Annotated in this window: 41 protein-coding genes (2 of these 41 running past the window's edge); 22 read left to right on the forward strand and 19 right to left on the reverse strand. The window is 68.3% G+C overall.

Annotated elements, in window-relative coordinates:
• The 3 genes from K6142_RS00415 to K6142_RS00425 form a co-directional block, all read left to right on the forward strand.
• Window positions 1-150: the 3' portion of a hypothetical protein gene (locus tag K6142_RS00415; protein WP_223290246.1), read on the forward strand. 75 nt of this gene lie to the left of the window's left edge; only the last 150 of its 225 coding nucleotides appear in the window; its start codon lies off the left edge, out of view; it ends in the stop codon at window positions 148-150.
• Window positions 147-983, forward strand: a complete 837-nt coding sequence (locus tag K6142_RS00420) for a hypothetical protein (protein ID WP_190243960.1) — start codon at window positions 147-149, stop codon at window positions 981-983. The genes K6142_RS00415 and K6142_RS00420 overlap by 4 nt, the downstream gene beginning before the upstream one ends.
• A gap of 77 nt (window positions 984-1,060) precedes the next feature.
• Window positions 1,061-1,471: a response regulator gene (locus tag K6142_RS00425; RefSeq protein ID WP_190243961.1), complete on the forward strand. Its 411-nt coding sequence runs from the start codon at window positions 1,061-1,063 to the stop codon at window positions 1,469-1,471.
• Between the two features lie 336 nt (window positions 1,472-1,807).
• Here K6142_RS00425 and K6142_RS00430 read toward each other — a convergent pair whose 3' ends face one another.
• Window positions 1,808-2,740: an SAM-dependent methyltransferase gene (locus K6142_RS00430; protein ID WP_190243962.1), complete on the reverse strand. Its 933-nt coding sequence runs from the start codon at window positions 2,738-2,740 to the stop codon at window positions 1,808-1,810.
• A 286-nt stretch (window positions 2,741-3,026) separates the two neighbouring features.
• Between K6142_RS00430 and K6142_RS00435 the strand changes: the two genes are divergently transcribed.
• From K6142_RS00435 to K6142_RS00445, 3 genes are all read left to right on the forward strand, one after another.
• Window positions 3,027-4,025, forward strand: coding sequence for an ABC transporter permease (locus tag K6142_RS00435; RefSeq protein ID WP_223380704.1), 999 nt, complete (start codon window positions 3,027-3,029; stop codon window positions 4,023-4,025).
• A 113-nt stretch (window positions 4,026-4,138) separates the two neighbouring features.
• Window positions 4,139-4,963 carry an ABC transporter permease gene (locus K6142_RS00440; RefSeq protein ID WP_190246004.1) on the forward strand — a complete coding sequence of 275 codons (825 nt, stop codon included), beginning with the start codon at window positions 4,139-4,141 and terminating at the stop codon, window positions 4,961-4,963.
• 215 nt (window positions 4,964-5,178) lie between these two features.
• Window positions 5,179-8,181: a PAS domain S-box protein gene (locus K6142_RS00445; protein WP_190246005.1), complete on the forward strand. Its 3,003-nt coding sequence runs from the start codon at window positions 5,179-5,181 to the stop codon at window positions 8,179-8,181.
• A 312-nt stretch (window positions 8,182-8,493) separates the two neighbouring features.
• Here K6142_RS00445 and mltG read toward each other — a convergent pair whose 3' ends face one another.
• The 3 genes from mltG to K6142_RS00460 all read right to left on the reverse strand — a co-directional run bounded on the left by mltG (window position 8,494) and on the right by K6142_RS00460 (window position 15,428).
• Window positions 8,494-10,416, reverse strand: coding sequence for an endolytic transglycosylase MltG (gene mltG / locus K6142_RS00450; RefSeq protein WP_223380705.1), 1,923 nt, complete (start codon window positions 10,414-10,416; stop codon window positions 8,494-8,496).
• Between the two features lie 653 nt (window positions 10,417-11,069).
• Complete coding sequence (ruvX, locus tag K6142_RS00455; RefSeq protein ID WP_190245895.1) at window positions 11,070-11,498, reverse strand: Holliday junction resolvase RuvX; 429 nt, start codon at window positions 11,496-11,498, stop codon at window positions 11,070-11,072.
• Window positions 11,499-11,825: 327 nt separating this feature from the next.
• Entirely contained in the window at window positions 11,826-15,428 is a 3,603-nt protein-coding gene (locus K6142_RS00460) for an FAD-binding and (Fe-S)-binding domain-containing protein (protein ID WP_190245894.1), read from the reverse strand.
• A 394-nt stretch (window positions 15,429-15,822) separates the two neighbouring features.
• On the opposite strand from K6142_RS00460, the gene K6142_RS00465 reads away from it, so the two are divergent.
• Window positions 15,823-17,343, forward strand: coding sequence for an ATP-binding protein (locus K6142_RS00465; protein WP_190245893.1), 1,521 nt, complete (start codon window positions 15,823-15,825; stop codon window positions 17,341-17,343).
• Window positions 17,344-17,565: 222 nt separating this feature from the next.
• On the opposite strand, the gene K6142_RS00470 is transcribed toward K6142_RS00465, so the two are convergent.
• The gene (locus K6142_RS00470; RefSeq protein ID WP_223380706.1) at window positions 17,566-20,130 is read right to left on the reverse strand and encodes a carbamoyltransferase HypF; all 2,565 of its coding nucleotides are present in this window, start codon (window positions 20,128-20,130) and stop codon (window positions 17,566-17,568) included.
• 544 nt (window positions 20,131-20,674) lie between these two features.
• On the opposite strand from K6142_RS00470, the gene K6142_RS00475 reads away from it, so the two are divergent.
• The 3 genes from K6142_RS00475 (at window position 20,675) to K6142_RS00485 (ending at window position 24,659) form a co-directional block, all read left to right on the forward strand.
• Window positions 20,675-21,241, forward strand: coding sequence for a helix-turn-helix domain-containing protein (locus K6142_RS00475; RefSeq protein ID WP_015945990.1), 567 nt, complete (start codon window positions 20,675-20,677; stop codon window positions 21,239-21,241).
• Between the two features lie 13 nt (window positions 21,242-21,254).
• On the forward strand, window positions 21,255-22,907 hold the full coding sequence (locus tag K6142_RS00480) for an AMP-binding protein (protein ID WP_190244947.1): 1,653 nt from the start codon (window positions 21,255-21,257) through the stop codon (window positions 22,905-22,907).
• A 273-nt stretch (window positions 22,908-23,180) separates the two neighbouring features.
• Entirely contained in the window at window positions 23,181-24,659 is a 1,479-nt protein-coding gene (locus K6142_RS00485; protein ID WP_190244946.1) for an FAD-binding protein, read from the forward strand.
• Between the two features lie 421 nt (window positions 24,660-25,080).
• Here K6142_RS00485 and pal read toward each other — a convergent pair whose 3' ends face one another.
• The 6 genes from pal to tolQ form a co-directional block, all read right to left on the reverse strand.
• A complete protein-coding gene (gene pal / locus K6142_RS00490) occupies window positions 25,081-25,593 on the reverse strand; it encodes a peptidoglycan-associated lipoprotein Pal (protein ID WP_015945993.1) in 513 nt (170 codons plus the stop codon).
• A 352-nt stretch (window positions 25,594-25,945) separates the two neighbouring features.
• A complete protein-coding gene (gene tolB / locus K6142_RS00495) occupies window positions 25,946-27,286 on the reverse strand; it encodes a Tol-Pal system beta propeller repeat protein TolB (RefSeq protein ID WP_190244945.1) in 1,341 nt (446 codons plus the stop codon).
• Entirely contained in the window at window positions 27,283-27,756 is a 474-nt protein-coding gene (locus K6142_RS00500) for an energy transducer TonB (protein WP_190244944.1), read from the reverse strand. The genes tolB and K6142_RS00500 overlap by 4 nt, the downstream gene beginning before the upstream one ends.
• Window positions 27,757-27,772: 16 nt before the next feature.
• Entirely contained in the window at window positions 27,773-28,801 is a 1,029-nt protein-coding gene (gene tolA, locus K6142_RS00505; RefSeq protein WP_190244943.1) for a cell envelope integrity protein TolA, read from the reverse strand.
• A gap of 77 nt (window positions 28,802-28,878) precedes the next feature.
• The gene (gene tolR / locus K6142_RS00510; protein ID WP_007526107.1) at window positions 28,879-29,298 is read right to left on the reverse strand and encodes a protein TolR; all 420 of its coding nucleotides are present in this window, start codon (window positions 29,296-29,298) and stop codon (window positions 28,879-28,881) included.
• Window positions 29,299-29,301: 3 nt separating this feature from the next.
• Window positions 29,302-29,997 (reverse strand): protein TolQ, encoded by a 696-nt coding sequence (tolQ, locus tag K6142_RS00515; RefSeq protein WP_015945997.1) that lies wholly within the window; start codon window positions 29,995-29,997, stop codon window positions 29,302-29,304.
• Between the two features lie 558 nt (window positions 29,998-30,555).
• Between tolQ and K6142_RS00520 the strand changes: the two genes are divergently transcribed.
• The 4 genes from K6142_RS00520 to K6142_RS00535 all read left to right on the forward strand — a co-directional run bounded on the left by K6142_RS00520 (window position 30,556) and on the right by K6142_RS00535 (window position 34,005).
• Entirely contained in the window at window positions 30,556-32,004 is a 1,449-nt protein-coding gene (locus K6142_RS00520) for a TolC family protein (RefSeq protein ID WP_190244942.1), read from the forward strand.
• 214 nt (window positions 32,005-32,218) lie between these two features.
• On the forward strand, window positions 32,219-32,614 hold the full coding sequence (locus K6142_RS00525) for a Fur family transcriptional regulator (protein ID WP_190244941.1): 396 nt from the start codon (window positions 32,219-32,221) through the stop codon (window positions 32,612-32,614).
• Window positions 32,615-33,099: 485 nt separating this feature from the next.
• Window positions 33,100-33,675 (forward strand): rubrerythrin, encoded by a 576-nt coding sequence (rbr, locus tag K6142_RS00530; protein WP_190244940.1) that lies wholly within the window; start codon window positions 33,100-33,102, stop codon window positions 33,673-33,675.
• Between the two features lie 102 nt (window positions 33,676-33,777).
• Entirely contained in the window at window positions 33,778-34,005 is a 228-nt protein-coding gene (locus tag K6142_RS00535; protein ID WP_190244939.1) for a rubredoxin, read from the forward strand.
• A 434-nt stretch (window positions 34,006-34,439) separates the two neighbouring features.
• Here K6142_RS00535 and K6142_RS00540 read toward each other — a convergent pair whose 3' ends face one another.
• The 3 genes from K6142_RS00540 to kdsB all read right to left on the reverse strand — a co-directional run bounded on the left by K6142_RS00540 (window position 34,440) and on the right by kdsB (window position 37,298).
• On the reverse strand, window positions 34,440-35,243 hold the full coding sequence (locus K6142_RS00540; RefSeq protein ID WP_190244938.1) for a tetratricopeptide repeat protein: 804 nt from the start codon (window positions 35,241-35,243) through the stop codon (window positions 34,440-34,442).
• Between the two features lie 115 nt (window positions 35,244-35,358).
• Window positions 35,359-36,489, reverse strand: a complete 1,131-nt coding sequence (gene carA / locus K6142_RS00545) for a glutamine-hydrolyzing carbamoyl-phosphate synthase small subunit (protein ID WP_190244937.1) — start codon at window positions 36,487-36,489, stop codon at window positions 35,359-35,361.
• Window positions 36,486-37,298 carry a 3-deoxy-manno-octulosonate cytidylyltransferase gene (gene kdsB / locus K6142_RS00550; protein ID WP_190244936.1) on the reverse strand — a complete coding sequence of 271 codons (813 nt, stop codon included), beginning with the start codon at window positions 37,296-37,298 and terminating at the stop codon, window positions 36,486-36,488. The genes carA and kdsB overlap by 4 nt, the downstream gene beginning before the upstream one ends.
• A gap of 474 nt (window positions 37,299-37,772) precedes the next feature.
• Here kdsB and K6142_RS00555 point away from each other — a divergent pair, with 474 nt between their 5' ends.
• A complete protein-coding gene (locus K6142_RS00555) occupies window positions 37,773-39,362 on the forward strand; it encodes a peptide chain release factor 3 (protein ID WP_015946005.1) in 1,590 nt (529 codons plus the stop codon).
• Between the two features lie 269 nt (window positions 39,363-39,631).
• Here the strand turns inward: K6142_RS00555 and K6142_RS00560 are convergent, their stop codons facing one another.
• The 5 genes from K6142_RS00560 to K6142_RS00580 form a co-directional block, all read right to left on the reverse strand.
• Window positions 39,632-43,834 carry an ATP-binding protein gene (locus K6142_RS00560; RefSeq protein WP_190244935.1) on the reverse strand — a complete coding sequence of 1,401 codons (4,203 nt, stop codon included), beginning with the start codon at window positions 43,832-43,834 and terminating at the stop codon, window positions 39,632-39,634.
• Window positions 43,827-45,221, reverse strand: coding sequence for a radical SAM family heme chaperone HemW (gene hemW, locus K6142_RS00565; protein ID WP_190244934.1), 1,395 nt, complete (start codon window positions 45,219-45,221; stop codon window positions 43,827-43,829). The genes K6142_RS00560 and hemW overlap by 8 nt, the downstream gene beginning before the upstream one ends.
• 265 nt (window positions 45,222-45,486) lie before the next feature.
• Window positions 45,487-46,077: an epoxyqueuosine reductase QueH gene (locus K6142_RS00570; protein ID WP_190244933.1), complete on the reverse strand. Its 591-nt coding sequence runs from the start codon at window positions 46,075-46,077 to the stop codon at window positions 45,487-45,489.
• A gap of 4 nt (window positions 46,078-46,081) precedes the next feature.
• Window positions 46,082-47,560, reverse strand: coding sequence for an Rne/Rng family ribonuclease (locus K6142_RS00575; RefSeq protein WP_190244932.1), 1,479 nt, complete (start codon window positions 47,558-47,560; stop codon window positions 46,082-46,084).
• 382 nt (window positions 47,561-47,942) lie between these two features.
• Entirely contained in the window at window positions 47,943-49,049 is a 1,107-nt protein-coding gene (locus K6142_RS00580; RefSeq protein ID WP_190244931.1) for a radical SAM protein, read from the reverse strand.
• Window positions 49,050-49,655: 606 nt separating this feature from the next.
• Between K6142_RS00580 and K6142_RS00585 the strand changes: the two genes are divergently transcribed.
• From K6142_RS00585 to K6142_RS00615, 7 genes are all read left to right on the forward strand, one after another.
• Window positions 49,656-50,552, forward strand: a complete 897-nt coding sequence (locus tag K6142_RS00585) for a tRNA (adenine-N1)-methyltransferase (RefSeq protein ID WP_190244930.1) — start codon at window positions 49,656-49,658, stop codon at window positions 50,550-50,552.
• Between the two features lie 311 nt (window positions 50,553-50,863).
• Entirely contained in the window at window positions 50,864-52,846 is a 1,983-nt protein-coding gene (abc-f, locus tag K6142_RS00590; protein WP_223380707.1) for a ribosomal protection-like ABC-F family protein, read from the forward strand.
• 106 nt (window positions 52,847-52,952) lie between these two features.
• Window positions 52,953-53,381, forward strand: a complete 429-nt coding sequence (locus K6142_RS00595) for a (deoxy)nucleoside triphosphate pyrophosphohydrolase (RefSeq protein ID WP_190244949.1) — start codon at window positions 52,953-52,955, stop codon at window positions 53,379-53,381.
• Window positions 53,382-53,618: 237 nt separating this feature from the next.
• The gene (locus K6142_RS00600) at window positions 53,619-54,059 is read left to right on the forward strand and encodes a DMT family transporter (protein ID WP_190244928.1); all 441 of its coding nucleotides are present in this window, start codon (window positions 53,619-53,621) and stop codon (window positions 54,057-54,059) included.
• Between the two features lie 324 nt (window positions 54,060-54,383).
• A complete protein-coding gene (locus tag K6142_RS00605; protein ID WP_167122737.1) occupies window positions 54,384-55,433 on the forward strand; it encodes an aspartate-semialdehyde dehydrogenase in 1,050 nt (349 codons plus the stop codon).
• A gap of 170 nt (window positions 55,434-55,603) precedes the next feature.
• Window positions 55,604-56,545, forward strand: coding sequence for an aminotransferase class IV (locus K6142_RS00610; protein ID WP_190244927.1), 942 nt, complete (start codon window positions 55,604-55,606; stop codon window positions 56,543-56,545).
• A 354-nt stretch (window positions 56,546-56,899) separates the two neighbouring features.
• A protein-coding gene (locus K6142_RS00615; RefSeq protein WP_223380708.1) for a glycosyltransferase family 4 protein crosses the window boundary here: on the forward strand, window positions 56,900-57,671 show its 5' portion. 353 nt of this gene lie beyond the right edge of the window; only the first 772 of its 1,125 coding nucleotides appear in the window; it begins with the start codon at window positions 56,900-56,902; its stop codon lies off the right edge, out of view.

The following is a 57,671-nucleotide window of genomic DNA, read 5'->3' on the forward strand; positions in this document are numbered from 1 at the left end:
GCGGCGGTGTGCGCGGGCATGTACCGTGCCTCGTTCGTGCCGGACGAATTCACCCCGGTGTTCTTCAAGACGTTCTTCGCGGTGCTGGTTCCCTCGCTGGTGCTGGGCTGGTGCGCCAAGCGCTGGCTGCGCACCCGGGGCCTGGCGTGACCAGATCGGTGCATCTGGCGCGCCTGCATCGGCGTTCCGGCAAGGTGGCGCTGCTGCTGCTGCTGGTCTGCGCGCTCAGCCTGGTGGACGGGCTGGTGGGCAGGATGCAGCAGGGCTTCAACCGCACCGACGCGCTGCCCGGCGGCGAATACCCGGTCAGCGGACCCCTGCCTCCCCAGACCGAAACCCTGGAGGACATGGTCATCGAGGGCGGCACGGACGACAGGCAGGTGCGCCTTGTGCCCTATGAAATCTATTCCGGCTACTGGCTGGGCGGAAAGATGTGGCGCGGCGCCATCAAGGTGGGGGCCAGCCCCGCCTCGGGCGAATACGTCATCCGCGTGCACGACAAGTACGGCGAAAAGCAGAACCCCACGCTGATCTTTGCGGTGGTGGTGTGGCCCGACGAGGCCACCATGAAGGCCAATGCGCCTGAACGGCTTACCCGCTGGTTCGGCATCGATCCCTTTGGCCTGTCCGCGCTGGTGCTGCCCTTCGCCCTGCTGGCGGGGCTGGGCAACTTCATGCTGGGCCGGGCCTGGGGCCGGGCCCTGCTGGCAGAGCGCAGCGCGGAAATCTACAAGCTGCTGCCCGCGCCCGATGGCGGCGGCAAGGACGTCACCTTCGGCCTTGGCGTGCAGCACGGGGCCAGTCCCGGCATGCGCTGCCGCATCCACCGACCCGACGGCACCCCGGTGGGCGAGGCGCGGGTTGTGGAATGCACCGCGCGCGACTGTGTGGCCCGCGTGCCCCATGATCTGAACGTGCAGCCGGGCGACGTGGTGACCTTGCCGGACATGGCGCCCCAGACAGAGGCAACGCACGGCGCATAGGGGCCGGGCAGTGGACGTGCCGGGTTGGCAGGGGTGGCGGACTGGCGGAATTTTCGGGCCGAGGCCCAGGAGGGAACATGGATTGCCCGGAATTGCTGAAAAACTGCCGCATCCTGCTGGTGGACGACGAGGATGGTTTTCGTGACGCGCTGTTGCGCCGCATGCGCAAGCGCGGCATGACCATGGACGGCGTGGCCAGCGGCCGGGCCGCGCTGGAGTGGTTGGCCGGGCAGGCCGTGGACGTGGTGATCCTGGACATCCAGCTGGGCGACATGGATGGCCGCGACGTGCTGCGCGAAATCCGCAAGTCCGGCGGCGAAGACCCGGCAGTGATAATCCTGAGCGGGCACGCCTACACGGACATCGCCCTGGACGCCATGCGTGCCGGGGCCAGCGACTACCTGCTCAAACCCTGCCCGGTGGAGGAACTGCTGGAGCGCATCGAGACCGCGTACGAGCAGGTGCTGGAGCGCCGCGCGGCGCAGTAACGCCAGCGCGGTTGCGCCCACTGGTGCGGTGGTGAATTTTGCCGGGCAGCCCCGGCACGGCGTGACCCGCCGTCAATGTTCCACGACAGCATACGCCCATCCCCCTCGTAGTCCGGGGCGGAACCTTCGCAGCAGACGGTTCCGCCCCGGATTCACGTTTTGCGGGCGGAAACGGCATGCGTGAAGGGCCCCTGCCTGCGGACACGGGCCGAAGGCGCCAGACGGGGCAGGGCGGTGTTCAGGACGGGCGCGGCGGGGAATGGACGCGGAAGGGAGGCGCGGGCGGTGACGGATGCCGGGTTGGACCGCGCCGGTGCATGACGAGGCGGATGGCCGTCAGTCGCGCAGCAGCACCCAGGTCAGTTCGTGCTTGTTGTGGGCCAGGTGCAGCAGACGCGATCCCGGCACCGCCGCGAAGGCGCGCGCCGTGGCGTGGTCCGTCTCGGCCTGGAACTTCAGGGTGCACACGAAGTTGCGGCACTGGCCCAGTTCCAGCCAGCGCCCCACGGTGGCCAGCAGCCTGTCCGGGTAGCAGATCACGTCGGAGAACAGCCAGTCCACGGCCCCGGCGTGGCGCGGGTCCAGGCCAAAGGCGCTGCCGGTGCAGAAGTTCACGTTGGGGTGCGCGGCGATGTGCGGGGCGATGTCCGCCTTGTCCACGCTGAACACCCTGGCGCCCAGTTCCGCCAGCACCCAGGTCCACCCGCCGGGGCAACTGCCCAGGTCCAGGCACAGTTCGCCGGGGCCGGGCCGCCTGCCGATGAGCGTGAACAGTTCCCACAGCTTCAGGTAGGCGCGGGTGGGCGGCACGGTGCGGTTTTCCTCGAAGCGGGGTTCGCCGTCGGGGAAGGGGCTGGTGCAGCGGGCGGATGCCAGCACCAGGTCCGGCTCCCACAGGGTCCAGGAACCCAGCGGCGCCGTGGGCGGGGCATCACCGAACACCACGGGCCGTGCGGCCACGCGGGGCAACTGCTCCTGTATCAGCGCGGCCCGGCGGTGGTGGGCGGTGGCGTGCAGATGCCAGTTGCGCTGGATGGCCTTCAGCTTGCGGGCCGCATCGCCGATGGAGGCCACGGGGATGGCCACGGGCTCCAGCCAGACGTTCTGGGCCCATGCCGCCGGACGGGGAGGGCCCTCGGCCACCACCAGCCGCCCGCGCACGTCCAGCACGCGCGCGCCGTGCAGGTCCTCCAGTTCATGGACGAGGTCGTCGGTGAACCCGGCGGCGGCGATGTAGATGGTGCGGTCATCCATGGGGCTGGCGGTCATGTCCGTATCCGTGTGCGGTGGGGGCGGTAAGGGTGTGCGGCGGCGTGGGCGTGGCTGTAGCGCGGCGCGGCCCATATGGCAAGGCCGGGCCGGACAGGCGCAAGCAAAAGCAGGCAGGCGCAGGCATGGCAGGCTGCTGCCAGCGTTTCGGGCACTGGGCCATCCACCGTGCCGCCCGGCTCTCCGCCATGCGCCCCGCCCGCTTGCACCCGGCCCCGCAATGCCTGTACAGGGCAGTAACGTCGCGCCCTTGCACTTGTCATCAGGCACCGCCACCGGAACCGCCATGCGCCCACCCCACCGCCACCCCGACGAAGCGTCCGCACCGCGCCGCGCCGTCCCTGCCCGCGCTGCCGGTCGCGGTTCTGGCCGCGTGGCCGGTGGCGCAACCGGGCGGGCAACTGGCTGGCGCATGGCCGCGCTGTGTCCGCTGCTGGTGCTGCTGGTCCCCTTTCTGGCGGGGGTGGGGCTGACGGCGGCCCAGTCGCTGGGGTGGCTGCTGCCGATCCAGTACCTGCCGGAACAGGGCGGGCAGGGGCTGTACGCGCCGGACGTCCTGACGGGTTGGCGGCAGTTGGCGCAGCCGCACATGGCGGGCTCGCTGCTGCTGGGGGTGCGCGTGGCCGGGGTGTCGGCCCTGCTTTCCGTGGCCGGGGGGGCGCTGCTGGCCTACGGGGTGTGGCGGCTGCCCGCCCGCATGCAACTGTCGGCTCTGGTGTTCCGGGTGCCGCTGGTGCTGCCGCACATCGTGGTGGCCTTTCTGGCCATCGTTTTCTGGAGCCGCTCCGGGCTGGTGTCCGCCGCGCTGCATCAGGCCGGGATCATCAGCGACCAGGCACAGTTTCCGGCCCTGCTCTGGGGCGGCGACGGCATGGGCATGGTGCTGGCCTACACCTACAAGGAACTGCCCTTCGTCATGCTGCTGGCCGTGGCCTCGCTGCGGCGGCTGGACCCCCGCCTGATCGAGACGGCCCGCATGCTGGGCGCCGGGCGGTGGGCCGTGTTGCGTGACGTGGTGGTGCCGCACCTTGCCCCGGTGCTGCACGCCTCGTTCCTCATCCTGTTCCTGTATGCCTTCGGCGCGGTGGAAATTCCCCTGCTGCTGGGCGAATCCACCCCGGCCATGCCCGGGGTGGCGGCGTACGACCTGTATTTCCTGCGTTCTCTGGAGGACCGCCCCGTGGCCGCCGCCCTGCTGACCCTGATGCTGCTGTGTTGTGCGGGGTTCGTGGCTGCCTACGTGCGTCTGGTGGCCGGGCTGCGCGGACGGGAGCGCCAGCTGTGAGCCCGCGCAACGGAACGGGCCGGGACGGCGGAACGCCGGTGGGCCGGGCGGATGCGCGCCCGGGGTCGCGTCCTGTACCGGGTGCTGCACAGCGTCCCGATCGGCACGGGGAATTGCGCCCGGGGTCGCGCTCGGATTCGCGTCCGGCGTCGCACCCGGGATCACGCCTGTTCCTGACGCTGCTGTGGCTGCTGTTCGGCCTGCCGCTGCCGGTGCTGGCCCTGTGGGCCGCCGCGCCCGGCTGGGCCTGGCCCGACCTGTGGCCTGCCGTCCTTGGCGGGCGCACGGCGGCCTTCGTGCTGGCCCACCGGCAGTCCATCGCCGGGGCGCTGGCCTCGTCCACCGTGTATTCGCTGGCCGTGGTGGCGGTAACCCTGTGCGCCTGCCTGGCCCCGGCGCGGCTGCTGGCCTTCGGGCGGTTCCGGGGGCGGGCGATGCTGGAGGGGCTGCTGCTGGCTCCGGCCCTGCTGCCCGCCATGGGCTTTGCCCTCGGGCTGTACGGCACCCTGGTGCGCCTTGGCCTGGCGGACACCCCGGCGGGCGTGGTGCTGGTGCTGTCGGTGGTGTCGTACCCGTACATGCTGCGGGCGCTGGCCTCCGGCTTCGAGACCGTGGGGCCGGACTATGGCCGTTGCGCCGCCAACCTGGGTGCCGGTCCGCTGCTGCGTCTGCTGGCCGTGGAACTGCCGCTGCTGCTGCCCGCCGCCGTGGCGGGCGGGTCGGTGGTGTTTCTGGTGGCCTTCTCCGACTATTTTCTGGTGCAGCTTGTGGGCGGCGGGGTGGTTGCCTCGTTCACCGGGTATCTGTTCCCGGTGTTGCAATCGCCCGACAGGGGGCTTGCGGCCATGTTGTCGCTGGTATTCCTGGTGGTGCCCGTGACGCTGTTCGTGCTGGTGGAAGGGCTGGTGCTGGCCGTGTACCGGCGGCGCGGCATGTAGGAGAAGGACGGCAAAAGGGAAAGTGATGCCTTGCCGACGCCATTGCGCGTGCAATCCGCATCATGGCGTGGTAAGCTGCATCATGGGCCTGTACCCGTTGCCCGGCATGGGGGCATTTCCTCATTCCCGGGGCGTGGGGTGGGATGGGGGAGACATCGCGGCGCGGGAGAGACCACGGCATGGACGACGGCACGAATCAGGGCACAGGGGGACGCATGGACTTCATCAGGATCGGTGAGCGGACACGGAACCGCTGGCAGCTGTCGCTGGACACCCTGGCGCGGCTGCTGGGCATTGGTGTTGCCGCCATCATGCGTCGGCACCCGGGGGGGCTTTCGGTGCTGCTGTCCAGCAACACGGCGGGCAACCCGCTGGTGCCGGGCATGCGCATCGCCACCATGGCAGGCGGCACCTATTGCGACGCGGTCATAGAGGCTGGCAAGCCGGTCCACGTGCAAAACGCCCTGGACGACCCGCTCTGGCGCGACAGCCCCATGGTGCGGGCGGGTTTTGTCGCCTATCTGGGCTACCCCCTGCTGCTGCCCGACGGGCAGCTGTTCGGCACGCTGTGCCTTCTGGAAACGCGCCAGTGGCTGATTTCCGGGATGCATCGGGGCATCGTGGACGATTTTCACGGCCAGGTGGAGGAAACCCTGGCCCTGGCCTACGAGAACGCCCTGTTCGGCGCGCAGCAGGATACCCTGCCTTCTGCCGCGCTGACCGTGGACATCCGCGGCATGGTGGCGCGGGTCAACCGCCGTTTTCCGAAGGTATGGGGCATTGATGTGGACGCCTCCAGCCTGGTGGGCCGCCCGCTGGCCGAGGTGCGCACCCTGCTGGTGGACCGCCTGCATGATCCCGCCGCCATTGCCGGGGTGCTGCCCGCCGACGAGGTGGGGCTGGCCGCCGAACCCTTCACGCTGGCCGCACAGGCCGTGCCTTCCGCATCGGTTCCTTCGGCCCGGATGCCGGACGGTACCGGCGGCTATCCTGTGCTGCTGGCCGATGGCCGCGTGCTGCGGCGCACCTACCGGACCCTGCGCGGCGAGTACGGGCGGACCTGGGGCAGCGTGTGGCTGTTCGAGGACGTCACCGCAGAGGTGCGCGCCCAGGAGGCCCTGACACGCAGCGAGGAACGGCTGAAGCTGGCCCTGGACGCCGCCAGCGAGGCCCACTGGGACTGGAACTTCGAGACCGGCGAACTGTATTGCAGCCCCCGCTACTACGAGATGCTGGGGTACGTGCCCGGTGAATTCGAATGTACCCACGATGCCCTGCGCGACCTGATGCACCCCGACGACCTGTGCGAGGTCACCACTGCCCTGTGCATGCCGGACCCGGCGGTGTCGCACGCGGTGGAAGCCTGCGGCGTGGGGCAGTTCGAGGTGCAGTTCCGCCTGCGCGCCAAGGGGGGCGACTGGAAGTGGATGCTGGCGCGGGGCCGCGTGCTGGCCCGGCGCGAGGACGGTTCGCCCGCGCGGGTGGTGGGCACGCACATGGACATCACCGCCGCCGTCAGCCAGCGGCTGGCCCTGGGCCGCAGCGAGGAACTGTTCCGGGGCATCTTCAGCACCGCCTCGGTGGGCATAGTGCTGCTGGACCGCTTCGGCCTGCTGGTGCGGGTCAACGATGCCTGCGCGCGCATGCTGGGCTACGCCACCGACGAGATGCGCGGCCAGCATTTCAGCCGGTTCATGCACGACGACGAGACCACCCTGGCCGCCACCACCCTGACCAGCCTGCTGGACCGCACCCAGTCCACCAGCCGCCTGCAACACCGCCTGCGCGGCAAGGACGGCGGCTACCTGTGGACCGACATCAGCGCCTCGCCGCTGGAAGGACCCAACGGCGAGGTGGAAGCGGCCCTGGCCATCATCGTGGACATCAACGAGCAGCGCACCGCCCAGCAGGCCCAGGAAGACAGCGAGCGGCGCTACCGCGCCCTGTTCGAGAACGCCCAGGTGGGCATTTTCCGCACGCGCATCTCCGACGGCAGATTCCTGGAGGCCAACAGCCGGATCATCGAAATGTACGGTTGGCCGGACCGCGCGGAATTCATGGAAAAGATGCGCTCCACCGAATGGTACGTGGACCCCGAGGCGCGTGGCCGCATGGTGGGCACGCTGCTGCGCCGGGGTGAATTCCGCAACATCGAGGTGGAAATGCGCCGCCGTGACGGCAGCACGGTGTGGTTCGAGTATTCCGGCAAGCTGGACGGCGACACCATCATCGGGGTGGCCCAGGACGTTACCCAGCGCCGGGCGGCGGAAGCGGCGCGCCAACGGTCCGAGGCCCACTACCGGCTGCTGTTCGAGGCCGCCGCCGACGGCATCTTCCTGCACGACCCCGAGGGAAAATTCCTGGACGTGAACGAGGTGGCCTGCCGCCGCCTGGGCTACACCCGGCGCGAACTGCTGGCCATGACCCCGCGCGAGCTGGACGCGGAGGAGTTCGCCGAACAGGTGGGCGAGCGCATCCGGCGGCTGCGCGAGGAAGGGTCGCTGACCTTCGAATCGGCCCACCGCACCCGCAACGGCACGGTGCTGCCCGTGGAAATCCACGCCAAGCTGCTCGATTTCGACGGCAAGCCCGTGGTGCTCAGCATCGCGCGGGACATCACCGACCGCAAGCGGCTGGAACAGGCCCTGATGCGCGAGGCCACCACCGACCCGCTGACGGGCATCCGCAACAGGCGGCAGTTCTTCGTGGACGCGGAGCGCGAGCTGGGCCGGGCCGTGCGTTACGGACGCCCGCTGGCCGTGCTGATGCTGGACCTGGACCGCTTCAAGCGCGTCAACGACCGCTTCGGCCACCACGCGGGCGATGCCGTGCTGATGGGCTGCGTGCAGGCTTGCCAGCAGGCCCTGCGCGATACCGACATATTGGGGCGGCTGGGCGGCGAGGAATTCGCGGCGGTGCTGCTGGAAACGGACCTGGACGATGCGCTGGCCGCCGCCGAGCGGCTGCGCCGGGCCGTGGAGGAAATGGAGGTGCCGTTCAGCGGGCAGCGGCTGCGCTGCACGGTGAGCATCGGCCTGGCCCTGCGTGGGCCGGGGGACGGCGCGCTGGACGACATCCTGCGCCGGGCGGATTCGGCGCTGTACGCCGCCAAGGAGGCGGGCCGCAACCGGGTGATGCTGGCACGCGCCCTCACCAGCGGGGCGGAGGACCAGAACCGCCGCTGGAGCAGCGGCGGGGTGCTGCGCGGCAAGAGCTGATCGGGGCAGTCATCCCGGTGCCCCCCCCCAGCGCATTGACGCCGGGGCCGTCGGGGCGGTCGAGCCGTCCGGGCTATCGGGGCCATCAGGGCAGTCGAGGCCGTCGGCGTAGTCAGGGCGGTCGGGCCGTCAGGCCGGTCGGGCCGTCAGGGCCATTGGGTCCGCGCGTGGAGCGGGTGACGACGCAACAATACAGAACGGGCGCTTTCCGGAAGGTTTCCGGAGGGCGCCCGTTGCGTTGCTGGCGGAGCGGCGCGTGTGCGGGGTGCCGCACTGGCCGCGCCGGGCAGTGGAGTGGTCGTGGCGTGCGGCTTACGGCGTGGCCGTGGCGCTTGCGGGGGGTGTTTCCGTGACCGTGGAGACCGGCGGGGCTGGCGAGACTGGCGTGCCTGGCCTGACTGGCAGGGCCGACGTGGTCGGCGTGGCCGGTGTTGCCGGGGCGGCAGCGGCTTCCGGAGTAGTGGTCGCAGGCCGCGTTGCCGTGGCGGTGGAGGGTGTTTCTCCTGCGGCGCCGGTTGTCGCGGTGGCCGCCGTGCTGCCTGCCGCACTCGCCCCGGCCAAGGGAGACCGGGCGGATTGGGCGGCCTCGCGTGGGGCGGTGGGGGCGCGGACCCCGGCGCTTGCTGGCGCGGTGGCGTTGGCCCCCGTGGCCCCGGTGGTTCCGTTTGCGGCGGGCGCGTTCGTGCGCGGCAGGGGCGTGGGGGCCGGTTTGGCGCCGGGAGATACCTTGAGGGATTGCGGAGCTTGGGGTGCCTGGGCAGGCTGGGGAGCCGCCGGAACCGCCGGAACAGGGGGGGCAGGGGCGGCAGAGGTGCCCGTGGAGCCTGTGCCAGCGGTGTCGGCGGGCGCGGGTTGCGCTGCCGGTTTGGCGACTTCCGCATCCGGGGCCGGATTCCTGGAGGGTGCCGTACCGAGGTCACCGTTCTGGTCTCCGGCGGCGGGCACTGCGGGCTTGCCCCCGGCAGCGGAGGCCGGGGTTTTGTCCTGGGCCCCCGTGGCAGTGGCCTCCGTGGCAGTGACCGCCGTGTCGGTGGAGGCAGGAGTGGCGGCGGCGTCCGTGGGAGGCGTGGCGCCCTGCGGCGCGGCGGGGTTCGCGGAGCTTGCGGGCGTGCCCTGCGTGGCGGCCTGGTCTCCCCCCTTGGCGCGTCCGGCCCGCTGGTAGCGGTTCACGGCGCGGTTGTGTTCGTCCAGCGTGGCGCTGAACTGGTGCGAGCCGTCGTTGCGCGACACGAAGTAGAAATAGCTGTGCTTTTCCGGCGTGGTGGCCGCGCGCAACGATTCCAGCCCCGGCGAGCAGATGGGGCCGGGGGGCAGGCCAGGGCGGCGGTAGGTGTTGTACGGATTGGCGGCGTCCTGCAGGTGCGAGCGGCGCAGGTTGCCGTCGAAGGTGTCGCCCAGCCCGTAGATGGTGGTGGGGTCTGCCTGCAACAGCATGCCGGTGCGCAGCCGGTTGGCGTACACCCCGGCCACGCGGCCCCGTTCCGAGGGCTGGCCGGTTTCCTTCTCCACGATGGAGGCCAGGATGATCAGCCGCCGCAACTCGTCGCGGGCCGGGCGGCCATCGGGCCAGACCTGGGCGGCGCGCCGCCAGAAGGTGTCCACCATCCGTCCGGCCACGGCGCGGGCCGATTCCCGGTCGGGCGTGGTGGGCTTCTTGATCAGGTAGGTATCGGGAAACAGGAAGCCCTCCGCCGTGTCGAAGGGGATGCCCCAGTGGCGCAGGAAGGCCGGGTCGGTGATGACCGCGCGGAAGTCCTCCACGGTGACGAAGCCCTCCACCTCCAGCAGGCGGGCGGTTTCCCACCAGGTCAGCCCTTCGCGCAGGGTGATGCGCGACAGCACCGGCTGGCCGTTCACCAGTTGGTCCAGCACCCGGAAGGGCGTCCAGTTGCTGTGCACCAGGAAGCGCCCGGCCTTCAGCGAGGTTTCCCAGCCGTGGTAGTGGGCCAGCAGCTTGAAGCGCCAGTCGCTGGCCACCGCGCCCTTGTCCACCAGTTGCCTGGTCACCCTGTCGAAGGTGGCGCCGGGTTCCACGTCCACGTAAACGTCCGCGCCGGGGGAGGCGGGCGGCGTGTGCAGGAAGCGCCAGGCATCGTACCCCGCGTAGCCGCACGTCAGAAGGACCAGCAACACCAGCGCGGCCAGCGCGCGCAGCAGGATGCGCACCACCGGGTGGCCCGGTGCCGGGCTGGCGGGGGACTGTGCGGATGGTGTGGGTGAGGCGGAGGACGGCATGGAAGTTTCGGGAGCGGACGGAGCAGGTGAAATCGGGGCCGACACCGGGGCTGCCATGGAAGATGCGGATGATGCCGGAGCGGCCACGTCTGCTGCGGTGGCGGCGTGCGCCGGGGGCGTTTCCGTTGCGGTTGCGGAGGCGGTGTCTTCGGATGCCGAGGCAGGGGCGGTGCCGGTCGCGTTCCCGGGGGTTGCGGTGGCGGCGGGTTGCGTGCCCGTAGAGTCCGTGGAGCCCGTGGAATCCTGCGCCGCAGGGGAAGCCGTGAAGATGGCGGAATCGGGGGCCTTCGGGGGCGCGGCGGCTTCGGGGGCAGGTGCTGCCGGAGCGGACGTTGGGGTGTCCGCCGCGTCGCCTGTCGGCGCCGTTGCCGCTGTGCCCGCTACGCCAGTTGTGCCAGTCGCGCCCGTCGTGTCAGGCGTTGCGGGCACGGCGGTACTGTCGTCAGCGGCAGCCTGTTGCGCGGTGTCTGCGGCGATGGGGGCTGCGGGCGTGCGTTCGCCGTCCGGCGGTTGCGGGGTGACGGTAGCGGTTGCCGGGGCTGCACACGTCGCGTCAGAAGACGCGGGCTGCGTGTCCTGCGGTTGTGCGGAGGTATCGGGGGTAATTTCCGGGGATGCTTTGGGGGTATCGCTCATGCGGTGATGCTATCCGGTCAGGCGGGGGTACGCCGCGATTCTGGCAGGTTGAGGAACGATTGCAGGATGCGCACGGCCGCCTGCTGGTCCACCACGGCTTCCAGCGCCCTGCCGTAAAGCCCGGCGTCGCGCAGGTCGTCCTCGGCCTCGTAGGAGCTCAGGAACTCCTCCATGAGGTAGACGGGCAGGGTGGTGCGGCGCTTCAGCCGCTCCACGAAGTTGCGCACCTGCCGGGTGGTCAGGGTGTCCGTGCCGTCGTGCAGCAGCGGCAGCCCCACCACGTAGGCCTCGGCGCGTTCTTCCTCGGCCACGGCCAGCAGTTCGGCAAAGAACCGGTCGCGGGTGGTCATGACGATGGTGCGGCGCGGAAAGGCCATGCTGCCGCCCGTGTCGCTGGCCGCAACGCCGGTGCGCTTCGTTCCGTAATCTATGCCAAGGTACTTCATGGGTGGCCGGATGCTACGCCAGCGGGCGCGGCTGGGCAAGCTGCGGGGTGGTGGAGAGTATCGGGGGAGGGAGGAAGGAACTTTTGAAAAAGTTCCTTCCTCCCTCCCCCGAACCCCCTCCCTTCTTCCTCAAAACTTTTCAACGGTGGGGGGGGGCGGTCAAAGGGAAGGGGCGGTCATGTTCAGAGCGGGATGGCTCCCTCGTCGCGTCAGGGCGTGGTCCCTGTTGAAAAGTTTGAAGGGGTGGAAGGGGTCCGGGGGAGGAGGGGAAACTTTTCAAAGTTTCCCCTCCTCCCCCGGTTCGTTCTTTCAGTCTTTCGTTTTTTCTTACAAGCCGCTGTCGTCCACCACGCGTACGCCGCCCTCATCTTTGGCTTGGTCGGCGGCCTTGCGCAGCAGCTTGCGCCAGTCCGCGCCCTTGGCCAGTTCGGCCAGCCATTCCAGGGTATGCAGCACGGGCCGCTTGTCCTTGAGGGCCAGCATGGTGCGCTTGATGCCCACCTTGCACGAGGGGCAGCCCACGATGACGGGCGCGCCGTCTGCGTAGGTCATGAAGTCCGCCTCAAGGCGCATGCGCTTGCGGGCGCGCAGCTTGTTGTAGATGGCGGGCGAGGTCATGGCGCCCATGCCCGATTCGCCGCAGCAGCCGGGGTTGACGCGGACTTTCGCGCCGGTGAAGGCGGTCACGGCCTGCGCGTAGATGTTGGCGGCCTTGCCCTTGTGCACCCCCACCCATTCCGCGTGGCACGAGGGGTGGTAGAGCACCTCGGTTCCGGCGACGGGCTTTTCCACGCCGGTCAGGGCGTCGGCAGGCAGACGTTCCAGCAGGAACTGCACCATGTCCTTGTGGTGCATGGCCGGGGCATTGCCCTGCGCGGCCAGCAGTTCGTGGCGCTGGATGCCGTCGCGGCACGAGCCGCAGGCGGTGATGACGTGGGTGACGTTCAGCCCCGCCGCGCGCGCCTTGTCCAGCGCAGCCTTGATGGCCTGCACGTTGCGGTCGCGGTTGGTGGCGAAGGCGTTGTCGGCCCCGGCGGACAGCAGCGGATAGCCGCAGCACAGGTGCTGTTCCGGCATGACCACGGCCACGCCGGATTTCAGCATCAGCATCAGACCGGCCAGCCCGATGTTGCGGTAGAACAGCCCCGCGCCGCAGCCGGGGAAGTAGAACACTGCTTCCACAGGTTCGCCGGTGGCCGCCGCGCGCTGTCTGGCGCTGGCGGGCACGAAGATGCCGCCCTTGCCCAGGTGCAGGGTTTCCGCAAGGTTCTTGTAGCCCACTTCCGGGCCGGGACCGGCGAACAGCGGGCTTTCGAAGCGTTCGCGCCACCCGGCGGGCACCAGGCCCACGAAGCGGTTCTGGAACCGCTGGCCCATGGACGCGGCCTTGGCCGCGCGGGGCACGCGCGATGCCGGGTCGGCGGACAGCCATTCCAGCACCTTGCGCTTGATGGGGTGGCCGCCCGCGTTTTCCGATTCCAGAAAGGCGCGCATGGCCAGCGCCACGCCGGACGAATCGATCTTCACTGGGCAGACCGAGGTGCAGCGGCCACAGCCGGTGCAGTGCTCCATCATGGTGCGCAGTTCGCCCAGCAGGAAGGGGTCGGGCCTGCCCTTGTTGACCTGCGAATAGTACACCGCCTCCACCAGCGCGCCGAGGGCGATGTTCTTGTTGCGCGGGTGGTACTGCAGCGACTGTTCCGGGTAGAACATGGGGCAGACCTGCTTGCACTTGCCGCAGCGGGTACAGATCTGCACGTTGGCCAGCAGCGCGATCAGCCGTTCCTTGTCGGGCAGGCCGCTCTGGCGGATGTCCTCGATGAGCCGGTTGAACGAGAAGGTGAACGGGCGCACCGGCAGTTCGCGCTGGGTCAGCTTGGCCGGGTTCAGCACGTTGCGCGGGTCCACGCGCTCCTTGAAGGCGCGCAGGGCGTCCATCTTCTCCTTGCGCAGGAAGGCGATCTTGGTGATGCCGATGCCGTGCTCGCCGGAAACCTCGCCGCCCACTTCCTGGGCTTTCGCCATGACGCGGTGGGCCACCTGCTCGGCATTGTGCAGCATGACCGGGTCGTTGGAGTTGACCGGGATGTTGACGTGGCAGTTGCCGTCGCCCGCGTGCATGTGGCTGGCCACCTCGATGCGGGTGGCCTGCATGTGGTCCTTGATGCGCTCTATCTTGCGGGCCAGGTTGGGGTGCGCGTTGGCCAGTTCGCCCAGGAATACCACGGCGCGGATCTGCATTTCCTCGTCCGAGATGTCCTTGGCCGAAACCTCGCCCTTGGCCACCTTGGAGGCGTAGGTGAACTCGCGGTTGAACTCCCTGTCGTCCAGCGGCATGCCCGCCAGGCGTCCCGCCTCTTGCAGGGCCGAGCGGTAGGCGGCGGCCGCGCATTCCAGGTTCACCTGTTCGAGAAAATCGGCGAACTCGGGCACCCCGTCGATGGGAATGACCACGTCCTCGTTGATCTTGAAGCCGGAGGTGCGGCGGGCGATGGCGGACAGCTTGTGGCGGTCCTCCCAGAAGACTTCCGCCTCCTTCTCGTCGCGCGCGGCGAAGATGTCCGCCCCGTCGTAGGGGTTCACGATGTCCAGGATCTGGTGCACGGCGCGGTCCAGATGGAACTCGTCGTCGCCGTCCAGCTGCACGATGAGCACCGAGATGGGGTCGCCCTCGTAGTCCGTGGACTTTTTCTTGTATTCTATGGCCTTGACGTACTTGGAGTTGAATTCCTCCAGGGCCGAGATCTTCACGTGGTCGCCTTCGCGGCGGATGGTGTCGCGGTAGCCCACCACGTCCTTGATGACCTGCATGGCGCTGTTCATGGAACGCCCGAAGAATTCCAGCACCAGCACGCGCTGGTGGGTGGGCTTCTTGTGCAGCACGAAGCAGGCCTCGACGATGATGCCGTCAACGCCTTCCTTCTGCATGCCGGGCAGGCCGCCCAGGGTCTTGTTGGTCACGTCTTTGCCAAGGCCGGGCAGGCGGATTTCGTCGCCGCGCAGGGACACCACGTTGCGCACGCCGCCGCTCAGGTCGCGGATTTCGAAGGTGGCCGTCTCGCCGGGCATGATCTTGTGGCGCGGGTGGTTCACCCGGGCCACGTCGATGATCTCGCCGGTGGGGGTGACCATGCGCCACGAGAGCAGGTTGTCGAGGGTGGTGCCGTATTCGAAGGCAAACGGGCCGCCCGCGTTTTCGGCAATGTTGCCCCCGATGGACGAGGCCAGCTTGGAGGCCGGGTCCACGGTGAACAGCAGGCCCTTCCTGCCCGCCGCGACGATGGCATCGTTGGTGATGACGCCCGCCTCGCAGCACAGCACCCTGTTCTGCTCGTCGATGCTGACGATGCGGGTAAGGCGGCCAAGGCTGAGGATCACCGTGCGCTTGCGGGCGGGCACGGCGCCGCCGGTCAGGCCGGAGCCGCCGCCGCGCGGGATGATGGCGAACTTCAGCTCGTTGGCCAGCTTGACCACGGCGCTGACCTGTTCGGCAGACGCGGGGCTGACCACCAGCATGGGCAGTTCCATGCGCAGGTCGGTGGCGTCGGTGGAGTTTTCCACCAGCGCGCCGGGGCGGGTGTCGATGCACTCGCGCGGCATGACGGCGGCCATGCGTTTCACCAGCTCGTCGCGGTAGGCCACCTCGGCCTCGTGCGCGCTCCAGAACATGGTGATGCCTTCGCCGATGCTGGTGGCGTAATGGTGGGCCAGTGCCGCCTTTTCGCCCTCGAAACGCGCGCGAACGCTCGCTTTCACCGTTTCCGCGTCGATGAACGGGTTGTACACGACGAGAAACAGTTCTTCCGCGATTTCGATGGCGAGATGACGTACGGATTCCGGCCAGTCCTCGAACTCGTCGAGGTTGATGCGCAGAATGCGGTTTACGACGAAATCTGCGGAGATGGAGATGTGCGGGCCTTTATGGGGCATGGGCGGGCTCTCTCTCGGGTTGCGGTGAGAGGAAGCCGCTGACTATAGGCGCGCGCGGCCCGGTTGGCAAGTTGAGTGAGCGCACGATGTTTTGGCGGGGGCGGTACCGCCATGGTCGGGAGCGGGCGGGGCTGCCTGTCGGAGCGCCCATCGGAAAAAAATATGCGCGGGCTGATGCGCCGTGGCGGCTTAGGGTCAAGGGGGTGATGCTATGACTACACCAAAAAACTCTGTTGTGTGGCGAAGTGTTGTCTGTAGTTTGTGCGTGCGAACAGCATGACAGGACTGTGCAATACTGTCCGCATTAACTGTAAGATCAATCAATTGATTGTAATTGACACATTTCCCTGTTTGGTGTGTAGCGTGGTGCATGCTTCCAGAAAGGAGGACTGCCATGCCGCACGCACTGCCACGCGCCGATGTCATGGGACGCCTTGCCGCGGACAACCCGTGGTGGGCCGACGAGACCGCCCGCCCCTTCGCGGCGGACCTGCCGCAGCGCGACCACTTTGCGCCGTTTTTCGAGCTTGCCGCAGACTGTGCCCTGCACCGGGCCGTGGTGCTGATGGGGCCGCGTCGGGTGGGCAAGACGGTGCTGCTGCACCAGGTGGTTGATACCCTGTTGCAGCAGGGGGCCGAACGCCGCCAGATCCTGTTCGCCACCTTGGACGCCCCGGCCTACACCGGCATGGAACTGGCCGACTTCGTGGAACTGGCCGCCGAAATGGCGGGGCTGGACCCCAATCGCCCCGGCTGGGTCATCTTTGACGAAATCCAGTACATGGCCGACTGGGAGCGCGGGCTGGACACCCTTGCCGCCCGCTGGCCCGCGTTGCGCTGCACGGTGTGCGGTTCCGCCGCGCCCGCCCTGCGCCGCATGGGCGATGCCGAGGCGGCGGGGCGCTTTGCTGTGTACATGCTGCCGCCGCTGTCCTTTGCGGAGTTCCTGCGACTGTCGGGCGGGCAGCGCCGCGACATGAAGCAGCTGTTCACGCCCGAACGCATGGACGAGCTGAACGAACTGCTGGTGCGGTACATGAATTTTGGCGGCTACCCGGAAGCCGTGGTGTCCGAGCGGGTGCGCGCGGACATGGCGCGCTTCCTGCGCAGCGAGATTATCGACCGGGTGCTGTGCAGCGACATGCCCGGCCTGTACGGCATCTCGGACGTGCAGGAGCTGAACCGCCTGCTGGCCGTGCTGGCCCTGAACAGCGGGCGCGAGGTGACCCTGGAGGATCTGCGCGGCGAATCGGGCATCGCGGTGAACACCCTGAAGCGCTACCTCGACTATCTGGAAGCGGCCTTCCTGGTGGTGCGGCTGCGGCGCATCGACGATGCGGGCCGCCGCTTCCGGCGCGACCGCAGCTTCAAGGTGTACCTGGCCAACCCCTCCATGCGCACGGCGCTGTTCGCGCCCATCACCGGCCCGGACGACCCCGGCCTGCAACCGCTGCTGGAAACCGCCGTGGTGGGGCAGCTCTTGTGCAGCCCGGCCCTGTCCCGCAACACCTGCTACGCCCGCTGGGACGGCGGCGAGGTGGCTCTGGTGGGTCTGCACCCGGTGCACGGCAAGCCGGTGCTGGCCTTCGACATCCGCTGGAGCGACGAAGGCATCGCCCCCGGCCAGAAGAACGGCAATGGCCGCTGCGGCGCACCTGCGGAGCCTGCCGTGACCACCCGCGCCGCGCGCAAGGCGGCGGGCAACGGCAACGGAGCGCAGCTGCGGCCCCTGTTCGAGTTTGCCCGGCGGCACAATGTGCGCAAGTCGTACGTGACCACCCGCACCACCTTCACGGTGGGGGTGCAGGGCGACACGGAATTTTCGTACCTGCCCGCGGGCATGCTGGCGTTCACCTTGTCCAGCCAGGCGGCGGAGCGGATTTTCGCCAAGCTGGTGACGGCGGACTGCGGGTAGGGCACGGAGACGGGCAGAGAAAAATCCCGGGAAAGGGACAGGCAGGAGTGGAGCAGGAGTGCCCCCCCGCCTCACGGTAGTTGTGGGGCGGCGGCGGGACGAAAGCACGAGTACGGGGCGGTGCGCTGGTGGTGGAGCTTCTGTGGGGAAGCGGCACCGCAGGCGCACCGCCCGCTTTTTTTGGGGGGAAAGGGGACGATCGCTGGCGATGGCGCTGCGGGGTTACCCCCGCCCGGCCAGCACCCGGCGCGCCCAGGCGGCCTGCCCCAGCGAGATGCAGCCATCGCCGGGGGGCAGTTCCGCGTGGGTCAGCACGGTCAGCCCGCGCGCGGCAAGGGCCTGCGGCAGGTGCACGGACAGGGTGAGGTTCTGCATGGCCCCGCCGGACAGGGCCACCACGGGCACGTCCATCACCCCGGCCACGGCGGCGGCCATGTCGGCAAGGCCCGCCACCAGCCCGGCATGGAAGCGGCGCGCTACCTCTCCGGGCGGGGTGCCGCGCGCCCAGTCGTCGTGCACGGCGCGGAACAGCGCGTGCGTGTCCAGCACCAGCGTGTCGCTGCCGTCACGCGCTCCGCGCAGGGGGCAGGGGTAGGCGTGGGTGAAGAAGGCGTCGTGGCTGCCGCCGCATGGTGATGCGGCGTCCTGCGCGTGTTCCAGCCGGATGGCCGCCTGCCCTTCGTAGGTGACGGTGGTGCACAGCCCCAGCAGGGCGGACACGGCGTCGAACAGCCGTCCGCAGCTGGAGGTGAGCGGGGTGTTCACCCCGCGTTCCAGCAGGCGCGGCAGCAGGGCGGCGGCCTGGGCGTGGTCGCGCAGCCACGGCCACGGCCACGGACGCGCGCCGTCCGTGGCGGGTTCGCGCAGGCCCAGGTGCCACAGCAGCCCCTGCGCGATGCGCCACGGCTCGCGGATGGCGGCCTCGCCCCCCGGCAGGGGGATGCGGGCCAGCCGCCCCAGCCGCTGGTGGTCCAGCGCCACGTTGTCCACGTACAGCAGTTCGCCCCCCCACACCGTGCCGTCGTCGCCGTGGCCGGTGCCGTCAAGGGCCAGCCCCAGGGCCGGGCCGTCGTGCCGGTTTTCGGCCAGCACGGCGTGGATGTGCGCGAAGTGGTGTTGCAGGGTCAGCACGGGCAGGCCGCTCTGTTCCGCTTCTGCCGTGGTCATGTAGTCGGGGTGCAGGTCGCGCACCACGGCCTGCGGCGTCACTTGCAGGATGCGCGGCAGGTGCGCGGCGATTTCGCGGTGAAAGCCCAGGGTTTCCAGGTTGTGCATGTCGCCGATGTGCTGGCTGACAAAGGCCTTGTCGCCCCGGGTGACGCACAGGGTGTTCTTGAGCTCCGGCCCCATGGCCAGCACGCACGGGCCGTCGCCCTCCAGGAACACAGGCCGGGGGGTGAAGCCGCGCGCCCGGCGCAGGAACTGCGGCGCGCCGGTGGCCGGGTTGACCCGCGTGACCGAGTCGTCGGTGCGGATCAGGATGTCGCGGTCATGCAACAGGAATACGTCGGCAATGGACGACAGGCGGCGCAGCGCCTCGCGGTTGCCGAGGCAGATGGGCTCGCCCCCCGCGTTGCCAGATGTCATCACCAGCGCGGGCACGCGGCCTTCCGGCAGCAGCGCGCCGTACAGGCGCAGCAGCACGTGGTGCAGGGGCGTGTAGGGCAGCATCACCCCCACGAAGGGCGTGTCCGGCGAGATGAGGGGCGAAATGAGGGGCGAGATGGGTGGCGGGGTGCGGGGCGCATCGGGATCGAGGGCCAGCGGGCTGCCGTCGCCGGGCCGGGCCACGCCGTGCATGCCGCCCGCCAGCCCGTCCAGCGCCCGGCACAGCACGATGGGCCGTTCGCGCCCGGCCAGCAGGGCCTCTTCTTCCGGCGAAACGTGCACGATGCGCCGGGCGGCGGCAAGGTTCGGCACCATGATGGCCAGCGGCTTGTGGGGCCGGTGCTTGCGGCGGCGCAGTTCGCCCACGGCGGCATCGCTGGCCGCGTCGCAGGCCAGATGGAACCCGCCCAGCCCCTTCACGGCGGCGATGCGGCCCGCGGCCAGCGCCGTTGCCAGCGCCTGGATGGCCGGGGTGCCCGTGGGACGGCCCGCGCCATGATCGGAGGCGGGTGCGCAGCCGGGTTCGTCTCCGCGTCCGGAGCCGGGCGCGGCGTCATATCCCGTGTCCGCCGCCGGGCCGTCGGGCGCGCCGTCCACATACCACACGCGCGGCCCGCATACCGGGCAGGCGTTGGGCTGGGCGTGAAAGCGCCGGTCCAGCGGGTTTTCATACTCCGCCGCGCATGCCGGGCACAGCGGAAAGCAGGCCATGGAGGTCTTGTCGCGGTCGTAGGGGATGAACCGGGTGATGGTGTAGCGCGGCCCGCAGTTGGTGCAGTTGGTGAAGGGGTACAGGTGGCGGCGGTTGGCCGGGTCGTTCATGTCGGCCAGGCAGTCGTCGCAGGTGGCCACGTCGGCGCTGATGAGCACCTCGTGCCCCGCCCCCCCGTCGCCGCTGGCGACTATGCGGAATCCCTCCTCGCCATCCACCACGGGGATGTCCTGCTGCGTGCACGACACCACCCGCGCCAGGGGCGGCAGCTTGTGGGCCAGGTCGTGCCCGAAGCCGTCAACGCATGCCGCAGGCCCCTGTACCTCTATGAACACCCCGGCGGCGGTGTTGCTGACCGTGCCGGTCAGCGCATGGTCGGCGGCGATGCGGTACACGAAGGGGCGAAACCCCACCCCTTGGACCTGTCCGGACACGGTGAACTTGCGGCGCACGAGATCGTCTGGCATGCGGCGACCATAGCGGAAGACCAGCGGCGTGAAAAGGCATGCGGCGGCAGGGGACGCCATGGCCCGCAACGCCCCGCTGCGGCGTGCCGCGTGCCATGACGGGGCGTTGCCTGTGCCGCTCCTGCCGTCCGCTGACGCCTGAGTCCGCTGCGGTATGCGCCCGCATGAGCCGGTTGTCATGAAGGCGACGCTCTTATAAAGTGTCGCGGCGGTCGCACTGCGCAGGATGAGTCCGAGCGCCTTGCGGCAGCGGCCAGCGCAATTGCGGGGTATGCGGCGCGGCAGATACACGGCTGCCATGCAACCGGGGCACAACGGCGTGCGGTTGTTCGCGCGCCCAGTCGGGGGTATTTTCCTTGTACAGCGTGCGCCGGTCGGCTAAGTAGAACGATTCCCACTGCATTTCTCCGCCGCAACCTGATCGCAAACTGGGAGCAACCCGGGAGCAACCGGGGAGTAACCGGGCCCAGACAGGCCCATACAGGCCCAGACGGGTGCGGACCGGCGGCGGGGGGGCACAATCAATCCGCTTCAAGGAGGAGCCATGGGCGCTGACAAGCTTGGCGCGCGCGTGCGCAAGTACAGGGAAGACCGCAGCCTGAGCCGCGAGGAACTCGCGGACGCCGCCGGTCTCAAGACGGAATTCATCGCCGCCCTCGAGGACGACAACCTGTATCCGTCCATCGGACCGCTACAGAAGCTCGCCCGCGCCCTGAACGTACGCCTTGGCACCTTCATGGACGACGCGGTGAGCCGCGACCCCATCGTGAGCCGCCAGGGCGACCGCGAGGCGGACCTGACCATGCAGAAGGCGCGCAACAAGTGCGCGGCCTTCCGCTTCCACTCGCTGGGCAAGGGCAAGAGCGACCGGAACATGGAGCCGTTCTTCATCGAGATATGTCCGGAGCCCGTGGAGGACCGCAAGCTGTCCTCGCACCAGGGCGAGGAGTTCATCCTGGTGAACAAGGGTTCCATCCGCGTGGTGTACGGCAAGGAAGAGCACCTGCTCGGCCCGGGCGACAGCATCTACTACAACTCCATCGTGCCCCACTACGTGGGCGCCGAAGGGGATGCCCCGGCAGAAATCTACGCCGTCATCTACTATCCCTAGGAGTGGAAGGGGCATGGACGAATTCGCAGTGCGCGAACGGACCCTTGGCCAGATACTGGACGAGACCGTCGCCAAATATCCGGACAACGACGCGGTCATCTACGTGGACCGCGACTACAGGCAGACCTACCGGCAGTTCTCGCAGGTGGTGGACGACCTGGCCAAGGGGCTGATGGCCCTTGGCGTGCGGCATGGCGAAAAGGTGGCCGTGTGGGCCACCAACGTGCCCTACTGGGTGGCGTTGCAGTTCGCCACGGCCAAGATGGGCGCCATCCTGCTCACGGTGAACACCAACTACCGCGAGCACGAAATCCGCTACCTGCTCACCCAGTCGGAGTGCGAGAACCTGTTCATCATCGACGGGTTCCGCGACCACGACTACGTGCAGACCATCTACAACATGATCCCGGAACTGAAGACGCAGCCGCGCGGGCAGTTGCGCTGCCCCTCGCTGCCGCACCTGAAGCGGGTCATGTTTCTGGGCGCGGAAAAGCACCGCGGCATGTATTCCGTGCCGGAGATCATCAGCATGTCGGCCATGGTCTCGGACGAGGAATACGCCGAGCGCCAGCGCGCGCTGGACCCGCACGACGTGGTGAACATGCAGTACACCTCGGGCACCACCGGGTTTCCCAAGGGGGTCATGCTCACCCACGTGAACATCGGCAACAACGGGTACTGGATCGGCAAGAACCAGCACTTCACCGAAAAGGACCGCGTGTGCCTGCCGGTGCCGCTGTTCCACTGCTTCGGCTGCGTGCTGGGGGTGCTGGCCGCCATCAACCACGGGGCCGCGCTGGTGATCCTGGAGAGCTTCAGCCCCATGCACGTCATGGCGTCCGTGGACCAGGAAAAGTGCACCGCCCTGTACGGGGTGCCCACCATGTTCCTGGCCGTGCTGGAGCACAAGCTGTTCGAGCGCTTCGACTTCAGTTCGCTGCGCACCGGCATCATGGCCGGTTCCGTCTGCCCGGAACCACTGATGCGCCGGGTGGTCGAAAAGATGTTCATGCGCGAGATCACCATCTGCTACGGCCTGACCGAAGGTTCGCCGGTGATGACCCAGAGCCTGGTCACCGACCCCTTCGAACGCCGCGTGCAGACCGTGGGCCGGGCCATGCCGTGCATCGAGGTGCGCATCGTGGACCCGGACACCAACGAGGAAGTGGAGCGCGGCACCCAGGGCGAGGTGGTCTGCCGGGGCTACAACGTGATGAAGGGCTACTACAACATGCCCGAAGCCACGACTGCCGCCATCGACGCCGATGGCTGGCTGCATTCCGGCGACCTTGGCGTCATGGACGAGGAAGGCTACGTGGTCATCACCGGCCGCATCAAGGACATGATCATCCGGGGCGGCGAGAACATCTACCCCCGCGAGATCGAGGAGTTCCTGTACGGCATGGACGGCGTGCAGGACGTGCAGGTGGTGGGCGTGAACAGCCGCAAGTACGGCGAGGAAGTGGGGGCGTTCATCATTCCCAAGCCCGGGGTGGAGATGGCGCCGGAAGATGTGCGCGACTACTGCCGTGGGCGCATCGCCTGGCACAAGGTGCCGCGCTACATCAGCTTCATCGACGCCTATCCCATGACCGCCAGCGGCAAGATCCAGAAGTTCAAGCTGCGCGAGATGGCGGCGGATCTGTTTCCCGAGGCCATGAAATAGCCTGGAAGGGCCTTTCCGTCCGCTGGCTGCGGCGTAACGTGGCCGGACGTCGGGCGGAAACATTCCGTACGGGTCGACTGCGCCCCCGAAGCCCGGCTTCGGGGGCGTTTTGCGTGCGCTTGCTTTCCGCTGCGGTTCCGCGCAGAATGAAAGTGACCTGAAGTGTCTGCCCTGTCGGGCCTGCCTGTGCGCGCGGGATGTTCCCCGTGCTTCGGCATGGCCGGAGCAGGGCATGGCTGATCACGCAATGCCACAGAGCATGAAGGAACGCGCATGTCGCTGGAAGCGGACGTACTCGTAGCCGGTGCCGGGTTTGCCGGTCTGCGCGCCGCCATGGCCGCCGCCGTCGCGGGGCGCGGCCTGCGCGTCATCGTGCTGGCCCCGCATGAAGGGCCGGGCGGCTCGTCCTTTGCGGGGCATGCGGGCTCGCTGGGCGTGCTGGCCCCTGCCGACGACGAGGAGCGCGACGCCATCCTGGAGCGTGCCCTGTCCATCGCCCATCCCGGCACGGCGGACCCGGCGCTGGTGCGCCTGCTGCTGGAACAGGGCGAACCCCGCCTGCGCGAATTGGAGCAGTGGGGCGTGCCGCTGGCCACCGGGCCGGGCGGCGCGCGGCTGCGCCGCAGCGCGTGCTTTTTTCCGGAAATGGCCGTGGCCGGGGTTATCCCCGACTGTGCGGCGGCCCACGCAGCCATGCTGCGCGTGGCCTTGGCCGCCGGGGTCGAGGTGCTGTCGGGTTTTACCCTGGCCGCGCTGGGCGTGGAGGGCGGTCCACCCGGCAGCGCGCTGTGTCTGGACCGGGCCGGCAACGTGCTGCCGGTGCGCGCCCGGTCCGTGGTGCTGGCCGTGGGCGGTCCCGCCGCCCTGTTCGTCAACGACGTCTCCGGCGCCGGGCAGACCGGCACGGGGCTGGGCTTTGCCCGAGGCTGCGGCGCCCGCACCGGCAACGCCTCGTTTCTCCAGTTCCTGTGGTACGAAGGGGGGCAGCCCTTCCCCTTCCTGCCCGAGCGGGCGCATGAACTGGAAGTGGCCGGACTGGACGGCGTGCCCGCCGCCCTGCCGCGCGAACTTCGCCCCCATGTGGCCAGCCGGGCCACCCATGCCCCGTGGGGCTGGGGCATGCCCGATGCAGCGCTGGACGCCTGGCTGCTGGCCCGCATGACCCCGGCGGGGGTGGTGCCGGTGCGCTACCATGGCGAACGCGAGCCGCGCCTGCTGTCGCTCATGGCGCAGGCGGGCAACGGCGGGGCGCTCATCGACGCGGACGGGCGCACCTCGGTTGCGGGGCTGTTCGCCTGTGGCGAATGCGCCACCGGCATGCACGGGGCCAACCGCATCGGCGGGGCCATGGTGCTGGCCGCCCATGTCTTCGGGCACCGGGCGGGCATTGCGGCGGCCCTGCATGCCCATTCCGCGCTGTTACCCCCGCCGCCCACCGCGCCCGATGCGGCGGAGCGCCAGTCTGCCCACCATCCGCTGCGCCTGCGCGAGGCCATGCAGCGCCACTGTCTGCCGGGCATGCCCGGAGAGGCGTTGCAGGCCGCACGCCCCGGCGCGGTGGGGCCTGCAGGCCCCGAACGGCAGCAGCAGGACCTGGAGTTGTTCACGGAGCGGCTGAAGGCGCTGTTGCTGCTGCCTGCCGTGGATATGCTGGACCGTGCCCGCGTTCTTTCCTGCCTGACCGTGGCCGAACATCGCCTGCGCCGTCTGCGCGCAGAGCGCGAGGCCGTGTCCCCCGCCCCGGCGGCGTAGCCCCCCGCCGCATTCCCCTGGTGTCGGGGCGGGGCTGTCCCGGTGCCCGTTCCGCTGTTCATCCCCTGCGGCCCGGATCATGGCGCGTGTGCGCATGTTGTGCGGTTGCGCACGAACGCCACCGGCGTCCCGGCTGCGCACGAACGCCACCGGCGTCACGGTTCTATACGGACGCCACCAGCGCCCCGGTGCACCGTGATGTCGTCTTGCATTGCCAGAGCGAAGCACACCGAACAGGATCAGGCAGCCCGGTCGAACAGGACCGGCGGAACAGTATCGACCGGGCAGGATTGGCCGAACAGGAGCGGCCGGACATGAGGGACCGGACAGGGCTGGCAGGCTGCCACTGGCGCGCCGCGCGCAAAAGAAGAAGGCCGCCCCCGCGAACGGGAACGGCCTTGAAATCAGGCGGAAACAAAACTTACTTGATGATCTTGAACTCGCCGCGGCGGTTCTTGGACCAAGCAGCTTCGTTGTGACCTTCCACGGCGGGGCGTTCTTCGCCGTAGCTGATCATTTCCAGCTGACCGGCGTTCACGCCGGACATCACCAGGTACTCGTAGGCGGCGCGAGCGCGACGTTCGCCGAGGGCCAGGTTGTATTCCTGGGTACCACGTTCGTCGCAGTGGCCTTCCACCAGCACGCGGATGGAGGGGAACTTCTTCAGCACGTCGGCCTTCTGCTTCAGCACTTCCTTGGATTCGGCCTTCAGGTCGAACTTGTCGAAGTCGAAGTAGACTTTGGCGTCGGTGATGATCTGCTGGGCCCGGGCAAGGGCTTCCAGCTGAGCACGACGGGCCGAATCGTCTTCGGCGGCCATGGGGGCGCCGGCGGATTCGGGGGTGGCGGCGACCTGCTTCTTGGCGCAGCCAAAGCCGGTGGCGAGGACAAGGGCCAGAGTCAGGACAAGCCCAAAGCGCTTTGCGGTGTTCATGTGATTCCTCCTAGACAGCTCTTCGCTCCAATAGAATTATGCAGAGAACGGTTCCTTTCCTTTATCCCTTTCCGTCGGCTTCGGCCGCAACCCTAACACCCCCGGAATGGGACAGCAGTAATGGTATCTCTACGCCGTTTTTTGTCAAGATGGGGGATTGCGGTATCTCCACTTTCCCCCACGATTTTTTCAGTTTCTACCGCCCTGGAGGGAGGGTGTGCCCCCTTCCTGACGTTCCACGATGGCGTGTGCGGTCGGAACGCGTGAAACTTGTCCCCCTGACGGCGGATTTTCCACGCGGGCGGGATCGCCCCTCTTCGCCCCTTTCGCCACCGCCTCCGTGTCCTGCGACCTAGTCGGGAATCATGCCCCAGTCCGGGAACGAGGCGTCACCGGCGCCCGTGGGCACCCGCTTGGCGTCGCCGCCGTGCCGGGTGATCAGGTAGATCTGCTTGGCGCCGCTGCGGGTGGAGGTGAACGCCAGAAAGTAGCTGTCGGGCGCAAAGGACGGGGTTTCGTCGGTGCCGGGGCCGAAGGTTACCTGCCGCTCCGACTGCGTGACCATGTCGTACACGAAGATGCGGTGGCCAAAGTCGGTCATGCGGGCAAAGGCGATCAGCGTGCCGTCGGGGCTGATGGACGGGGCCGTGTTGTAGTTGCCGCTGCGGCTGATGCGCGTCACCTGGCCGGTGGTCAGGTCCTTCAGGAATATCTGCGGACCGCCCAGGCGGCTGGAGCAGAAGGCCATCTTGGTGCCGGTGGCGTCGAACGAGGGCGAAACGTCGATGGAGGCGCTGTCCTCAAGCGCGCGTTCCTTCTGGAACACGTGGCTCAGCAGGAAGATGCCGGGGTTCTTGCCGGTGGAAAGGCTGACCGCCACCTTGTTGTCGGGCATGAAGGTGGGGCCGATGACGGTGTTGCCCGGAAACTTGATGCGCTGGGTCTGGCGGGTCAGGCGGTCCCACACGCCAAGGGCGTGGGTGCGGTCGTCCATGTGGCTGAACACGATGAACCGCGCGTCGGGCGACCACGACGGGGACATGGCCTCGCCGGGCAGGTTGGTGATCTGGCGCAGGTCGCGGCCGGTGGGCTTGCTGAGCCACACGTCCTTCTTGTTCTTGCCGCCCGATTTCACGAAGGCAAGGGTGGACTTGAAGAACTCGCCCCGGCCCGTCAGGGCCTTCATGAGGTCGGAGCAGAAGCGGTCGGCCACGTCGGGCAGCTGGGTTTCCTGGATGTCGTAGTAGCCTTTGCCGAACACCAGCTTGCCGGAATACGCCTCGTACACGCGCAGTTCGACGAAGGGCTTGCCGGGGGCGTCGCCCTGGGGCCAGCCCGCGGTGACCACAAGGTCGGTGCCCGCGATCTGGAAGCGCTTGAAGTCGATGTCCGGAGCCTTGTAGCTTTGCAGCACCGAACCGCCCAGGATGGCCTTGGGGTCGGTCAGGCGCAGGAACGGCAGAAAGCTCAGGTTCTCGCGGATGATTTCGTTCAGCTTCACGCCCTGCCCGGTCACCGGGGTGCCGGGGGTGGGGCCCAGCGGATCGGCAAGGGCAAGGTTCAGGCTGCCCTGGCCGGGGCCGTAGATGTCGATCTGCACGGGGCCGGCCGCAAGGGCCGGGGCCGCCAGCGCGCAGCACGCGATGAGGCACACTGCCGCCATAAGGCGGTGGATGGCATGATGCTGTCTCATCTTTTTCCGATCATTTCCTGAAGGTTGAAGGTGAGCAGAAGGTCCTGGTATTCCGGGCCGGGCGGCGGCGGCAGCATGCCGACCTTGCCCAGCGCCTTCAGGGCCGACGCGTCGAAGTCGGCCTGGCCCGAGGACTGCTCCACGTTGAAGTCCCATATCTGTCCATTGGGGGTCACCCTCGCCCGCACCCGCACCGTGAGGGGCTGGGGGGAGGTGAGGGCGGGAAACTCCCAGTGGTCCCGTACCATCATCATGACCTGTTGCGCGTACGCGGGGCCCGGCGCGGAGGCGCTGGCGCCCGCCGGTTCGGCCCCTGCCGCGCGGGCGGGGGACAGCAGCAGGACACATGCAACAATGAACAAGGCAATCAGCGCGACCGGTGATGCGTACCGTGATGCAAAAGGACATGCCGCAGGGCACGCGATGGCCGACAGCGCGATAGGGCACGCCGCAGGGGCATGGTCCGGCATCGCGCGGGGGGGCTGCTCATCGCCTGCCCATCATTTCCTGAAGGTTGAAGACGAGCACCAGGTCCTGGAATTCCGCGCTGGGCGGCGGCGGCAGTATGCCGGTCTTGCCCAGCGCCTTCAGGGTCGACGAGTCGAAGTCGGCCCGGCCCGAGGACTGTTCCACGCTGAAATCCTGTATCTGGCCGTTGGGGGCAACCTTCACCCGCACCCGCACCATGAGGTTCTCGCGGTTGGCAAGGGCGGGGAATTCCCAGTGGCTGCGCACGATCTGCATGACCTGCATGGTGTACACCCCGGCAATGCCGACGCCGCCGGAGCCTTCGCCCCCGCTGCCGTCACCGCCGCCCGCCGCGCCGCCGCCTCCTCCGCCCTTGACGGTGGCCTGCAGGGCGGACAGGGCGTTGGCCACGTCCTTGGCGCCAGCAGCGCCCGAGGTGACGCCCGCGCGGGTCTTGCCCTGTTCCGGCGCGCCGCCGGTCTTGGTCTGCACGTCGGCCAGGGCCTGCTTCAGCACGTCCTTCGGATCAGGGGCCTTCGGCGCGGGCTTGTCGTCCTTCGCGGGGGCCGCAGGCTTGGCCGGGGCAGCCGCCGTGGCGTTCTTGGAGACGTCCTTGAGCGGTTCAGGCTTGGTCTGCTTCTCGTCCTTCTTTTCGCTGATGGCCTTGGCGTCGGGCTTGGGCTCGGGCTTGGGCTCGGGTTTCGGTTCCGGCTTGGGTTCCGGTTTCGGCTCGGGCTTGGGCTCCGGCTTCGGTTCCGGCTTGGGCTCTGCCTTGGGCGCGGGTTTTTCCTGCACCTCGGGTGTGGCCACGGGCGCGGCCTTGGGCGACGACGCCGTGGGCGCGGGTGCCGGGGCGGCCTGCGGTTGCGCGGGGCCGGGCGCCGGGGCGGGCGGGGCCTTGGGTCCGCCGGGCGCGCCCAGGCTTACCAGGTCCACCTGCACCACGGGCATGTCCAGACGCACCGGCGGCGACGAGGGCCAGAAAAAGACCAGCAGCACGATGGCGCAGTGCAGGCTGAGCGACAGCAGAAAACTGGAGTAGCGCATGTCGTCCCCGGCCTACCGCGCGGCCTTGCCGCGAAGGATGTGGAACCGGACCGTGCCGTCCCTTCGTGATGACGGGCTCATTTCTTCTTCGGGTCCTCGCGTTCCGCCACGACGCCGAGCTTTTCGATGCCCGCCGCCTTGATGTGCCCCATCACGTCCACCACCACGCCGTAGGGCACGGCCTTGTCGGCCTGGAGAAAGAGCAGCTTGTTCTTCTCCTTGACCAGCCGTTGCAGGTAGCCTTCCAGTTCCTCGATGGTCACCTTGTACTCGTCGAGGTACATCACCCCGTCCTTGCGCACGGTAAGCAGCAGGTGGTCGCTGTCCGCGGGCAGCACCTGCACGGTGCGCGTCTGGGGCAGATCCACCTCGAGGCCTTCGGTCATCATGGGGGCCGTGACCATGAAGATGATGAGCAGCACCAGCATCACGTCCACGAAGGGTGTGACGTTGATTTCGGCGACGAAGCCGCCCTTGTTGCCGACGGAAGCGCCCATGGGCTAGCCCCGTTCGGTGCGGCTGGCGGGCTGGGCCGCCCCGCGATGGGCGTTGATCTCGCGTTGCACGCGGTTCAGGAACGCGCCCGCGAAGTTGACGAGCTGCACTTCTATGCTGCTGATCATGCCCAGAAAGATGTTGTAGCCCACGGTGGCGGGAATGGCCACGAACAGGCCGATGGCCGTGGCGATGAGCGCTTCGGAAATGCCGGGGGCCACGGTGGCGAGCGAGGCGCTCTTCATCTGGCCGATGGCGTGGAAGGAGTACATGATGCCCCACACCGTGCCGAACAGGCCGATGAACGGCGCGGTGTTGGCGGCGGTGGCCAGGAACGACAGCGAGGCGGAAAGGCGGGTCATTTCGTTGCCCACGCCCTGGCGCAGCGAACGGCGCACGTTGTCGGCCACCACGTCGCCCGAGCTGCCCGCCTCTTTCAGGCGGTTGAACTCGGCCACGCCCTGCTGGGCCACGTGGTACAGGGGCGAGGCGGCATCGCCGCCCAGCGACTGCACGGCCTCGCGCAGGTCGCGGGCCTTCTGGAAGCGGTCCAGGCCGTCGGCGGCCTTGCGCTGCGCGGCCTTCAGGGCAAACCATTTCTGGAACATCAACGTCCAGCTGCCGATGGACATGAGAACCAGAAGGACGAGGATGAACTTGGCCACCAGGGTGGCCTGGGCAAGAATCGAAAGAATATCCATGACGTTGGGTGTCTCCACCGGGTGTTGAGTTGTACCGTGCGGCTGGCGGGGCGCGGCTGGCCGTGGCGGGCCGGGCATGATCGTTGTCGGCCCGGCTCCATCTGGTCCGGCCGCGTCCGATTGCGCCGACCATGTTGCGCCGACCGTGTCGTGCCACGCCGTTTCGTGGGCGCGTCCGGCACCCCGCCCTCCATTTAGTCGTCTCGGGACAATGATGCAATGGGATTCAGGGGCTCCGGCGCGAAAAGGAGCGCACTTTCCGGGGGGCGGCCGCGAAGCGGCGCGGGGCGCGGCTTGCCGGGGCCCGTGCCAGCGGGGTGGCGGTAACGGTCCGTGCGCATGCGCACCGCGCGCGGGCCGCATTCAGGGGCATGGCGTGGAAGGGGAACCGCCCGCCGCATCGGCCACGACCGGTTGTGCAAGCGGACACCCGCCTGCCGCATGGGCGGCTGCACATTGTTGCAAGTGGGCCCGGCCCCGGCTACACTGCCCCGCGTATCAAAACCGGCATGCCGCCGGGCATATTTCCCTGTCACGCCTTCTCCGTCAGGAGTATCCATGCACCCCACCCATGCAGCCTGCCTGCCGACGGCGCAGCGTCGCAGGTGCCGCCTTGCGCGCACGATCCTTCTTGCCCTGATGCTGGGCGCAGCCCTGTCCGTGCCCGTGCTGGCCGCCGAGGTGGGCACGCCGGACGCCGGTGCCCCGGGGGGCATGGCCGCCGGTACGCCCTCGCCCGCGTCGGCGGACGCCCTTGGCAGGGGTGGCGAGTACGACATGCGCCGCGCCGTTGAATCCGCCCTGCGCGACAACCAGGGCGTGGTATCCGCCCGCGCCGGACGCGACGCGGCGGAAGAGGGGCGCAAGTCGGCGCGCGGGGCGTTCGGCCCGGCCGTGTCCACCTCTTACGGTTACAACCGCCTGAACGAGAAACCCCGTTCCATGTCGCGCGAACTGGACGACGACACCTACACCTGGACCGTGGGAGTCAGCCAGCCGCTGTTCACCGGGCTGCGGCTGCTGTCCACCTATCAGAAGGCCGCGCTGGAAACCGAGCGCCAGTCCCTGACGCTGGACAAGTCGCGTCTGGACCTTGCCGCGCAGGTGCAGGAGGCCTTTCTGGCCCACCTGAAGTCGGGCGAGAACGTGCGCAGCGCGCGCGACGCCCTGAGCCGCCTGCGCGAACAGGCCAAGGTGACCCGCGCCTTCTACGACGTGGGCCTGCGCCCGCGCCTGGACGTGTTGCAGGCCGAGGTGGACGTGACCAACGCCGAATCGCTGCTGATCACCGCGGAAAACAACCACGCCACCCAGCGTGCCCGGCTGAACACCCTGCTCACCCTGCCCGTGGACAGCGACACCGCCTACGTGGGCACGCTGGTGCCCGTGGGCTTCGACATGACGCTCGAACAGTGCCTGGAACGCGCCTACCGCAACCGGCCCGACGTGCGCATCGCGGGCAAGGCCGTGGAAATCGCGGGCAAGGACGTGCGCATCGCGGACAGCGGGCTGTATCCGCAGGTGTCGGCCAACTTCAACTGGGCCACCGAAGGCGACCACCCCGAAGCTTCGGGCAGCACCCTGAGCCCCACCGGGTTCAGCCAGTGGTCCACCGGGCTGAAGGCCGAGTGGAGCGTGTTCGAGTGGGGCAGGACGTGGTATTCCGGCCAGCAGGCCCGCCAGGTGGAAACCCAGGTCCGTGCCGAAGAGGCCAACCTGCGCCACGAGGTCGCCTACGAGGTGCAATCGCGCCTGCTGACCCTGACCGATTCCTCCAAGCGCATCGCGGTGGCCACCAAGGGGCTGACCCAGGCCGAGGAGGCCTATCGCGTGGCCGTGGCCCGCTATCAGGCCCAGGTGGGCACCAATACCGACGTGCTGGACGCCCAGGCCAAGCTGACCGCCGCAGAGGCGGCCCTGACCGGGGCCAAGGCCGAATACCTGGATGCGCTGTCCAAGCTGTGGGCGGCCATGGGCGAACTGAAGCCTTCCCTTACGGACGGCTAGGGCACCGCCAGCAGGGCGCAGGAGACCGGTGCCGTCGCAAGGCAGGCCGGGCAGCGGACAAGCATGCGGAACTTTTCAGGGCCGCCGGGGCAAACCCGGCGGCCCTGTTGCAAGCGCGGCCCGGAGCATGGCGGTGTGGACCATTTTTCCGTGCGGGTATTGACATGTGACCCCACAAACAGTAATCATTACCAATAAAAATGTGAGGTCCCGCATGACCCAGCCGCAACAGACTCGCATGACCAAGCAACGCATGGTCATCCTTGAAGAACTGCGCAACGTGCACAGTCACCCCACGGCGGACGAGGTGTACGGCATGGTCCGGCAGCGTCTGCCGCGCATCAGCCTGGGAACCGTGTATCGCAACCTCGACCTGCTGGCCGAATCGGGTGATATCCTGAAGCTGGAGTCGGCCGGGGCGCAGAAGCGTTTCGACGGCAACGTCACCCCCCACCAGCACGTGCGTTGCACCCAGTGCGGCCGGGTGGGCGACGTGATGGAACCCGTGCGCCTGCCCGACATTTCGGGCGCGGGGGCCCCCGGCTTCATCATCCTTTCCGGACGCATCGAGTTCGAAGGGGTGTGCGAGGCCTGCGCGTCGAAGAACTGAGCCACCGTATTTCCCATGCCCTTCCCCGCGTAGCTGACTGCATGTTCACTCTTGCGCGGGGTGGGTGGTGATTGTACGTTCGCAGCGTGCAGCCTTGTATGGCTTCGCGATGCACGACGCCCAACAACATGGTTTGAGCGCTCGATCTGTTCGGGGAAGGCGCGGTGTCCGCGTCCGGCGTGGCGTCACGGTCCGGCAGTGCCCGCCAGCCCGTCTCCGCACGGTTCGCACCGTGCACATGCCGTCCGGCATGCCGCACTCCAGACCGTCGCCCCCGAACGTCGTACCCGGCCCGTCGTTCCGGCCCGTCGTTCCGGCCCGTCGTTCCGGACGATCGTGCCATCACCATCGCATCACGGTTCCGGCGGCCTCGCCCGGCAGGCGGGGTGCCGGTTGCATTTTGCGGCGCATGTGGCCGTGCAGCCCCGCGCCATCAGGCTACCTCCCCATTCACCCGGAACATAACGCTAATTCAAGGAGCAGTCATGAAAGCCCTGAAAGGCACCAAGACCGAACGCAACATCCTGACCGCCTTTGCCGGCGAATCGCAGGCCCGCAATCGCTACGACTATTTCGGCGCCCGCGCCAAAAAGGACGGCTTCGTCCAGATTGCCGACATCTTTGCCGAAACCGCCAGCCAGGAAAAGGAACACGCCAAGCGCCTGTTCAAGTTCCTTGAAGGCGGCGAAGTGGAGATCGTGGCTGCCTTCCCGGCGGGCATCATCGGCGATACCCACGCCAACCTCATCAACTCGGCGGCGGGCGAAAACCACGAGTACACCGAAATGTACCCCTCTTTCGCGCGCATTGCCCGCGAGGAAGGCTTTGACGAGATCGCCAAGGTGTTCATGAGCATCGCCGTGGCCGAAGAATTCCATGAGCGCCGCTTCCTGGGCTTTGCCAAGAACGTCAAGGAAGCCCGCGTGTTCGTTCGCGAATCGTCCGTGGTGTGGCGCTGTCGCAACTGCGGATTCCTGCACGAGGGCAACGAAGCCCCGCACCTGTGCCCCGCCTGTGCCCACCCGCAGGCCCACTTCGAACTGCTGGGCATCAACTGGTAGATCGTTGCGCATCGGGCGCGGGCGGCATGCGGCGTGCGTGTGCCCGCGAACCGGCGCGGCCTGACCAGCATACGGGCCGAAATCCGGGGGGAAGGAGGCTCCATGGCCGATCCCAGGGACATGTGGCGTTGCCAGACCGTCAACTGCGGCTATGTCTACGACCCCGACCGGGGCGACCGGAAGGGCAAGGTGCCGCCGGGCGTCCGCTTTGAAGATTTGCCCGACACCTGGCGCTGCCCGGTGTGCGGCGGCACCAAGCGATGCTTCCGGCCCATGGCCGGGCCCGGGTCCACCGCGCAGCCCGACTGCGAACTGCCCACGGACAGGTGACGCGGGGCAAGGCCGTGGGCCGATGGTGCATGCGCACGACAAGAAAGAAGGCCCGCCGGGGAATCCCGGCGGGCCTTTCGGACAACGGACAAACCCAGACTCTTGCGGGGGAGGGACCCTTTTGGAAAAGGGTCTCCTCCCCCGGCCCCCTCCCCCCCAAAAAAACTTTTGTTTGTGTTTCCTGTGTATTACGAAAGCACAAAACATGGGGATTCAAGGGGCGGCAGCCGCTCTGCGATCGCCATCCGTAAGGCTCGCAAGCGCGCCTAACGGCTGCCGTCCTTGGCCGCCGGAGGCGTTCAAAAACAGACGTTGCCAATAGCCGCAAAGGCCCGCCGGGAAATCCCGGCGGGCCTTTGCGTGCAGTGTGACCGACAGTCGGGCGGCCTGCGTGGTGGTGGCGGCGGGTGCGCCCGTTGGCGCCACGTGCCCGCCTATTTGCCCATCTGGCGGGTGGCGAATTCCAGCATCTTGCGCGCCTCGTCGAAGTCGGGCTTCAGTTGCAGCGCTGCCGAGGCGGCCTTGGCCACCTTGTCCCACTTGCGCCAGTCCACGTACAGGCGGCCGATGTTGAAGAACAGGTTGGGGTCGCGTCCGGTGTACTGGGCGGCCTTGAAATAGTACTTTTCCGCCACGTCGAACTTGCCCATCTTGCGCAGGGCCATGCCGATGCGGTTGTACAGGTGGACGGATTCCGGGCTCTGGTCCAGGGCCTGGGCCAGATAGTCGAAGGCTTCCTCGTACCGGCCCGCCTTCAGGAACCGTTCGCCGATGTCTCCCTTCAGCGCCGGATCGTCGCTGAACTCCACCACCAGTTGCCGGAACACGTCGTTGGCGGCGTCGTAGTCCTTGCCGTCCAGCAGCTTCTGGCCGCGTTCCAGTTCGGACTGCTTGCGGGCCTCCATGGCCTTGATGTGTTCCTGCGCCTCGTTCACGGCGGCTTCGTTCACCGCCTTGACCAGTTCGCGCACGGTGTCCAGCACCTGGCGTTCCGAACCGGGCTTGTAGTCGATCCTGAGCGGAAAGACCTTGCGCAGTTCCGGGTCGTTGTCGAGGTAGGCGCAGGCGTCGGCCAGCATGCGCTCGAATTCTTCGCGCTCGGCCTTCATCAGCGGGTTTTTCAGCACCAGCACCAGCGCCTCGTGAAAGGACTGGGCGGCAGGCATCACCTTGCCCTGGCGCAGCAGGGAGCGCACCTGGGTAAGCAGTTGTCGTGCCTTGGTGAGGTCGTTGGACATGCATCGCCCCCGGAGTGGCGTGGCGCGTAAAGGGGCAAGGCCCCGTAAGCGAAGGGGCGCGGCGTGCCTGTACCGCGCCCCCCTGGGTCAAGTCGTAGAGCTGGTGGCGTGGCCCCTAGCGGCCCACGGCCTCCCGCACCATGCCCCTGAACCGGGCGAAGAAGTAGCGGCTGTCGGTGGGGCCGGGGCTTGCTTCCGGGTGGTGCTGCACGGCCAGGATGGGCCTGGTCTTGTGGGCAAACCCTTCCAGCGTGCCGTCGTTCAGGTTCACATGGGTTATTTCTACGTCGGGCACGCTCTCTATGTCCACGCAGAACCCGTGATTTTGCGAAGAGATTTCGATGTGCCCGGTCACCAGGTCCTTGACCGGGTGGTTGCACCCGTGGTGGCCGAACTTCAGCTTGTGGGTGGTGCCACCAAGGGCGTGTCCCAGCAACTGGTGGCCAAGGCAGATGCCCGCCACCGGCATGCGTTCGGTCATCACGCGGATTTCGCGCACTTCGTCGGTAAGGGTGGCCGGGTCGCCGGGGCCGTTGGACAGGAACACCGCTTCGGCGCCGCTGGCCGCCACCTGCATGGCCGTGAACGACGGCGGCACCACCAGCAGGTCGAAGCCCTGGTCGGTGAGCAGGCGCAGGATGTTCCACTTGATGCCGTAGTCGTACACCACCAGGCGCGGACCGGGGCCGGGCCAGGCGTAGGCGCCGTCTGCGGCCAGTTGCACCGGCTGGGGGCGGGTGCCGTCCCAGCGGTAGGGCGTGGCGGGGGCCACCCTGGTGACCAGGTTCTGGCCTTCCATGGTGGGCAGGGCGCGGGCGCGGCGCACCAGTTCGTCGCGGTCGTCCGTCTCGGTGGAGATGATGCCGCGCATGGCGCCGTTGATGCGCAGGTGCCGGGTAAGGGCGCGGGTGTCGATGCCCTCTATGCCCATCACCCCGTGCTGCGCCAGATAGTCGGGCAGCGACATTTTGGCCCGCCAGTTGGAGGGCGTCCTGCAACATTCCTTGACGATGAAGGCCTCCACATGGACCTTGCCGGATTCCATGTCCTCGGCCGTCACGCCGTAGTTGCCGATGAGAGGGTAGGTCATGCAGACCATCTGCCCGGCGTACGAGGGGTCCGTCAGGACCTCCTGGTAGCCCGTCATCCCGGTATTGAAGATGACCTCGCCGCCCGATTCGCCGCGACCGGTGAACGAGCGCCCCTCAAGTACGAAGCCGTCTTCCAGGGCCAGGAAAGCTCTCATCCTTCGTTCTCCCCAAGCAGGTTGATGATGATGCCGATGTCTTCGGGCCGGTCCACCCCGTGGGTACGGTAGGTGGTGGGCACGACCCGGATGGGAATGCCGTTTTCGAGCAGCCGCAGCTGCTCCAGTTTCTCGCGCCGCTCAAGGGAAGAGGGCGCCAGTTGCGTGAAGGCGCGCAACGCCTCCAGCCGGAAGGCGTACAGCCCGACATGGCCGAGGTAGGCCGGGCCGGCTGCCGCATCGCCCGCCTGCGCGCCGCCGTCCCGTGCGAAGGGAATGGCCGCGCGCGAAAAGTACAGTGCGTCGCCGTTGGCCGCCGTGACCACCTTGACCCGGTCGGGGCTGGCGGCTTCCGCCGCGTCGATGGCCATGGCCAGGGTGGCGACGCGCACCCGCGCGCCGTCCTTTGCCGCGGTGAACGGGGCCACCAGCTGGCTGAGCATGCGCGGGTCCAGCGCGGGCTCGTCGCCCTGGATGTTCACCACCACCGCGTCGTCGGGCAGCCCCGCCTTGCCGGACGATTCCAGATCACGGCCCAGCAGGCAGGCCGCCTCGTACACCCGGTCGGTGCCGCTTTCATGGTCGGGCCGGGTCATGACGAAAGGCACATCCAGCCGGTGCGCGGCCTGCGCGATGCGTTCGTCGTCCGTGGCCAGCACCACCTTGCACAGTTCCGGGCAACGGGCCGCGCGCTGGTACACATGCCAGAACATGGGCATGCCCGCGATGTCGGCCAGCGGCTTGCCGGGAAAACGGGACGAGGCGTAGCGTGCGGGAATGATGCCGTAGCAGGTGGGAAATGCCGTCATCTCGTCAGGTGGCCCTGCGGCTTGCGGTTGGGGTGCGGAGGCATTGGGGTGATGCTCCGGGCGCGAAACTTTCGGACAATAACCGAAAATATCAGGCCGGGAAAGCGTCTTGTGGAAAATGACGCATCAGTCCGGAATGGCTGACGAAAATGTAAAATGGCCGGTGTTCCCGTGTCGCGCCGCCGTCCGCCCCGTTTCGTGGCCGTCCCGCAGGGCCCCGCCCCGGCGGTTGACCGCTCTCCTCAGGTGTAGCATAACTCCGCTTCTCGCGCGGGCAAGGCCCGCCCCCCTTTTTTTGTCGCGCCGCCCCTGTTTTCGTGTTGCGAGCCGTTGCGCGCCCCCCAGGCCGCCGCCCGTGCCCGCGCCGGGTTCCATGCCCGGTCCGACAGGACGTTGCACATTCCGGGCATTCTCCATCCCGACGATCATCGGTCATCGCCATTTGACCGCCAGACCCCTTCAAGGACCATTGCCGTGAGCAGCAGACTGGAACGCGAGGCCGCGCGCCGCCGCACCTTTGCCATCATCAGCCACCCCGACGCGGGCAAGACCACCCTGACCGAAAAGCTGCTGCTGTTCGGCGGGGCCATCCAGATGGCCGGTTCGGTCAAGGCCCGCAAGGCCGCCCGGCACGCCACCTCGGACTGGATGGCCATGGAGCGCGAACGCGGCATTTCCGTGACCACCTCGGTCATGCAGTTCCCCTACCGCGACCGGGTGGTCAACCTGCTGGACACCCCCGGCCACCAGGATTTTTCGGAAGACACCTACCGCGTGCTCACCGCCGTGGACTCGGCGCTGGTGGTCATCGACGCGGCCAAGGGCGTGGAAGCCCAGACCCGCAAGCTGATGGACGTGTGCCGCATGCGCGCCACCCCGGTCATGACCTTCGTCAACAAGATGGACCGCGAGGCGTTGCACCCGCTGGACGTCATGGCCGACATCGAGCAGCACCTCCAGATCGAGTGCGCCCCCATGACCTGGCCCATCGGCATGGGCTCCAGCTTCAAGGGCACCTACGACCTCCTGCACAAGCAGCTGCACCTCTTTTCCGCCACCCACGGCGGGCGCATCCAGTCGGGCATCGTCATCCACGGCGCGGATGACCCGCAACTGGACGAGTACCTGGGCGACCAGGCCGAGCAGTTGCGCATGGACCTTGCCCTGCTGGAAGAGGCGGGCACGCCCTTCGACGAGGAACGCTACCTGAAGGGCGAGCTGACCCCGGTGTTCTTCGGCAGCGCCATCAACAACTTCGGCGTGCGCGAGATGCTGGACATGTTCGTGGAATTCGCCCCCGGCCCGCAGCCCCGGCCCGCCGCCACCCGCGTGGTGGAACCCGGCGAGGAGGCGTTCACCGGCGTGGTTTTCAAGATACAGGCCAACATGGACAAGGCCCACCGCGACCGCATGGCCTTCCTGCGCATCTGTTCCGGCACGTTCACGCGGGGCATGCGCCTGAAGCATCACCGCACCGGCAAGGACGTGACCGTGGCCAACGCCACCATCTTCATGGCGCAGGACCGCACCGGCGTTGAAGAGGCCTTTCCCGGCGACATCATCGGCATTCCCAACCACGGCACCATCAAGATCGGCGATACCTTCACCGAATCGAAGGAAGTGCTGAAGTTCGTGGGCATTCCCAACTTCGCGCCGGAGCATTTCCGCCGGGTGCGCCTGAAGAACCCGCTGAAGGCCAAGCAGTTGCAGAAGGGGCTGGAACAACTGGCCGAGGAAGGCGCGGTGCAGCTGTTCCGCCCGCTGGTGAACAACGACTACATCCTGGGCGCGGTGGGCGTGTTGCAGTTTGACGTCATCGTGGCGCGGCTGGCCGACGAGTACGGCGTGGATGCCGTGTACGAGGGCGTGAGCACGCATACGGCGCGCTGGGTGTACTGCGAGGACAAGAAGATCTTCGCGGATTTCCAGGACTATCATCGCGGCGAGCTGGCCGTGGATGCGGAGGGTGCGCTGGCGTATCTGGCGCCCAACCCGTGGCGGCTGGAATCGGCCATGGAGCGGTATCCGAAGGTTGAGTTTCGGACTACGCGCGAAATCAGCTAGTTTTTTGCGGGGGAGGGACCCTTTTGGAAAAGGGTCTCCTCCCCCGCGCCCCCTCCCCCCAAAACTTTCAATTGTCTTTAGGCACGCCCCGTGTGTTGAAAGCGGGCATTTCGGGGCAGCCCACGGTTGGTTTTGTGGTTGCGGGAGGCGTTCGGAAACGGACGTTGCCAGTCCCCAGCACGCATGAAGGCCCGGCATATGCCGGGCCTTCATGCGTGCTGGGGAAAGTGCGGGAAAAGAAAAGGGGAATGCGCGCGGGGCGCTAACGGCTATGCTGCCCCCGTGGTACCGCCCATGCCGTTGCCCGTGGCCCCTCGTTTTTCGCGGTAACGGGCCACCTGCCGTTCGATGGCCGCGAACAGGGCCTCGCGGTTCACCGGCTTGGCCACGAAGTCGTCCATGCCCTCTGCCAGGAAGCGGTCACGGTCGCCCTGCATGGCGTGGGCGGTCAGGGCGATGACCGGCACGTCGGCCCAGGCCGCCCCTTGCGCCGCCGCCTCGCGGATGCGGCGGGTGGCTTCCAGCCCGCTGACCACCGGCATCTGCACGTCCATCAGCACCACGTCGAAGGGGGGACGTTGCATGCCGCCGTCCGGCTCGGCATTGGGTCCGGCATCAGGACGGGCATCCGGTACGGCTTCAGTTCCGGCATCCGGCCCCCCGATTCCGTTAATTCCGCCGATTCCCCCTATTCCGCTGTCGGGGGAGCAGCCCCCGCGCAGGCGGTCCAGGGCCTCCTGCCCGTCGATGGCCAGGTGCACCTCGTAGCCGCGTTCCTGCAGGAAGAAGCTCAGGAATTCGCGGTTCAGGTCGTTGTCTTCCGCCAGCAGCACGCACAGGGGGCGGCCTGCTTCCTGCGCGCCCGGTTCCGCCGGTTTTGCCGGTCCCCGGTGTCCCGGCGCCACCGGTGAATCCGGATGGTCCGCCGGGCTCGGGCTGGTCAGGCGCAGGTCGGTGGGGGTGGCGGCGCCCTGCGGCGCGTCCTTGTCGATGGGCAGGGTGAACCAGAACCGGCTGCCCTGGCCGGGCGTGCTGTTCACGCCGATGTCACCGCCCTGCAAGCGCACGATGTGCCGCGAGATGGCAAGGCCCAGGCCGCTGCCGCTGTGCCGCCGGGTATGCGACCCGTCCGCCTGCGAGAAGCTTTCGAACAGCAGGGGCAGCTTGTCCGCCGTGATGCCTGGCCCGGTGTCCTGCACGGTGAAGCGCAGGCAGCCGCCGGGCCGGGGGCACTGGGCGCTGCGGCGCACGTCCACGTGCACGCTGCCGGTGTCGGTGAATTTCACGGCGTTGCCCGCCAGGTTCACCAGAATCTGGCGTAGCCGCAACGGGTCGCCCTGCAACCGGGCGGGTACGTCCGCGTCGATGTGCACGGTAAGCGACAGCCCCTTGCGCTCCGCCTGCACGGCCAGCGGCGCCAGCGCATCGCTCACGGCGGCCCGCAGGTCGTACTCCACCTGGTCCAGCCCCAGCCGTCCGGCCTCCATGCGCGAAAAGTCCAGCAGATCGTTGATCACGTGCAGCAGCCCCTCTGACACGTTGCGGATCATGGAAAGGTAGTGGCCCTGCTCGTTGTCGTGGGCGGGGAGCGCCGTGTCGTTCAGGCGTGAAAGCGCCACGTCCACGATGCCCAGGATGCCCGAAAGCGGGGTGCGCATTTCATGGCTGATGTTGGCCACGAACTGGCTCTTGAGTTCGTTGGCGCTTTCGGCTTCTTCCTTGGCCCGTTGCAGGGCCTGTTCCGCCTCGTACAGGCGGCTGATGTCCTGGAAGGCGCCGCGTGCCCGCACCGGCCTGCCGTCCGGTCCGCGCTGCACCACGGCCTTCATCTGGCCCATCATCCGCCGCCCCTTGGCCGTGCGCAGGGGGATGTTGTCCCAGAAGACGGATTCCGGTTCGTCGGCGGGTTCGGTAATCATCCGTTCGAACTGCGCGGCGTAGTCCGGGGCGTAGATATGGCAGCCTTCCAGCGGGCGGGGCAGCGGCGTGCCGGGCTCCACCTCGAGCAGGGCGTACAACCCCGTTGACCAGTAGGTGGCCACATCGTTGGCGATGTCGAAGTCGAAGCTGCCGATCCCCGCGATCTGCTGCGCTTCCTGCAACCGGGCCTCGCTGTCGCGCAGGGCCTGCTCCGCCTCGTGCAGGGGGGTGATGTCCTGAAAGGTGCCCCGGATGTGCTCTGGCAGGCCGTCCGCGCCGTGGCGGGCCATCATGTGCAGGCGGCCGAAGCCGCGCCGCCCGGTGGCGGTGACGTAGGGGAACGAGCGCAGCTCCGTGGATTCCGGCCTGTCCGCCGGGGTGGCCAGGAACGCCTCGAACCACGGGGCGGTTTCCGGGGCATGGCGGCGGAAGGCCTCGCCGGGCACCAGCGGACCGTCGTGCGGGTCCAGGTCCAGCAGGCGGAACAACCCTGGTGACCAGAAGGCCTCGCCGTCGCGCAGGTTGACGGAATAGCTGCCCATGCGGGCGATGAACTGCGCCTCGTTGAGCCGCGCCTCGCTGTCGCGCAGGGCCAGTTCCGCCTCGCGCAGGTTGGTGATGTCCTGAAAGGTGCCCTGGGCGTGCAGGGGCAGGCGATCCGGCCCGCGCGCCACCCGGCAGCGGAATTGCCCCCAGCTCTGCCGCCCCCCCAGGGTGCGGTAGGGAAAGACGCGTTGCAGTTCGGTCACCGGCTCGTCCGACATGATGGCCACGTGCTCGCGGAACCAGTCCAGCTCTTCCGGCGCGTGGATGGCGAATACCTCCGCCGGGGGCGGGGGCGGCAGCGCGGGGTCGTGGCCGAGCATCTCGTACAGCCCGGCGGACCATACGAACGCCCCGGTGTCCATGTGCAGTTCGAAGCTGCCCATGCGGGCGATCTGCTGCGCCTCCTGCAGGCGGGCCTCGCTGTGGCGCAGGGCCATGCGGGCCGCCTCGCGCTGGGTGATGTCCTGCAACACGGCCATGCACCGGGCGGGCATGCCGGTTTCGCGGTCTTCGTGCAGGGGGCGCAGGCGCACCTCGTGGATGCGTTCGTCCACGGCCATGGTGAAGGTTACCTCGGTACCCGCCAGCGCCAGTTGCAACTGCTCCTCGAAGGGCAGCGCCACCTGCGGGGGCAGCACGCCGGAGGGGAGGGCGCCCTCTATCCGTTGGCGGGGCGCCAGCAGCCCGGCCAGGCCCAGCCCGTCGGCCAGCAGACAGCGCATGTCCCCGTCAAAGAGCATGATTGCGCCGCCGGGGTAGTTTTCGGCCAGGGTGCGGTAGCGGGCCTCGCTGCGGCGCAGCGCGGTCTCCGCCTCCAGCCGCTGGCCGCGCTGGCGGCTGGCCGACCAGGCCAGCAGCGAGACGGCCATGCACAGGGTCAGGGTCATGCCCACGTTGGCCATCGTCTGCCTGCGCCATCCGGACAGCACCAGGTCCAGCGGGGTGTGCATGGTCATGCGGAAGGGAAAATCGCGCAGTTGGTGCACCGCCACCAGCGCGTCGTCCGTTTCGACGATGCGCAGGCCGGAAACGCCGATGCCCTTGTCGGGCATGTCGTCGAAGGAGGTGCCGTCCAAAGATGGCGATGCTTCCGGGGGCAGGGCGGGAGAAGGGGCCGAGCCGTCCCCCGACATGCCCTGCGGGGCGCCCCGTACGCTGTCGGGCGGCGCATCGGGCCTGGCATCGGGCTCGCCTTCCGGCCAGGCCCCGCTGGCCGCGGCCACCGAGGCGCGCACGCAGGCCGGGTCTGCGCCGGGCGGCCAGACCACCAGGGGGGAGGCGTCCTCGTCGAGCAACGCGGAGCATTCCGCTTCGTCGGGGTCGTAGTCCTGGTAGCGGTCGTGGAAGGATACCGGATTGACCAGGGCCACCACCACTCCGGCAAAGCTGCCGTCCGGCCCGGAGATGCGGCGGCTCAGCAGCATCCGGGGCGGCGTGTTGCCGTGCACGCCAGTGAGCGGCGACGGCAGCCGCAGCAGGTTGAAATCGCGCAGCAGGTCGCGGTGGGCGGGCAGCACCACGCGGTGCAACTGGGGGATGGCGGCGGTGGGCAGGGGGGCGGTGGCCGCAAGCACCTGCCCGTCTGGGGCGAGCAGGGCCAGTTCCAGTGCATTGGGACGCAGCAGGTCCAGCCGCTGGCGCAGCATGGCGTCGAGCGCGGGGGGGGCGGGAGTGGCGTGCTCGGGCACGCTGCCGGACATATCGGAGGCCAGGGCCGCCAGCGTGAGGTCCATGGTCTGGAGCAGCCCGCCCACGTGCTCGCCCATCAGCCGCAGTTGCCCCTCCAGCCGCAGCCGGGCCATGTCCATGTGGCGTTCGCGTTCACGCAGCACGTGGGTGGCGCTGGTTACCACCACCGCCGCCAGCACCACCAGCAGCACCCAGCCGAGCATGCTGTCGCCCAGGCGGCCCGGGGGGATGCGCAGGCGCGTTCCGTCCCCCTGCGGGGCAGCGGGCTGTTGGAGGGGGGGCGATCCCTCGGGCGGTGGTGCGGGGGCGTCAGCCATGGCTGCGCCCGGTGGGGGGAGCAGGGGACGATGATGGCGGGGCGGCGGCGCTGGCCGTATCCGTGGGGCCGTCCCGACCCGCGACGCCCCTTGCGACGGCCTCCGCGACCTGTCCGCCAGTCAGGCCGCCAGTCAGGCCGCCGGTCTGCTCACCAGTCAGGCAACCGGTCTGGCCCGCATCGGGCGCGGGGACCCTGCCGGCATCGGGCAGGGGAGAGGCGGGAGTGTCCACGGGCAGGGCCATCAGTGCCTCGGTGTCCTCGAACAGTCGTTCAAGGATGGAATTGGAAACCAGCATGCCGCTGCGGGTCAGCCGCAGGTAGCCGTCGCGGATGCGCAGCAGCCCTTCGCGGTGCAGCAGATGCACCAGCCGCTTGTGGTCACGCAGAAAGTCGCGCCCGGTCAGTTCGCGGTAGGCCTTTACCCGCAGCCCGCGCGCCGTGCGCAGCCGCAGCATGATGAGTTCCAGCACCCGCGTCTGCGGGGTCAGCCGCTCGGCCTCGGTGCCCACGCGCCCCTCGTCCACCTGGCGGGTCCATGCGGCGTGGTCCTCCGGGTTGTTCCAGCGCAGGCCCCCCAGCGTGGACGCCGCCGACGGGCCGAGGCCAAGGTAGTCCTCGCCTTCCCAATAGCCCAAATTGTGACGGCACTGGAAGCCCATGCGGGCGAAATTGGAAATTTCGTAGTGGATGTAGCCTTCGGTTTCCAGCAGTTCCGCCCCGTCCATGAACATGGCGGCCTGGGCGCGCTCCGGGGGCAGGTCCAGCCTGCCGGTGGCGCAGTCGTCCTCCAGCGGCGTGCCCGGCTCCAGGGTCAGCCCGTAGCAGGACAGGTGGTCGGGCCGCAGCCGCACCACCTCTTTCAGCTGCTGCATCCATTGGCGCAGGGTCTGGCCGGGCAGGCCCCAGATCAGGTCCATGCCCACGTTCTGGAAGCCCGCCGCGCGCACGGCGCGGAACGCATCCAGCGCCTCTCGGGCCCGGTGCGGCCTGCCCAGGGTGTGCAGCATGGCGTCGTCCAGACACTGCACGCCCATGGAAAGCCGGTTCACCCCCACCTTCAGCAGGGTGCGCAGTTCCGACGGGCGGGTCAGCGATTCCGGATTGGCCTCCATGCTGATTTCCGCGCCCGGCTGCACCGCGAAGGCCTTGCCCACCCGGTCCAGAATGGTGCCGATGGTGCGCGCGGGCAGCAGGCTGGGCGTGCCACCGCCAAAGAAGATCGAGGTCACCGGCACGGCGCCCATGCGGTCGCCCCACAGGGCCAGTTCGCGCAGCAGCGTTTCCACGTAGTCGCGCACGACCGACGCCGCCCCCATCTCCAGCGAGTGGAAGGCGCAGTACCGGCATTTGCGGCGGCAGAAAGGTACGTGGATGTACAGCAGCATGGTGGTGTGGCTTGAAGATGACGGGGCGCTGCCCCGTACCCCGCAAGGGGGCCGCGCGCCTTGCGATCGCCATCCGTAATGTTCGCGCGTTGCGCTCACATAACGGTTGCCGTCCCCTTGACCCCTTTTGCCGCCAGCCCCCGCACTGCGTGCGGAATCTGGCGGATACGGGGTGCGCTTCAGTAGCCCCCTACTAAAAAGTTTGGGGGGATGGGGGTACGGGGGAAGGAGACCCTTTTCAAAGGGTCCCTTCCCCCGAGAGTTTTTACATATTTTTCAATTCTTCTTTCGTGCCAGTAACCCGTGCGAAGTCGCGGGCGAAGCGTTCGGCCTCGCTGTACAGGCAGCCGCAATAGTTCTGGCGGTGGATGCCCCATTCTTTGGACGTGTCGATGCCTTCCTGCCAGCCGGAGCGGAAGTCGCGGTACAGGAAGGGCACGGAGCCGTCCGGACTGGCGGCGGCGATACCGTGTCCCACCTCGGCGATCATGTCGTGGCGTTGGCGGCGCGAGTAGAGCAGGCTGGTGGTGAAGGCGTCGTACCCGCCGCGCGCGGCGATGGCGTGGGTGCGGTCAAGGCGGGTGGCGTAGCACACCCGGCAGCGCACGCCGGGTTGTTCGCGCCAGGCCATCTGGCGCATCCAGGCGGCGGGGTCGTACTCGGCGTCGCGCCAGATGACGGGCAGGTCGAGCCGCCGCGAGACCTCAAGCATGGCCTCGCGGCGGCGCAGGTATTCCTGCACGGGGTGGATGTTGGGGTTCAGGAACAGGGCCGTGACCTCGTGTCCCTCGTCGCGCAGCATCCGCACCGTGGCGATGGAGCACGGCCCGCAGCAGGCGTGCAGCAGGACGCGCATGGCGTTACCGGGCGGGCCTGATGTCGAGATGCACGCCGAACTGGCGTTCCAGGTCGAGCAGGCGTTCGCGCTTGTGGTTCAGCAGGTGCATGGCAAGCTCTGCCCCGGTCTCGAAGACGAAGGTGGGCGTGCCGTGCGGCAGCGAGCGCAGCTGGCGGTGGATTTCGCGCAGGGCCTGCAACGACTGCCATTCCATGTTGCGGCGCAGGCCGGAACCCTTGCAGCAGGGGCAGGTTTCCATGGTGATGGACAGCGCGGACGAGCCGGTGCGCTGGCGCACCACCTGAAGCAGGCCGAAGCGGCTCATCTTGCCCACGTCGTGGCGGGCGCGGTCGTTCTTCATGGCGTTGCGCAGGGTCTTTTCCACCTCGCGCCAGTGGTTGCGGTCGCGCATTTCGATGAAGTCGATGACCACCTGCCCGCCGATGTCGCGCAGCTTGAGCTGCTGGGCGACGGTTTCGGCGGCTTCCATGTTGGTGCGCAGGGCCATGGATTCGAAATTGGTCTTGCCCGAGATCTTGCCCGAGTTGATGTCGATGGCCATCAGCGCCTCGGTCTGGTCGAACACCAGCCGTCCGCCGGAGGGCAGGGTAACCTCGCGCGAGTAGATCTGCTCCAGCTGGCGCTGGATGCCGAAGCGTTCCCACAGGGTGCGCGACTGCTGGTCCTTGTAGACCTTGACCAGGCTTCCCTTGCGCGGGAACAGCAGCGAGGCGTAGTCCTCGATGAGCTGCGCGGTGTGCTCGTCGTCCACCCACACCTCGGCCACGTCGTCGCTGAGGTAGTCGCGCACGGCGCGAGAGGCCAGGTCCGGCTCCTTGTAGATCAGGCAGGGGGCCGATTCCTCGGTGCCCTTCTTGCGGATGTCCTTCCACAGGCGCTTCAGGAATTGCAGGTCGCGTTGCAGGGTGGTCTTGCTGGTGCCCGCGCTTACGGTGCGCACGATGACGCCAAGGCCGGGGCCGGGGTTCAGGCCTTCCAGCATCTCGCGCAGGCGGCCGCGTTCCTCGTCGTCCTCGACCTTGCGGGAAACGCCGATCTGCTCGCGACCGGGGGTGAGCACCAGGAAACGGCCCGGCATGGACAGGTAGGTGGTCAGGAACGCGCCCTTGCTGCCGGTGGGTTCCTTCACCACCTGCACCAGCACCTCCTGCCCGGCCTTCAGCACCTTCTGCATCAGCGGGTACTTCTTGCCCTTGGTGGCGTCGTGCGGGGTGTTGTAATATTCGGGGTGCACCTCGTCGATCTGGAGAAAGCCGTTCTTGTCGGCCCCGTAGTTGACGAAGGCAGCCTGGAGGTTGGTGTCGACGTTGTTGATGATGCCGCGGTAGATGTTGCCCTTGGTCTTGGCCTGGTGGACCATCTCCACGTAGTATTCCTTGACCTGGTTCTCTTTCGCGCCTTCCTCGGCAAGGGCGACTTCCACCTGCTCGCCGGGCAGCACGCTGATGAACATCCTCAGCTTGCTCTTTTTCGTTGTCATGCAGTCCTCTGCGGAAAAAAGTGTAAAATTTCAAAAAATTTGCAACACGTTGCCGTGCCTGCGGCGCGTCCGTGCGGATTCCCGGGGGATTCCGCGCGGGGTGCGCAGCGCAACCGGAGCGGTGCGGACGCGGGGTGCGCGTCTCTTCCCGGAGCCGGGCGGGACTGGTCTGAACCGGGCGCGCGTCGGCGCGCATCGGTGCGTCCCGCTTTTTCCGGGTCGGGCGTTGTGTTGCCCGTGCACTTCCGGTGCGGCGGAATGCCGTTCTGCGGCATTCCCTGCGGTGGCCCGTCTTGCGACACCCCCGGTCGGGGGTATCCCGGACGGGGGCCCCCAGACAGGGGCGGGGCCGTTGCGTCGCCGCGACAGCGGCCGCCCGGCGCTACCCGTTGCGGGGTGAGCGCCCGGCGTGGAAAATTTCGCCATCCGTATCGCGCGGCAGGGCCGTTTCGGCCACGGGGGCGCATGCGCCCCGCGCCGTCAGCCCGTCCAGCGCCTTCCGCACCGCGTCCAGCGGGGCCCCCAGGGCCTTCGCCAGTTGCGGCGCGGTCTGCGGCCTGCGCGTTACGGAGCGCAGCACCGCCTCTTGCAGGGCCTCCGTGTCCATGGTCAGGGAGACGTGGGGCACGGGGGCTTGCGCGTTCGTCGCATTCGCCGCACGGCGGGAACCGTCATCCGGTGTCGTCGCCGTGGGGCCGTGGCCAGCCGGTGCCGTTGGCGGGCACCCGGCTGCCGTGTTCAGTTCGTCGCTCCAGCGGGCCAGCACGTCCCTGTCCACGGGCAGGGCGCGCGGGCTTGCGCCCGGTCGCGACAGGGTGGTCACGTCCACCCGGTGGGGGGCCAGTTGGCGCACGTAGTCACGCAACAGGGCGAGGTTTTCCGCCGTGTCGTTGATGCCGCGCGCAAGCAGCACCTCCAGGTAAATCCGCCCGCCGAACCCGCGCGCGAACCCCAGCAGGCCGTCAGCCACGCCGCGCGCGGTCACGCCCTTGCACGGGCGGTTCAGCACGCGGAATTCCGATTCGACCAGCGAATCCAGCGAGGGCAGCGCCACGTCCGCCCCGGCAAGGTCGGCGCGCACGTCGTCCCGGTGGAGCAGGGTGGAGTTGGTCAGCACCGCCACGGGCACACCGGGCAGGATGTCCCGGCAGCCCGCGATGATGCGGGCAAGGTCGCTGTTCAGGCAGGGTTCGCCTGAGCCGCCCAGCGTCACATGGTCAAGCCGGACGGAAGCCGGTGACGCGGAAGGCGTCCGGCAATCCGGCGTGGCGCCATGCTTCGCCGCCTCGGCGTCGCGCCAGCGGGCCAGTTCGTCCAGCAGCACGGAGGCCGGGACATAGGGAGCCCGCTCGCAGGTGTGCACGTCGGTCGCGCCCACCTCGCAGTACAGACAGTCCATGGAACACACCCGCCCGCCAAGCAGGTCGAGGCCGAGCGAACGACCAAGGCGGCCTGAGACCACCGGACCGAACACGTGGGCAAGGGGCATGCTGTCCAGAAAAACGTCCTTGTGCGAGAATGCGTGCGGATGCCGGATGCACGGCGCGGCATGGGCCGCACCTTTCACCGTGGGGTGCATCAAAACGGGTTTTCAGGAAAAAAGCAAGCGGGGGCGGGAAACCGGTGGGGTTCTCTGACCTTTTTGCAGCGCCCCGGCTGTGGCGCAGGGGCAGGAAAGCGCACTAGCACGGGCGTGTCCGGCCGTCCATTGTAATGTTGCAGGTCCCGGCGGCGTCTGCGCACGGCCCTGCATCGCGGGGGTGGGCCAGCCGCTGGGCCCGGGTACACGTGCGGAGCCGCGCGGTGCGGCCCCCTTGTCCCGGACGGTGCCCCACTCGCCCCGTGGCGTGCCCAGGCCCGCCCATTCGCCAATTCGGCCAGTCCGGCCAGTTCGGCCAACCCCGCCCGTTCGCCAATTCGGCCAGCCGCGCCGCTTCTTGACACCGCCCCCCTGTCCCGGTAGGCCCTTCGTTCCATAGGGCCGGGACCGGGTCTGCCATTGGCGGCGGGCACGGCCCCGGGCGCGCGCACGGCGCGCGCCGCCCGGCTTTGCGCGTGCGGGCCGGTTGCCGCAGAACCCTCAGGAGGAATTCCCATGCCCGCATACGGAGATCTGGTCATTCTGCAAAGCCCGCGCGGCAAGCGCTACCTGCGCCGCGTCGAAGAGGGCAACGACCTGCACTGCCAGGAAGGCGTGCTGCCCATGGCCGATCTGGCCGCCGCCGAGTACGGCACCGAAATCCGCACCCGGCAGGGCGTGCCCTTTCGCGTGCAGCGCCCCACCATCACCGACCTGGTCAAGGGCGTGAAGCGCCAGACCCAGATCATCTATCCCAAGGATATCGCCTATATCTGCATGCGCCTTGGCGTGGGTCCGGGCCGCACCATCATCGAGGCTGGCTCCGGCTCCGGCAGCCTGACCGTGGCGCTTTCGTGGTTTTCCGGCCCCACGGGCCGCGTCTGCACCTACGAGGCGCGCGAGGAATTCTACAAGCTCTGCCGCCGCAACCTCGACTGGGCAGGCGTGGGCCAGAACGTCACCCAGTTCAACCGCGACATCATTGACGGCTTCGAGCAGACCGACGCCGACGCCCTGTTCCTGGATGTGCGCACCCCGTGGGACTACCTGCACCACGTGGTCCGCGCCGTGAAGCCGGGCGCCGCCCTGGGCTTCCTTGTGCCCACCGTGGACCAGGTGTCCAAGCTGCTGCACGGCATGGAAACCGGGCCCTTCGACGACATCGAGGTCTGCGAGATCCTGATCCGCCGCTGGAAGCCCGTGGCCGACCGCCTGCGCCCCGAAGACCGCATGATCGCCCACACCGGGTTCCTCATCTTTGCCCGGCATCAGGAACGCTCCGAGGAATGGGATTCGTTCCGCACCTTGGGCACCCGCGAACGCAAGCAGGAAGCCGCCCGCCAGGAACGCCTGGCCGCCGCGCGCGGCAATGCGGACGCCGTTGCCAGCGATGACGCCGGGTTTGAAGAATAACATCAGGCTATAACGGGGGAGGGGCACCCTTTGGAAAGGGTGGCCCCTCCCTCGTACCCCCGCTTTGCTGTCGCCATCCGTAAGGTTCGTGCAAGCGCTCACCTAACGGATGCCGCTCCCCTCCTAAACTTTTTAGTTGGGTGGTGATTTGCGCAGGCTGGCATGTGTTGCTATCTGCATGTCACCCCAATTGAAAAGCTTTGAAGGGATGGAGGGGGGTGCGGGGGGAGGAAGGGGAACTTTCCCGAAAGTTCCCCTTCCTCCCCCCGCATGATCTTCTTCATGTTCAATTATTCTACTTCGGAAGCGTCATGAACTTCACCATCCAGAGTCTCAGCAAGTCCTACAACGGTCAGGATATCCTGTCCGATTTCTCGCTCGAGGTGCAGTCGGGCGTGCGGCTGTGCGTGTGCGGCCCCAACGGGTGCGGCAAGTCCACGTTGCTGCGCATCATTGCGGGCGTGGAATCTGCGGACAGCGGCAAGGTGCTGCTGCCCAAGGGCTGCCGGTTGGGCTACGTGCAGCAGGAACTGGGCGACGACGTGCTGGACCGTCCGCTGCTGGACTGGGTGCTGGACGTGCTGCCTGCGTGGCACGACTTCTGGGCGGAGTGGGAGGCGGCGACGCATGCCGGGGACGAGGCGGCCATCCGGCGGCTGGGCGTGAAGCAGGCGGAACTGGAGCAGGTGTACGGGTACAACCCGGAACACCGGGCGCGGGCGGTGCTTTCGGGCCTGGGGTTTGCGGAGCGCAAGTGGAGTTTGCCCATCCGCAAGCTGTCGGGCGGCTGGCGCGAGCGCGCCAAGCTGGCCCGCGTGCTGACGGCGGGCGTGGACGTGCTGCTGCTGGACGAACCCACCAACCACCTGGACCTGGAAGCCGTGGAATGGCTGGAAGCCTTCCTGATGGACTACAAGGGCGCGCTGGTGTTCGTGGCGCACGACCGGGTGTTCATGGACAAGGTGGGCACGCACGTCCTGTACCTGGGGGCCAGCAAACCCCTGTACCGGCGCGGCACGTTCAGCCAGTTCGTGGCCCTGCAGGAAGAGGTGGAGGGCCAGCGCGAGCGCGAGGCCCAGCGCCTGCAGGAAGAGATAGCCCGCAAGATGGATTTCGTGCGGCGGTTCCGGGCCAAGGCCACCAAGGCGCGGCAGGCCGGTTCGCGCCAGAAGATGGCCAAGAAGCTGGAAAAGGAACTGGAAAACTACAGGCCGGAGCAGAAGCGGCGCGAGCTGGAATTTTCGTGGCCGGAACCGGCGCGGGCGGAAAAGACCATCCTCAGCGTGGTGGACCTGGAATACGCCTTTCCGGACGGCACGGGGCTGTGGCCCGGCCTGACCTTCAATATCTATCGGGGCCAGAAGATCGCGCTGGCCGGTCCCAACGGGTGCGGCAAGTCCACGCTGCTCAAGGTGATCGGCGGCAGGCTGGAAAAGAGCGGCGGCACGGTGGTCATGGGCACGCTGGTGCGCATGGGCTTCTTCAGCCAGCACCAGTTGGAGACACTGAACCCTTCGGGCACGGTGCTCAGCGAAATCCGCCGCCTGTCCGACCCGCGCACCACGGAAGAAGAGCTGATGAGCGTGCTCGGGCTGTTCCTGCTGGGGCAAAGCTACTTCGATCGCGTGGTGGGCGAGCTTTCCGGCGGCGAAAAGAGCCGCCTGATCCTGGCCACGCTGTTCCTGGCCCGGTGCAACTTCCTGGTGCTGGACGAACCCACCAACCATCTGGACCTGGAAAGCCGCGAGGCGCTGGTGGAGGCGTTGCAGAGCTACGAAGGCACCATCCTGATGGTGGCCCACGACCGGCACCTGCTGTCCAGCGTGGCCGACGAGATATGGGCGCTGTCGCCCGGCGGCATCACGGTGTACGAGGGCGGGTTCGAGGAATACGACGCGGCGCGCCGCCAGCAGGGCGACACCGGCAGTCTGGCGTCCGGCGCGGGCGAGCCCCGGCGCGAGACGGCATCCCTTTCGCGCGACGACATGAAGCGCATCAAGCGCGAGCAGGCCGAACAGCGCAACGCCCTGTACAAGGAACTGAAGCCCCGGCAGGACGCCTACGCCAAGCTGGAAAAGCAGCTGGAAACGTCGCTGGCCGAACAGGCCGAGGTGGAACAGACCCTGGCCGACCCGGCGGTGTACGCCGATTCCGTCCGGACCACGGAACTGCTGAAACGCTTTGGCGAATTGCAGCGGGAGGGCGAGGAACTGTTCGAAAAGATGAGCGAACTGGAAGCGGTGATCGCGGACCTTGAGACGCGGCGGGCGGCGCTGACCGTGGAAGGGGTCTGAGATGGGCGCGGAGCCGTCCATGGCGGCAGGCTGCATCCCCGCAGAGGGTGCGGACACCCCCGCGACCGGTCCCGCGTCGGACCCCACGCGGTCTCCCGCCCGGCGCATCGCCGTGGTGGCGGGCATTCTGTGGGACGGCGAGCGGTTTCTGGCCGTGGAGCGCCCGGAGGGCAAGCCGCAGGCGGGGTTCTGGGAATTTCCCGGCGGCAAGATCGAACCGGGCGAGGCCCCGTCGGACGCCCTGACCCGCGAACTGGGCGAGGAGCTGGGCGTGACGCCGGTGCAGGCCACCTTCTGGCGCACCGTGCGGCACGACTATCCGCACCTGTCGGTGGAACTGCACTTCTTTCACGTGACAGGGTTCACCGGCACGGTCACCGCGCTGGAGGGCCACCGCTTCGCGTGGCTGACCTGGGACGAGGCCATGCGCCTGCCGTTTCTGGAGGCGGACCTGCCGCTGGTGGCCGATCTGCGGGACGGGCCGGGGACGGGGGCAGGACCGGGGCCGGGACCGGGCCAGGACACGGACGGGTGACCGGCCTGCGGGGCGAGACCTGCCCATGCTGTTCAGGGAGACCGGTTCCGGAGTCAGGCCGGGGCAAAGGATATTTTTCGGGGGAGCGGGACGCACCGCTCCCCCGAAGCCCCTTTTGCGGGGTTTTCTGGTAGAACAGGGAGCGGGCCGGGGGCCTTGGGCCGCCGGGACACATCGGGGATGGCGGCGTGAAGCGCCATCCGGATTGCATCGGGCGAAGACACGTCGGGAGGGCGTATGGGACAGATGGTGTGGATCGTGCTGGCCTTGCTGGCCGGGGCAACCCTGCCTACGCAGGCGGGCATCAACGCGGCATTGCAGGCCAGCTGGGCGCGGCATCCGGCCCTGGCCTCGCTGATTTCGTTCGCCGTGGGCACGGCGGCGCTGGCCTTGTACGTGCTGGCGGCGCGCCTTCCGTTTCCTTCGGTGTCCACGTCGTCGGCATGGCAGTGGACGGGCGGCCTGTTGGGCGCGTTTTTCGTCACCGTGGTCACCTTTCTGGCGCCGCGCCTGGGGGCCACGGCCATGATCGCGCTGGTGCTGGCCGGGCAGATGGCGGCATCGGTGACCCTGGACCACTTCGGGCTGCTGGGCTACCCGGAGCGTCCGCTGGGGCTGGTGCGCTTTGCCGGGCTGGTGCTGGTGGCGGTGGGGGTGTTTCTGGTCCGCCGTTTCTAGCTGGGAATAAACTCCCGTGCACATTGCCGGGCGGTCAATTGCGTTCCGCCGCGCGTCGGCATATGGTATGCAATTCCGGCTGCGCGGCAGGCCTCGTATGGGGTTGCGCGCGGCACGGTGCAAGCATTCCGGCAGGGTGATGGCAGGGGTTGCCGGGCCTTTTCCGAGGGGGGAAGGCCCATGCGGCGGGTTGCTGCATCCGTTGCCGACATGGCGGGCGGTCGCCATGCACGGCGCCCCGGCGCGGGCCGCGCCAGGGTAGGGAATAGAGGGAAGGCGAAAGAGGACGGGCCGTTGCCCGACTCCAAGCGCAAGGAGTGCATCATGTCCAAGGAAAGACTTGTCGTCGCCGTGTGCGGGGCCACCGGGGCGGTGGGCCGCGAAATGCTGAACACGCTGGAACAGCGCGAATTTCCCGCGGCGGAGGTCATCCCCTTCGCCTCGGCCCGTTCCGCGGGCAACAAGGTGCCCTTCATGGGCGGCGAACTGACCGTGCGCGAACTGACCGAAGAATCCTTCCGGGGCGTGGACATCGCCCTGTTCTCGGCGGGTGGTTCCACCTCCGAGAAATTCGCCCCCCATGCCGTGCAGGCCGGGTGCGTGGTGGTGGACAACTCCAGCGCGTGGCGCATGGACGAGCGCTGCCCGCTGGTGGTGCCCGAAGTGAACGCCCACGCCCTTGCCGCGCACAACGGCATCATCGCCAACCCCAACTGCTCGACCATCCAGATGGTGGTGGCGCTGAAGCCGCTGCACGACGCGGCCAAGATCACCCGCGTGGTGGTTTCCACCTACCAGGCCGTTTCCGGCACCGGGCAGAAGGCCATTGACGAGTTGGAAAAGCAGGTGCGGCAGATGTTCAACATGCAGGAGCCGGACGTTGCCGTGTACCCGCACCGCATCGCCTTCAACTGCCTGCCGCAGATCGACGTCTTCATGGACAACGACTACACCAAGGAAGAAATGAAGATGGTGCTGGAAACCGTGAAGATCATGGAGGATCCCTCCGTGAAAGTCACCGCCACCTGCGTGCGCGTGCCCGTCTTCTACGGCCATTCCGAGTCGGTGAACATCGAGACCGAGCGCAAGCTTTCGGCCAAGGAAGCCCGCGCCATCCTCGCGCAGGCCCCCGGCGTGCGGGTGTACGACAACCCCGCCCAGAAGATGTACCCCATGCCCATCGACGCGGCGGGCGAGGACGACACCTTCGTGGGCCGCATCCGCGAGGACGAGACCATCGCCAACGGCCTGAACATGTGGATCGTTTCCGACAACATCCGCAAGGGCGCGGCCCTGAACGCCGTGCAGATCGCCGAGGCGCTGGTGGAGCGTGACCTGCTGAAGGTGCGCGACCCGCAGCTCTTCCTCCGTTAAGGTCACCGTTCGGCATCACGAATCCATCACGCGGCCATCCGGCCCCGGCAGTGCAGACCGGACGGATGGCCGCGCGTCCGCCCGGCGCAGGGGGATGTTTCCCGCTGGCGCGCGGACGCCCCACCAGTCGCCATCCACTGCGTTCCACCGCAACAAGGAGTGATCACGCCGTGATCCCCGTGCTTGATACCGACGACTACGTCACCCGCCTGCTGTCCCGCGAACGCCCCGGCGAAGCGGGCATCATCGCTTTCTACGAGCACCGCGTGGGCGCCATATGCCGCAACCCGCGCCTGATGCTCATGCCTCTCGACGACCACCTTGCCCATCGCGGCGACGGCATCTTCGAGAGCATGAAGTACCTGCACCGCCGCATCTACCAGTTGGACGCGCACCTGGAGCGCATGCGCCGCTCCGCCGCGGGGCTGTACCTTGCCCCGCCGTGCACGTGGGAGCGCCTGCGCGAGATCATCATCGAGGTGGCCAAGGCAGGCGGCGAGGCAGACGGTTCCATCCGCGTGCTGGTGGGGCGCGGCCCCGGCGGCTTCGGCATCGACCCCGCCGAATGCCCGGAACCCAGCCTGTACGTGGCCGCCTACCATTTCACCCCCAAGCCGGAGGCGTGGTTCGACAAGGGCCTGACCGCCTTCCGCAGTTCCATCCCCGCCAAGCAGGGGTACCTGGCGCGCATCAAGAACGCCAACTACCTGCCCAACGTGCTCATGACGCGCGAGGCGCACGAGCGCGGCATGGACGTGCCCTTCTCGTTCGACGACGAGGGCTGCCTGGCCGAGACCGCCATCGCCAACGTGGCCCTGGTGGACCAGACCGGCACCCTGGTGGTGCCGGAGTTCACCAACGCCCTTGCCGGCACCACCGTGCTGCGCGCCGTGGAACTGGCCCAGGGCGAGGTGCCCGTCAGCTTCCGCAAGGTGCGCGAGGAAGAACTGCACGCCGCCCGCGAAATCCTGGTGCTGGGCACCAGCTCGGACTGCGTGGCCGTGGTGGCCTACGAAGGGCGCCCCGTGGCCGATGGCCGCCCGGGACCGGTTTCGCGCCGGTTGCGGGCGCTGCTCCAGGCGGACCTGATGGGGCACGGGGTTCCTTTTTAGGCACGTTCGCGCTCCGTCCTTTCGCCCTCCGGCTGACCGACCCAAAGGGCGCGAAGCGTGGCCGTTAGACGAGCTTGCGAGTCTTACGGTCATCGAGAGCAGAGCGTCAGATTTCGCCTTTTGCTCCGGTCACGTACGAGAAGAGTACGCTCCCTTCGCAAAAAGGCTCATCTTCCTTGCCGGAGAACGAAAATCCTGTCGCGCGAACGCGCCTTGCAACATTGGCACGACGGTATTGTCCTTTTGCAAGAAAGGCATCGGGATGGATACAATTCGCTTTGCGGAGTAGTGTTCCGGTGCGGCGTGCATGCCAATAACCGTTGTTGAACGATAAGAGAGCATCGGACAAAACAAATGACCACCGACACCGCCATGCACATCATCCTGCTGGACCTGGGGCGCGAAATGCGCGGGGGCCAGTTGCAGGTATTCTACCTGGCTCGCGCGCTGCACCACAGTGACGGGTTTTCGGTGGTGGTGGCCTGTCCGGCGGGCGCGCCGCTGGCGCGCGAGGCGGTGGCGGCGGGCATTCCCGTGTTGCCGTTGCCGGGCCGCCGGTCATGGAGTCCGCGCGCGTTGCTGGCCCTGTGGCGCGAGGCGCGCGGCCACTCCCGGGTGGTGCTGCATACCCACGACGCGCGCGCGGCCAGCCTGGGCGCGCTGTGCAAGGGCACGTGGGGGGCAAAGGCGCCGCTGGTGCACACCCGGCGGGTCTCCTATCCGCTGGGCCGGGGGCTGAGCCGCCGCAAGTATCTGGCGGCGGACGCGGTGGCGGCGGTCAGTGCGGAAACGGGCGGCGTGCTGGCGGCTGCCGGGCTGGACCCGGCGCGCATCACGGTGATCCATTCCGGCATTGATCCCACCCGCTACTACCCCCGGCGCGAGCGTGGCGATGGCCGTTTCGTGTTCGGCATGGTGGGCGCGCTCACCCCGCAGAAGGGGCATACGGTGCTCATCGAGGCGCTGGCGGCCTTGCAGGCCTGCGAGGCCGGTGACGCGGAAGGGAATGCCGACGGCGGCACGGGCGGTGCCCCCATGCCTGCCTGGGAGGTGCGCGTGGTGGGCGAAGGCCCGCTGTTCGGCACCCTGCTGGACCGCGCGGACGAACTGGGCGTTTCCCCGCGCA

This window comes from Nitratidesulfovibrio sp. SRB-5 (genome assembly GCF_019931275.1).
Lineage (GTDB): Bacteria > Desulfobacterota > Desulfovibrionia > Desulfovibrionales > Desulfovibrionaceae > Cupidesulfovibrio.

Excerpts from the sequence above, each read along its gene's own strand:
- K6142_RS00425 (WP_190243961.1), top strand. The coding sequence starts at position 1,061 with ATGGATTGCCCGGAATTGCTGAAAAACTGCCGCATCCTGCTGGTGGAC.
- K6142_RS00430 (WP_190243962.1), bottom strand. The coding sequence starts at position 2,740 with ATGACCGCCAGCCCCATGGATGACCGCACCATCTACATCGCCGCCGCC.
- K6142_RS00435 (WP_223380704.1), top strand. The coding sequence starts at position 3,027 with ATGCGCCCACCCCACCGCCACCCCGACGAAGCGTCCGCACCGCGCCGC.
- K6142_RS00445 (WP_190246005.1), top strand. The coding sequence starts at position 5,179 with ATGGACTTCATCAGGATCGGTGAGCGGACACGGAACCGCTGGCAGCTG.
- mltG (WP_223380705.1), bottom strand. The coding sequence starts at position 10,416 with ATGCCGTCCTCCGCCTCACCCACACCATCCGCACAGTCCCCCGCCAGC.
- ruvX (WP_190245895.1), bottom strand. The coding sequence starts at position 11,498 with ATGAAGTACCTTGGCATAGATTACGGAACGAAGCGCACCGGCGTTGCG.
- K6142_RS00460 (WP_190245894.1), bottom strand. The coding sequence starts at position 15,428 with ATGCCCCATAAAGGCCCGCACATCTCCATCTCCGCAGATTTCGTCGTA.
- K6142_RS00465 (WP_190245893.1), top strand. The coding sequence starts at position 15,823 with ATGCCGCACGCACTGCCACGCGCCGATGTCATGGGACGCCTTGCCGCG.
- K6142_RS00470 (WP_223380706.1), bottom strand. The coding sequence starts at position 20,130 with ATGCCAGACGATCTCGTGCGCCGCAAGTTCACCGTGTCCGGACAGGTC.
- K6142_RS00475 (WP_015945990.1), top strand. The coding sequence starts at position 20,675 with ATGGGCGCTGACAAGCTTGGCGCGCGCGTGCGCAAGTACAGGGAAGAC.
- K6142_RS00480 (WP_190244947.1), top strand. The coding sequence starts at position 21,255 with ATGGACGAATTCGCAGTGCGCGAACGGACCCTTGGCCAGATACTGGAC.
- K6142_RS00485 (WP_190244946.1), top strand. The coding sequence starts at position 23,181 with ATGTCGCTGGAAGCGGACGTACTCGTAGCCGGTGCCGGGTTTGCCGGT.
- pal (WP_015945993.1), bottom strand. The coding sequence starts at position 25,593 with ATGAACACCGCAAAGCGCTTTGGGCTTGTCCTGACTCTGGCCCTTGTC.
- tolB (WP_190244945.1), bottom strand. The coding sequence starts at position 27,286 with ATGAGACAGCATCATGCCATCCACCGCCTTATGGCGGCAGTGTGCCTC.
- K6142_RS00500 (WP_190244944.1), bottom strand. The coding sequence starts at position 27,756 with ATGCCGGACCATGCCCCTGCGGCGTGCCCTATCGCGCTGTCGGCCATC.
- tolA (WP_190244943.1), bottom strand. The coding sequence starts at position 28,801 with ATGCGCTACTCCAGTTTTCTGCTGTCGCTCAGCCTGCACTGCGCCATC.
- tolR (WP_007526107.1), bottom strand. The coding sequence starts at position 29,298 with ATGGGCGCTTCCGTCGGCAACAAGGGCGGCTTCGTCGCCGAAATCAAC.
- tolQ (WP_015945997.1), bottom strand. The coding sequence starts at position 29,997 with ATGGATATTCTTTCGATTCTTGCCCAGGCCACCCTGGTGGCCAAGTTC.
- K6142_RS00520 (WP_190244942.1), top strand. The coding sequence starts at position 30,556 with ATGCACCCCACCCATGCAGCCTGCCTGCCGACGGCGCAGCGTCGCAGG.
- K6142_RS00525 (WP_190244941.1), top strand. The coding sequence starts at position 32,219 with ATGACCCAGCCGCAACAGACTCGCATGACCAAGCAACGCATGGTCATC.
- rbr (WP_190244940.1), top strand. The coding sequence starts at position 33,100 with ATGAAAGCCCTGAAAGGCACCAAGACCGAACGCAACATCCTGACCGCC.
- K6142_RS00535 (WP_190244939.1), top strand. The coding sequence starts at position 33,778 with ATGGCCGATCCCAGGGACATGTGGCGTTGCCAGACCGTCAACTGCGGC.
- K6142_RS00540 (WP_190244938.1), bottom strand. The coding sequence starts at position 35,243 with ATGTCCAACGACCTCACCAAGGCACGACAACTGCTTACCCAGGTGCGC.
- carA (WP_190244937.1), bottom strand. The coding sequence starts at position 36,489 with ATGAGAGCTTTCCTGGCCCTGGAAGACGGCTTCGTACTTGAGGGGCGC.
- kdsB (WP_190244936.1), bottom strand. The coding sequence starts at position 37,298 with ATGACGGCATTTCCCACCTGCTACGGCATCATTCCCGCACGCTACGCC.
- K6142_RS00560 (WP_190244935.1), bottom strand. The coding sequence starts at position 43,834 with ATGGCTGACGCCCCCGCACCACCGCCCGAGGGATCGCCCCCCCTCCAA.
- hemW (WP_190244934.1), bottom strand. The coding sequence starts at position 45,221 with ATGCTGCTGTACATCCACGTACCTTTCTGCCGCCGCAAATGCCGGTAC.
- K6142_RS00570 (WP_190244933.1), bottom strand. The coding sequence starts at position 46,077 with ATGCGCGTCCTGCTGCACGCCTGCTGCGGGCCGTGCTCCATCGCCACG.
- K6142_RS00575 (WP_190244932.1), bottom strand. The coding sequence starts at position 47,560 with ATGACAACGAAAAAGAGCAAGCTGAGGATGTTCATCAGCGTGCTGCCC.
- K6142_RS00580 (WP_190244931.1), bottom strand. The coding sequence starts at position 49,049 with ATGCCCCTTGCCCACGTGTTCGGTCCGGTGGTCTCAGGCCGCCTTGGT.
- K6142_RS00585 (WP_190244930.1), top strand. The coding sequence starts at position 49,656 with ATGCCCGCATACGGAGATCTGGTCATTCTGCAAAGCCCGCGCGGCAAG.
- abc-f (WP_223380707.1), top strand. The coding sequence starts at position 50,864 with ATGAACTTCACCATCCAGAGTCTCAGCAAGTCCTACAACGGTCAGGAT.
- K6142_RS00600 (WP_190244928.1), top strand. The coding sequence starts at position 53,619 with ATGGGACAGATGGTGTGGATCGTGCTGGCCTTGCTGGCCGGGGCAACC.
- K6142_RS00605 (WP_167122737.1), top strand. The coding sequence starts at position 54,384 with ATGTCCAAGGAAAGACTTGTCGTCGCCGTGTGCGGGGCCACCGGGGCG.